This window comes from Anaerobutyricum soehngenii (assembly GCF_009697165.1).
Taxonomy (GTDB): domain Bacteria; phylum Bacillota; class Clostridia; order Lachnospirales; family Lachnospiraceae; genus Anaerobutyricum; species Anaerobutyricum soehngenii.
In genome coordinates, this window is record NZ_VULP01000027.1 from 1 (window position 1) to 42477 (window position 42477).

The following is a 42477-nucleotide window of genomic DNA, read 5'->3' on the forward strand; positions in this document are numbered from 1 at the left end:
TCATTGATGATAGCTGTCCATTGTTCACAGCGTACTTTGTGTGTGATTTTATCCATAACATAACCTCCTGGGGTTATTATCTCATAGGAAAAGAGTTGTGTCATGGTACTCATGATTTACCGTGTACTTTATTTCTGGTTTTCTGTTTATTGATGCCATATAGAAATTAATATTTTAATCTGGAGAAAAAGGAGCTTGTCAAGAAGGCTGTGAGAATGGAAATTCTCCAGAAGGCTTTGGCGTTCACTGCTATTTGTTATCAAAACCAGACAGCTGCTGAAATAAAATTCTATGCTGAATTGTAAAAAAATGTGATAAAGAAAAAAGAATTGTTATACGTATTGTATTTTGTGACTTTGCGCTGTGGAATTTTGACTCTGAAAACTTCGGACTTATTTTTCCGAAGTTTTCGTTTTTTGAGGCAAAATAAAGCGTTTAGCGCAACGGAACAAAATCAAACGTATAACAATTCTTTTTTCTTTAGAAGACAGACTACAATTCAGTGAGAAGATATCCCCTTCTGGAGATTTTCATTCCAAATAAAAACCATAGACTTCTGGGCAATCCCCTTATCCACATCCAAAATTTAAATACTAATTTCCATCTGGAGCCAAAGCACAGAAAAGCAGAAATTTAATAGAGAAGAAAATGTGATGTCGGAGCGAGTAAAAATGCCGGTCAGGCATTTTCTGCGAAGCGACTATCTTCACATTTTCTTCTCTATTAAATTTCTGCTTTTCGTCTCTTTAATCCATCAAATTAGTATTTAAACCGTAATGCTTCTTCACTGGTCTGGGAGAGGATTTTCATCGCTTCTTCCGGATAAGCGCCCATAGCAGTTTCTCCTGTCAGCATTAATGAGGAAGCTCCATCTAAAACGGCCTGAAAGATGTCCGTTACTTCAGCCCTGGTTGGTACAGGGTTTTCTTCCATGGAGGCGAGCATCTGTGTGACGACCATAAAAGGTTTTTTTGCATGGAGGCACGTTGTGGAGATCCTTTTTTGCACAGCAGGAAGTTTTGGCAGTGGAATAGCATTTCCAAGATCGCCTCGTGCAATTACAATCTCGTCGCAGAAAGGAAGAAGAGAAGGCAAGTGTTCAACACCTTCTATGGATTCTATCTTGGCGAAGATGCGAATATAGTCCATATTATCTGCCATCAGTTCTTTTCGGAGTGTGATCAGATCATCTGCGTTTCTTACAAAAGGAAGCATGACACCGGTAACGTGGTATTTCCGAAGTAGTTTAAGATTTTCCTTGTCGGTTTTTGTAAGAACAGGGAGTGGAACAGTAAGATCTTTGATTGCGATACTTTTTCTGGAAGTTAATTCGCCGCCCTTGATTACTTCTGCGCAAAAAATATCTGATTCTAGAGGAGCGGATATTTTTAAAACAATTTTTCCATCATTAAGGCGGACTTCCTGCTCTTCATCAAAATAAGAGAAGAGAATTTCCGGACATGGGATAATAAAAAATTCATCTTTGCCATTAAGAATACGGGAAAAAATATCCGAATTTTCTTTTTTTTCCTGGAAGGACTTTTCTGATATAAGGAAAACGATATCTCCAGAAGAAAGTGATAGAGGAGTATCTAATGTGCCTATACGAAGTTCCGGACCCTGGAGATCAACAAGAAGTTCCGGAATGATATGCATACGTTCGGAAACTTCGTGATACTGCTGCAGCCAGTCTTCGCAGTCATCAAGATTACTGTGAGAAAGATTGAGCCGCATTCCTGTCATCCCCGCTAAAAACATTGCCTGTATTTTTTCTTTTGAAGCGCAGGCAGGACCGAGTGTTCCGTATAAGTGAAGAGAATGTTTCATGATAAAAACCTCCTGTCATGACATATTAACTATTTAAATCCAGTTTATTTTTTAAACTTCTCAAAACTATGAATTTATTGTATCATATTTTATAAGAAATGGAGGCGTTTTTATGGAATGGAAATTAACAACATTGATTGAAAATCATGAAGATACAGAAGAAAAATATGTATGTGAGCATGGCTTTTCTATTTTAATTGAAAAAATGGATTCCAAACCACCGATTCGGCTATTGATGGATACAGGACAAAGCGGGGCATTTTTTGATAATGCAGAAAAAATGGGTGTTTCTTTAGATAAGCTGGATGCGCTATTGCTTAGTCATGCACACTATGACCATGTGGGTGGTGTGGAAAGATTATTGGAAAATATTCCGATAGAAAAAATGTATGTGGGGAAGAGTTTTTTTCAGGAAAAATATCATGAGAAAAAAGATGGAACAGTAAAAAATATAGGAATTTCATTTTCTAGGAATGATGTGGAAAGGTATGGAGTAAAAATCTGTGAAATAGAAGAAGATAGCCGGGAAATTTTTCCGGGTATAACGATTCATCGAAATTTTGAACGTATTACAGACTATGAGCAGGGAAATCCTCATTTTTTTGTAAAAGAGAAAGGCGTATATAAAAAAGATGATTTTACGGATGAGATTGCAATAGCTCTTGAAATAAAAGACGGAATTGTCGTAATTACAGGCTGCTCACATCCTGGAATTATGAATATAATTTATACGATCAAAAAAAGAAGTAAAAAAAAGATTTGTGGAATTGTTGGCGGAACGCATTTGGTAGAAGCAGATGAGAGTCGGCTTAAAAAGACAATAGCGGCTCTAAAAGAAATCAATATAGAGTTTATTGCAGTTTCGCATTGTACCGGAGATGAAAATTTAGAAATTATAAAAAATGCATTTGGGAAAAAATTTATTTTTAATTGTACAGGGAATGTGATTAAAATTTTGTGATAAAAATGTATCAGCTTTAGAAAAGTGTAAAATTAAAAAATACCTATTGACAATTGAGTACCTGTTCAACTATAATGATAACAGTTGAACAGATATTCAATTATCTGTTTAATGAAGGAGGAAGTTATGGGAACGAAAAAGAGCGATTGTGTGGCAATGTTTCCTGAAAGTATTGAGAAAGTACAAAAGAGTATGCCTAAGGAGACCGAACTTGATAAGGTAGTATCTTTTTTTAAGGTTTTAGCAGATGATACAAGGATACGGATTTTGTACGCATTAAAAGAACAGGAGATGTGTGCCGGTGATATTGCCGTTTTCCTTGACATGACTAAGTCTGCAGTTTCTCATCAGCTTGCTGTGATGCGTAAGATGCATCAGGTGCGGGCAAGAAGAGAAGGGAAGAATGTTTTTTATTCACTGGATGACCAGCATATTGTAGATATTATGGAAGAGGCATTGATTCATATGACACATACCGATTCCTGATATCGAGAAGAGAGGTATCACAATGCAGAGAAAGGTATATATTCTGGAGAATCTTGATTGTGCGAACTGTGCAGCCAAGATTGAAAGAAAGTTAAGCAAGCTGCCGGAGTTAAACGATGTATCAGTTACATTTGCAACAAAACAGCTTCGATTTGAAGCAGAAGACCCAGAAGCAGTTTTGCCAAAAATCAGAGAGACAATTCAGTCTATGGAACCAGATGTTGAGGTTGTAGAAAGAACTCGCGGTAAGCGCAAAACAGCAGAGCATCACCATGAGCACCATGAGCATCATGATCACGAGCATGGTCACGAAGAGAGCTGTGGATGTGGCCACGAGCATCACCATGACCATCATGATCACGAGCATGATCATGAAGAGAGTTGTGGATGCGGCCACGAGCATCACCATGACCATCATGAGCATCATGATCACGAACATGGCCATGAAGACGGTTGTGGATGCGGTCACGAGCATCATCATGAGCATCATGATCACGAGCATGGCCATGAAGAGGGCTGTGGATGTAGCCACGAGCATCACCATGACCATCATGATCACGAGCATGGACATGAAGACGGCTGCGGCTGCGGACATGATCATCATCATGAACCATCCAAACCACAGGCGACGCGATCACATACACATTTTGAAGTGGAATATCATCATGTAGACGGACATCCGGATCACTGTGATTGCAGTCAGTGTAATTCTTATATAGAATATTGTGACGTATGTGGAGAAAGTCTTGCAAAGTGTACTTGCCATATGCCGGATGAGGATTTAGAGAAAAAGGTATATATTTTAGAAGGAATTGATTGTGCGAATTGTGCGGCTAAGATTGAGGCAAAAATCCGCCAGATGCCGGAAGTAGGATTTGCTTCGGTAGCATTTGCAACAAAGCAGCTTCGTGTTTCAGCAAATAATCAGGCAGAGTTATTGCCTAAAATGCAGGCTGTTGTAGATTCTATTGAAGATGGCGTGACAATTGTTCCAAGACAGAGAAAGAGACCAACAGGTATTTCTAATACAAAGATTTATATTTTGGAAGGTCTTGACTGTGCAAATTGTGCAGCTAAGATTGAGGCAAAGTTAAGAACACTCAATGGTGTAGATGATCTGACAATTACTTATGCGACAAAGCAGATGAAGCTTTCTGCAAAGAATCCGGATCAGATGATTCCTTTAATTAAAGAAACAATTGATTCTATGGAAGATGGAATTACAATTGTGCCAAAAGATAATAAAGTAGTAAAATCAGCAGAAAAAGAAGAGAAGAAATTCTCATTTAACAATCCATTAGTAAGTATCGGTATTGGCGCAGTAATATTTATTATTGGTGAGGTACTTGAACATATTGGAAATGTACCAGCAATTCCAATGTTTGCCTTGTTCCTGATTGCATATTTAGTTCTCGGCGGCAAAGTATTAGTTACAGCTGGGAAGAATATTATGAAAGGCCAGGTATTTGATGAAAACTTCCTTATGTGTATCGCAACAATTGGTGCGTTCTGTATTCAGGAATTTCCAGAAGCAGTAGGTGTAATGCTTTTCTATCGTATCGGTGAATATTTTGAAGAAAAAGCAACGGAGCAGAGTCGTACACAGATTATGGAAGCAGTTGACTTAAGACCGGAAGTTGTTAATCTTATTGTTGGAGAAGATATTCGTGTCATTGATGCAGAAGAAGCTAATGTAGGAGATATCCTTTTAGTACGTCCCGGTGACCGTATTCCATTAGATGGTGTTATCATTGATGGAGAGAGCCGTATTGATACTTCACCTGTCACCGGTGAACCAGTACCGGTTATGGCAAAAACAGGAGATAATATTGTTTCCGGATGTGTCAATACATCAGGACAGTTAAAAATTCGTGTTGAGAAGATTCTTGAGGAATCTATGGTAACAAGAATTCTTGATTCAGTGGAAAATGCAGCAGCAAGTAAGCCGAATATTGACAAGTTTATTACTCGTTTTGCAAGAGTGTATACACCGTTTGTTGTATTTTTTGCATTATTTGTAGCAATTGTTCTTCCATTTATTTTACCTGATTCTCTGAACTGGCATCTTTTTGTAGATAGTGCATACACAGGAACAGTAAATACCATTTATGGAACAAGCGGAACAGCATCAATTTATACAGCATTGACATTCCTTGTTATCAGTTGCCCTTGTGCATTAGTATTAAGTGTTCCTCTGGCATTCTTTTCAGGAATTGGAGCGGGCTCTAAAAAAGGTATCCTCTTTAAAGGAGGAATTGCTATTGAAGGGCTTAAAAATGTCAAAGCAATTGTAATGGATAAAACAGGAACGATCACAAAAGGTAACTTTGTAGTTCAGAAAGCAAATCCGGCAGGAAATGCGATGACTGCAAATGATTTGTTAGCAATCAGTGCAAGTTGTGAATTGTCTTCTACACATCCGATCGGAAATAGTATTGTAGATGCAGCAAAAGAAAAGGGACTTTCCATTGAGCGGCCTTCTAAAGTAGAAGAAATCGCAGGACATGGTATACGTGCAGAACTTAGTAAAGGTGTGGTTCTTTGTGGTAACAGAAAGCTTATGGATGAACAGAATGTTGATCTTAGCTCCTATCAGAAAGAAGACTTTGGCACAGAAGTCCTCGTTGCATTAAACGGTAAATTTGTTGGAAACATTGTTATTTCTGATACAGTAAAGGAAGATGCGAAAGAAGCAATCGCAGCGGTAAAGAAGCAGGGAATCATTACTGCAATGCTTACAGGCGATGCGCAGGAGAGCGCAGATGCTGTTGCAAAAGAAACAGGAATCGACGAAGTACATGCAAAATTGCTTCCACAGGATAAGTTATCCGAGCTGAAGAAAATCAGAGAAAGTCATGGAGCAGTTATGTTTGTCGGAGATGGTATCAACGATGCACCGGTACTCGCTGGCGCAGATGTTGGTGCGGCAATGGGAAGCGGCGCAGATGCAGCAATTGAAGCAGCAGATGTCGTATTTATGAATTCTGAAATGAAAGCGATTCCGGAAGCAGTCAGCATTGCAAAGATGACAAACAGCATTTCATGGCAAAACGTTGTATTTGCACTTGCGATTAAAATTATTGTTATGATCATGGGACTTTTCGGATTTGCAAATATGTGGATCGCAGTATTTGCAGATACAGGAGTATCCGTACTCTGCCTTCTGAATTCCATTAGGATTCTTCATAGAAAATAATAGTTTGTAGATTTCGTATAGACGAAAAAAGAAATACTGCCCTATCCCATCTGCTCTGTAGTCGCTGTGTTTAAAATGCTCGTCCGCATCTTAAACACGCTCCGAAGCCGCATCTGGGATAGGGCAGTATTTCTTTTTTCTGACTATCTAAATCCACAATCGGTGAGAATGAGGGGATTGTCCAGAAGGCTATGGTTTTCATCCAAATAAAGGCTCCAGACAAGGAATATTTTCTTATGGAGAAATAGTTATTTGATTAAAAATCATAATCTTCCAAAGAATCCCCTTCTCTTTCCAACACAAATCACTAGTTTGCTATTTGCTATCAAAACTGCCAGCCGCTGAAACATATTTTTGTACTGAATTGTAAGAGAACTACGATAAAGAAAAAAGAATTGTGATAAGTATTGCATTTTGTGACTTTGCGCTGTGGAATTTTGACTCTGAAAACTTCGGACTCGTTTTTCCGAAGTTTTTGTTTTTTGAGACAAAATGAAGCGTTTAGCGCAACGGAACAAAATCAAACTTATCACAATTCTTTTTTCTTTATCATAGTTCTCAAAGAAGACATCCTCATCTGGAGATTTTCATTCCAAATAAAAACTATAGACTTCTGGACAATCCCTTTATTCCTAGCCATGATTTAAATATTAATTTCCATTTGAAACCCAAAGAGCAGAAAACCAGAAATTTAATATAGAAGAAAATGTGATGTCGGAGCGAGTAAAAATGCCGGTCAGGCATTTTCTACGCCGCGACTATCTTCACATTTTCTTCTATATTAAATTTCTGCTTTTCGTTTCTTTAGTCCAGCAAATTAATAGTTAATCTGCTCTGTATTCTTCTGGAATATCTTCTTCATCCCATACGATAACATTAAAGTTTTTCTGGCATCCCATCTTGATTCCAAAGCCAAGTACATTATCCGTAGAACGGTCTAAAGCAACTTTGATAAAATCAACAGCTTCTTTATGTTTGGTTCCTACAACATATACATTAAAGTTTTTAGAATATTCTCCATTTAAAACGGTGAATTCTCCTTTTTTTAAATGTTCATCTCGTTCTGGTGCTAACTTTCTCTTTTCAAGTATTGTCATGATATCTCCTCCTAAAAATCTTCACAATAAACCATTATAACATTTATTGCGAATACTTCAAGGTGTCTTGGAGAAAGAATTATTGTGGAAGTTCTTGTGTAGAACCTGTCATTAAAAAGTTTTTACAAAGATATCCCTCGCGCACACCGTAGCGGGATACCCATATCTTCTCACAGTGAAGTCTTTCTATAATTTCTTTTACAACAAGCATACCGGGGATGATCGTATGGACACGATCTGGGCATAGTTTTAAAATATAATTACGGGAAGCAACATCACGTTTTAATAGTATTTTTAAAATTTTATTGAATTCATCTTTTGTAATGATTCGATTATTTTCCTCTTTGTTAAAATGGTAATTGACAATATTTAAGATGGCACGACATGTACCGCCGACACAACAGACTTTTTCTGGTGCTTTTTTTGGAAAATCAACAGCATCGAGTCGTTTTGAAATACATTTTGCAATCGCTTTTTGTTCTTTTTTATCTGGCCATAAACCGGAAACGTGATTGTGGAAAAGATTTAAAGAACCGATAGAAATACTTTGGGATTTTTTTACTTTTTCATTTTTTACACGAACGAATTCGGTACTTCCACCACCGATATCGAACATAATACCGTTCTTTAAATCGGTTGTGTACAGGGCACCATAGTAGCCTAAGATACCTTCTTCGCTGCCGGCAATGACATCAACACAAAGATCGGTTCTTCGCTTGATTGTTTCAAGTGCTTTTTCTGTATTCTTGATATTACGTAAAGAAGCGGTAGCAAACACATGCATTTCGTTCACACCAAGCTGCTGTAAAAGGACTTTGAAATCAAGCAGTACGGCACATGCCTGATTGATACCATCATTAGACATAATTCCATGGGAGACATATCCGGCAAGACCGGCCATATATTTTTTTGAGAATAAGGTTTCAAAGCGTCCGTTCTCTAATGTATTATAAAGAGAAAGACGAATTGTATTGGAACCTAAATCGACAATAGCACATTTCATAAATATTAACCTCCTGATAAAATCGCTATAGTTTATAATAACAAGTATTGGTAAGAAAGGAAAGAAATATAAGTCAAGTTTATGTAAAAAAGAATATGAAAAATAATATTGAAATAAAAAAAAGATTGTGATAAAATAAATGTAATATTTTTACAATAAAGGAGTTAGCTATGACAAGTCAATGTGATTTATGTGCATATTACTGGATTGATGAAGAAGATGGGACAGGAGAATGCCAGGTGAATCTGGATGAGGATGATCTGGCGAGAATGTTGTCTGGTTCTGCAGATAGTTGTCCGTATTTTCAGATGTATGATGAGTATAAGATTGTGCGGAAACAGATCTAGAAGATAAGATGTAGATCTAGAAGATATAATCAGGGATTAAATCCGGGGGTAATGGAAGGCGGTTAACAATCAGCTTATCAAAGTATTAGATAAACTGATTTCGCTCTTTATTATATTCAAAGCCTGCAGAAGATAGTTTTTCTTTAAGAGTATTCTCATCAATATTCATATCTTCGCACAAAGCCTCTAATGAAGAGTAGAAGTCGCGCAGCTTTGTGTTAATGACGCTGTAAAGCATAATCGGATCTTTGGGTAATCGTTCCATAGTAGTATCCTTTCTTGGAAATTAATCGTAAATATGCCGAGGCATTATTGAATATCTAATAACATAAGTTTTATCGAAATATTCTCGGAGATAAATGAACGCAAAAAAAGAGATGTCTACACATAAATATATAAAATAAATATTTAAGAACCAGTATAGTAGTGACATCTCTTTAAAATTAGAATAATATGTCTAATTTATGTTTAAATTATATATGAAATTTTAGAAAAAAGCAAGAGAAAATTGAAAGAAAATTCTTAGATTAATATACCATATAGAGATTAGTTATGGAAAGTGGAAAAATAATGGAAAAAAACGTTAATTTTCTGGACTTCATTTTTAATTTGTAGTATTCTAATAAATAGAAATTTTATTGGAGGTAATATTTATGAATAAAGTATGGAAATTCCATAATGACGTGGATACCGACCAGATCATTGCATCACAGTATCTACTTTTACCAGATATTGAAGCAATGAAACAATATACATTTGAATCCTTAGATCCTGATTTTTCAAAAAAAGCGCAGCCGGGTGATTTGATCGTTGCCGGAGAGAATTTTGGCTGTGGTTCATCGAGAGAACAGGCACCGAGTGTTTTAAAAGCTCTTGGAATTAAAGCGGTAATTGCCAAGTCATTTGCCAGAATCTTTTATCGTAATTCTATCAATATCGGACTCCCGGTTATTGTATGTAAGGAATTGTACGATCATGTAGAAGACGGTGGAGGGGCAGATCTTGATCTTTCTGCCGGTACAGTCACTGTTAACGGACAGGTATTTTCTTGTACAAAGCTTCCGGAATATATGCAGAATATTTTGAATGCCGGAGGATTGATTGCATCTTTAAATAAGGAGGAAGCGTAGATTATGGGAATGACTTTAGGAGAAAAGATTATCGCTCGTGCTGCCGGTGTTGATTTTGTAAAACCGAATGATATCCATACAGTGACACTTGACCGTATGATGAGTAATGATGGTACAACACATCTTACGGTGGATATGTATCATAATCAATTAAAACATCCTCAAATTGCGGATAAAGATAAAGTAGTATTTATCATGGATCACAATGTTCCAGCTGAGAACCCGAAGACAGCAGAGGCACATAAAAAGATGCGTGATTTTGCAATAGAGAATGATATTAAGTTATATGAAGGACAGGGAGTCTGTCACCAGATTATGATGGAAGATTATGTCTGCCCTGGAGAGTTGATTTTTGGCGCAGATTCACATACCACTTCTTACGGAGCATTAGGAGCGTTTGGTACAGGGGTTGGATGTACAGATTTTTTATATGCGATGACAACAGGAACATCCTGGGTTATGGTTCCTGAAACAATCCGTTTTAATCTGCACGGAGAATTAAAAGAAGGGGTTTACCCAAGAGATTTAATTCTTACGATTATTGGAGATATCGGAGCGAATGGAGCGAATTATAAGATTATGGAGTTTGCGGGAGATGGAGCGCACAAGCTTTCTGTTGATGACCGTATGGTTCTTTGTAATCTCACTGTAGAGGCCGGTGCAAAGGCTGGTATTGTTGAGCCGGATGAAAAGGTTGTAGAATATTGTAAAGCGCATGGTCGTGAGGCTGTACATATGTTTAAAAGTGATGAGGATGCACATTTTTGTGAAGTGTATGATTATGACTTGAGTAAGATTGAACCAGTTGTTGTACGCCCGGATTTTGTAGATAATTTTGCCCTGCTTAAAGATGTAAAAGAAGAGCGGATCGCTATTGACGAAGCTTTCTTAGGTTCTTGTAATAATGGACGTATTGATGACCTTCGTGTGGCTGCAGAGATTGTCAAAGGAAAACAGGTTGATCCTAAGGTTCGATTCATCGTTGCACCGGCTTCAAAAGCTGTTTACATTCAGGCGTTAGAAGAAGGAATTATCACTACTTTAATGGAAGCAGGGGCGATGGTTATGAATTGTAACTGTTCCGTATGCTGGGGAAGCTGTCAGGGTGTAATCGGTGAGAATGAAGTACTGATTTCCACAGGAACGAGAAACTTTAAAGGTCGTGCAGGTGCGCCAAGTTCCAAAGTATATCTGGCAAGTGCTGCAACAGTAGCAGCTTCTGCTCTTGCAGGATACATTACGGAACCGGAAGCGTAAAGCATTTTATTATAGAAAGAGGTAGTATATCATGGAACAGTTTACTGGAAAAGTATGGATACTCGGTGATGATATTGATACAGATATTATTATTCCGACAGAGTATCTGGCACTTCCTACCGTTGAAGATATGAAGCAGTATGGATTTTCTCCGCTAAGACCAGAACTTGCAGGGCAGATTCAGGAAGGAGATATCATTGTTGCTGGAAAGAATTTTGGCTGTGGCTCCTCCAGAGAACAGGCACCGGAAATTATCAAGGCATTAAAGATCAAGTGTGTCATTGCAAAGTCTTATGCTCGTATTTTCTTTAGAAACTCTATTAATAATGGACTTTTACTTATTGAGAACAGTGATATTCAGGATGTGATTAAAGAAGGCGATACCCTGACAGTGCATATGGGGGAATCTTTAGAATTTGATGGAAAGACATATCCGATTCATCCACTGCCAGATAACCTGATGGATATTATTAATGCAGGTGGTCTTGTAAAAGCGATGCAGAAACGTAACGGAATTATTTAGGAGGCAGTCATGGGAAGTACATTAATTGAGAAAATTATCGAAAAAAATACTGGCCTTTCTAAAGTAACTCCTGGCCAGATTGTTACAGTAAATGTTGACAGAGTAATGATTCATGATATTTTCATTCCTTTTGTTGCAGAAAAGTTCGAAGAAATGGGATTTACAAAGCTCTGGGATCCGGATAAAGTGGTATTGATCTATGATCATCTTGTTCCGACAAGTGCAGTAGAAGATGTTCGCCATTTTAAGATTGGAGATGCTTTTGCGGATAAATACGGCTTAACACACGTACACAGACGTGACGGTATCTGTCATCAGCTGATGACAGAAGCGGGTTATGCAAAGCCGGGTAATATTGTTTTTGGTACAGATTCCCATACAACAACGTATGGATGTGTCGGCTGTTTTTCTTCTGGTATCGGTTACACAGAGATGGCTTCGATACTTGGTACAGGAGAAATGTGGATTCGTGTTCCAGAAACAATCAAAGTAGTTATTAATGGAACATTACCGGCAAATGTAACAGCGAAAGATGTTATTTTACGTTTAATTGGAGATTTACGTGCTGATGGGGCGACATACAAAGCACTTGAGATTACAGGTTCAGCAGTAGATGCCATGTCTGTTGCTTCTAGAATGACGATTTCTAATATGGCGATTGAAGCAGGAGCAAAGTGCTGCCTGTTCCGTCCAGATGAGAAAACCTGTGAGTATTCAGAAGTAAAGATGGAAGATGTCGATTGGTTATATGGTGATGAAGATGCTACATATTGCCGGACGATCACGTATCAGGCGGAAGAACTCGTACCGGTGTGTGCCTGCCCTTCACAGGTAGATAATATCCATCCTGTGAGCGAACTTGTCGGAACAGATATTGATCAGGTATTCATCGGTTCCTGTACAAATGGACGATTAGAAGATTTAGCAGTAGCAGCAAAAATTCTTGAAGGAAAGACGGTAGCATGTCGTACCATCATAACTCCGGCAAGCCGTAAGATTTACATTGAGGCAATAAAAGCAGGTTATATGGAAACCTTAGCAAAAGCAGGAGCAATTATTACTCAGCCAGGATGTGGATTATGCTGTGGACGTGCGGGCGGAATCCTTTGTGATGGAGAAAAAGTACTTGCAACGAATAATAGAAATTTCCTGGGACGTATGGGAACGTCTAAAGTAGGAATTTATCTGGGGTCCCCTGCAACTGCGGCAACATCTGCAGTTTATGGAAAGATTACATTACCAAAGTAATTAAAAAATAAAAAACAGCCCCCTGATAACTAACGTATACAGTTGTCAGGGGGCTGTGACGTTAGAATGATACATACATATTAAAAATAGTGGGAATTGTATAAATATATGTACATAAGAGCGGCTGTATGGTATAATGAAAAAGATACATTGGGGATGCAAAATGTACTCTTAGAAAAGACTCTGAGACTACATCAAAGAGGAAGGGAGAAGGTCTATGCAGAAATATGTTGTATTACAGGTTACATTAAAGGAGAAGTTAATTGGGACATCATCTAAGAATTTAAGTGAGTTGGAAGATGTAATTAACAAACAGGCAGATAAGGGATATCGGTTACATACAATCAGTACCACATCAGGCGGAAGTAAGGGACTTGGAGGCGGAGACCGTATTCAGGCTACGATGGTATTTGAAAGAATTGAATAAGAAAAATTGAATAAAAAAGAATCGAATAAACGTATACATTCATTTCTTGTAAAGTGAATATATAAGTTAAAAAGCGAATCCCCCAGATGAGGAACCTTCTGGGGGATTCTTTATATTAAGTAATGAAGATATGATAAAAAATATGGAAAGGATTAGTTGTTGTTTAAAACGTCTTTCACTGTATCTTCTACCATTTTTTTAGTAACGATCTCAACTGTGTCGCGGCAGATAGCAAGCTCTTCGTTTGTTGGGATACAGATAACTTTTACTTTGGAGTCCGGAGTAGAGATGATACGTTCTTCTCCATGCATCTTGTTTGCTTTCTGGTCTAATGTTGTATCAAGGTAATCGAAGTGTTCGATAATTCTTGAACGGATGATATCATCGTTCTCACCGATACCAGCTGTAAATACGATAGCATCAACACCGTTCATAACGGCAATGAAACTTCCGATATATTTAACTACAGAGTGAGCGAATACTCTTAAAGCTAAGTCAGCACGTTTGTTACCTGCTTTTGCAGCTTCATCAAGATCACGGAAGTCAGAAGAAACACCAGAAATACCAAGAACACCAGATTTCTTATTTACGATATCCATAACCTGCTCAAGAGAAAGATTTTCTTTATGAGCGATGAATTCGATACAAGTAGGGTCGATATCACCAGAACGTGTACCCATTACAAGTCCCTCTAATGGAGTAAGACCCATAGATGTATCTACACACTTTCCACCGTCAACTGCGGAAATAGAAGAACCATTACCAAGGTGGCATATAACGATTTTTAAATCTTCTGGTTTTTTACCAAGGATTTCAGCTGCTCTTAAAGAAACATATTTGTGAGATGTTCCATGGAAACCGTAACGACGAACAGCATATTTTTCATAATACTCGTATGGAAGACCATAAATATAAGCTTCTGGTGGCATCGTCTGATGGAATGCTGTATCAAATACACCAACCATAGGAGTTGTAGGAAGGAGCTCTCTACAAGCAGCAACACCAACTAATGTAGGAGGGTTGTGAAGTGGAGCTAAGTCATTACAGGATTCAACAGTCTTTAATACATCATCTGTAAGAAGTGTGGAACAAGCAAACTTCTCACCACCATGTACCATACGGTGTCCAACAGCATCAATTTCATCGATAGATTTTAAAATACCATTTTCAGGGTTTGTTAACTGTTTTAATACAAGTTCAACAGCCTGACGATGTGCAGGCATAGCAGCTTCATATTTAATCTTATCCTGACCAGCAGGCTGGTAAGTTAACACACCATCAATACCAATTCTTTCACATAAACCCTTTGCAAGAACGTGTTCTGTCTCAGAATCGATAACCTGATATTTGAGAGAAGAGCTACCGCAGTTAATTACTAATACCTTCATTTTGTATCTCCTTTTGTATAATAATTTATTACGAAACGCCAAATTTCGCTTATTTTATTCTGTTAGGCATATTATAGAACTTTTTTTTTACGTTGGAAATGTACTTATTCAACTTGTGATGGAGTTTTTTTGTTATTTCGGTACTTTTTTTTAAGTTTTGATAGGTAATTGTATTTCATAATAAACAATAAATGTTTTTGTTTGAAAGTTAACATGATTAGACAAAAAGATAAAAATGTCAAAAATACGCGATTATACAAGTATAAAAATGTAAGAAATCACAGAAAACAGAAAAGTTGCTATTTTGTTTGTTTTCGGGTATACTATAGGCGGTTGCTCGACTTGAAAACCGTAAAGAGTAAATAATAGAAAAGGAATTCGTTATGAAGGTAGCAGGAATCATTGCAGAATATAATCCGTTTCACAAAGGACATCAATATCATATAGAAGAAACAAGAAAGCAGACAGGGGCAGATTACGTTATTGCAGTAATGAGCGGAGATTATGTACAAAGAGGAGAACCAGCAATTGCAGATAAATATATGAGAACCCGGATGGCTCTGTCAGGAGGGGCAGATCTCGTCATTGAAATGCCGGTAATATATGCGACAGCCAGTGCAGAATATTTTGCAACTGCAGGTATCGGCATACTTGATCGCTTAGGTTGTGTTGATTATCTTTCTTTTGGAAGTGAATGGGCAGGTATTGAAGATTATTCTTCCTATGCGACGTTGTTTCTTGAAGAGCCGGAAGAATATAGGCAGATTTTACAAGAACAATTAAAGCGAGGAAAAAGTTTTCCGGAAGCAAGAGCTTTCGCAGCAGGAAAGCTGCTTTTTGATTCGAAACCAGAAACAGCTGTAGAATTTTTGAAAGAGCCGAATCACATATTAGGTTTAGAATATATTAAGGCACTGCGTCGGAGAAATTCTTCCATTCAATCAATTACCGTTAAAAGAAAAGGAAACCATTATCATGAAAAAATACTTGCCGAAGAGTATTCTTCTGCAACATCCATCAGAAGGGAACTGTATCAATATTATAGTAGGAATAAGGAAAATAAAATATTTTCTAATAAAAATAATGAAAAAATGTTTGTAAATAGAGAGTACCCTGTGGGTAAAGAAAACTATGTCGCTAAAGAATATAAAGAGAGTGCATTTGTAAATGCACTTTGCGGAGAATATTCTCCTTTTATAGAAGGGTTTTTACAGGGAAACTTTGTTACATGGGAAGATATGATGCCATATCTTGAATATACTTTTCTTTTGAAAAACAGGGTGATCGGAAAATACTTTGGAATGAACCTTGATCTGGCAAGAAGATTTCAAAATATATTTGAACCAGGACTTTCTTTTGAAACTTTAATAGAAAGACTTCACGCAAAGCAGCTTACGGATGCCGCATTAAGGAGAGTACTTTTGCATATCGTACTCCATATAAAATATTATCCATTTTTAGAAGAAGCGAAAAACATTCCGGTACCGTATGCAAGAATTTTAGGTTTTTCTAAAAAAGCCTCCCCGCTTTTGCGGAAAATACGAAAGAAATCCAGTATAGATATTATTCAGCGCCCAATCGAAGGTAAAAAGTTATATGCTGCCAGTTCCCCACAGGCTCAGATTTATAATGTAGATATTCGCAGTGCGGATTTTTATGAGCAGATTGCAGCAAGAAAAGCCGGAAGAAAACCAGTTAGAGAATATACACGCCAGCAAATAGTAAAATAAATTTGTGCGTTTTTTTATGGCTTTCTCATTATTCGAGAGTACCTTACTAGTGCCAAAGACAGAATTTAAAATAGATATGGAGAATTTTTTTGAATCGCGTTATACTAATTTACGTATCCAATGTGAGGAAACTCACCACCTGAAAGAGGTGGGAGTCTTCTCGACTGAGGTAAAATAGACAGCAAAGAGAATACAAAATAAAAAGAGATAGAAAGAGAGGTCGATTTATGTATAATGCAGGATTGATTTTAGAAGGAGGAGGAATGCGCGGGGTGTATACCGCCGGCGTATTAGATGCCTTTTTAGATGCAGGAATTGAATTTTCAAGTGTATATGGCGTATCAGCAGGAAGCTGTCATGCATGCAGCTATCTTTCAAAGCAAAGAGGAAGAGCCTTTCGGGTGAATGTGGATTATCTGGATGATCCAAATTATTGTGGAGCAAAAACATTTTTAAAAACAGGGAATGTTTTTGGACCGGAGATGCTTTATGAACAGATTCCAGATGTATTAGATCCATTTGATCATCAGGCTTTTTTAAATTATCCGGGTAAGTTTTATGCTGTTGTTACGGATGTAGATACTGGAGCTGCAAGGTATTTAAGGGTACGAGATCTGAGAAAGCAGATGTGGATGATCCGCGCATCTAGCTCTCTCCCGTTAGTATCTAAGACACTCGTTGTAAAAGGTCATAAACTTCTTGATGGAGGAATCGCAGACAGCATTCCTATTCGAAAATCAATAGAAGACGGTAATGAGAAGAATGTAGTTATTCTTACAAGAGACAAAGGATATCGTAAAGAGCCAAATAAACTAATGCCGCTCATGCATCTTCGTTATCCAAAGTACAAAGCATTTCTTCATGCAATGGAAACGAGACATATCCGTTACAATGAAACACTGGACTTTTTAGAAGAGCAGGAAAAGGAAGGAAAAATATTGATCATTCGTCCGCAGGTGAAGGTTGATGTCGGAAGAATTGAGAAAGATAAAGCGAAACTTACCGTTCTTTATAAACAAGGTTTTCATGATGGTGGGCAAATGATAGAAACAATGAAAGAATACCTTGAGAAATAGTAGAAATTCTTCTCATTTTCTGATAGACTAAAAGACAAGTAATAAGTAGAAAGGATTGGAAAACATGAGTAAGAAAAAAGTAGTAGTAGCTCTTGGACACAGAGCACTCGGAACAACAATGCCAGAACAGTACAAAGCAACAAGAAAGACAGCAAAAGCGATTGCTGATTTAGTAGAAGCAGGAGCAGATGTTGTCATTTCTCATAGTAATGCACCACAGGTTGGAATGATTCATACAGCCATGAATGAATTTAGTAAGGAGAGAGAAGATTATACACAGGCACCGATGTCTGTCTGCTCTGCGATGAGTCAGGGGTATGTCGGATATGATTTACAGAATGCTATTCGTGCAGAACTTTTAAAAAGAGGTGTATATCGTCCTGTATGTACAATCATTACACAGGTAATGGTAGATCCTTACGATGATGCATTCACAGAACCGGTAAAGGTGATCGGGAGACTCCTTTCCAAAGAGGAAGCAGAACAGGAAGAGAAACATGGTAACTATGTAACAGAAGTAGAAGGCGGATATCGAAGAATCGTAGCAGCGCCAAAGCCACAGGGAATTATTGAGATAGATTCAATCAAAGCTTTATCTGATCAGGGTCAGGTAGTGATTGCCTGCGGCGGTGGTGGAATTCCTGTATTAGCACAGGGAGTAGAGCTTCATGGTGCAAGTGCAGTAATTGAAAAAGACTATGCGAGCGGAAGAATGGCAGAACTTTTGAATGCAGACGCGCTTATGATCTTAACAAGCGTAGAACATGTATGTGTAGGTTATAATACAGATCAGGAAGTTCCATTAGAACATATTTCTGTAGAAGACGCACAGCAGTATATTAATTCAGGACAGTTTGAGCCAAACACAATGCTTCCAAAGATTGAAGCTGGAGTATCCTTCCTTGAAAAAGGCAATGGAAGAAAGGTAATCATCACATCTATTGATAAAGCCTTAGAAGGATATTTAGGTAAAACAGGTACAATAATAGAATAAGTTCTCAAGTTCACAAGTTAAATCTTTTTGCTTATATTGCACATCTGTATTTTTGCTGAATATATTGTTGTAGAATCAAACAGGAGTATTATCAGGTATGATGAGAAGATATCTTGTAATATTAATGATGCCATGTTTCGTGATGCTGTTTGGTATCTGTTGTCTGGCAGGCTGTGAGGGAAGCAAACATCATTTGAAAACAGTACGTTTAAATGAAGTGGCTCATTCTATTTTTTATGCCCCACAATATGTGGCGATAGAAAAAGGTTATTTTGAGAAAGAGGGCATTAAGCTGGAGCTCACAACCGGGTTTGGCGCAGATAAAACGGCGACGGCAGTCATCAGTGGAGATGCAGATATTGCTTTTATGGGACCAGAGGCAACGATTTATCAATTTAATCAGGGGAATGCAGATTATCTTATCAATTTTGCACAGCTTACTCAAAGAGCAGGTAATTTTGTTGTAAGCCGGAATAAAGAAGAAGATTTTCAATGGGAGAACTTAAAAGGAAAGAAAGTTATTGGCGGAAGGCCAGGCGGCATGCCGGAAATGGTATTTGAGTATGTTTTGAAAAAACATGGGATGAATCCACAAAAAGACATTAATCTTGTACAAAATATTGATTTTGCGAATACATCCGGAGCATTTGTTTCAGGAAAAGCAGATTATACTATTGAATTTGAACCGTCAGCTACATTGATTGAAGAACAGGGGGCAGGTTATGTAGTTGCCTCTGTAGGAAAAGAGAGCGGATATGTGCCATATACAGCTTACAGTGTAAAGAAAAGCTATCTTGAATCACATAAAGAATTACTGGAAGCATTTACTCGGGCAATCGAAAAAGGACAGCAATATGTCAATACACATACACCGAAAGAAGTTGCAAAAGTAATTGCACCGCAATTTAAAGATACAGATAGAAAAACAATAGAAAAAATAGTAAAAAGATATGCGGAACAAGATAGTTATAAAGAAAATACAAAATTTGAAAAAGAAAGCTTTGTATTAATTCAGGATATCTTAGAAGAAGCAGGAGAACTAGAAAAACGCGTAGAATATGAAACATTAGTTACAACAGAATTTTCAGAAAAATACTAATTTGAGGTACTAAAGAAACGAAAACCAGAAATTTGATAGAAAAGAAAATGTGAAGATAGTCGCTTCGTAGAAAATGCCTGACCGGCATTTTTACTTGCTCCGACATCACATTTTCTTTTCTATCAAATTTCTGGTTTTCTGTTCGTTGGCTCCAGATGGAAATTAGTATTTTCGTTTTAGGAAAAAGGGGATTGCCCAGAAGGCTATGGCTTTTATCCAAATAAAGACTCTAGACGAGGCATATTTTCTTATGGCGAAATAGCTCTCTTATTAAAAATCATAATTTTCTGGAGAATCCCCTTCTCTTTCCAACAGAAATTACTAATTTGTTATTTATTATCAAAAACAGTCAGCCGCTGAAATAAAATTTATGCTGAATTGTAGGAAAACTATGGTAAAGAAAAAAAGAATTGTTATAAGTATTGCATTTTGTGACTTTGCGCTATGGAATTCTGACCATAGGAACTTGAGACTCGTTTTTCCCAAGTTCCTGTTTTTCTGGGCAGAATGGAATGCTTAGCGCAACGGAACAAAATCTAACTTATAACAATTCTTTTTCTTTAGAAGACTAACTACAATTCAGCTCAATATCTTCTACTAAAGCGGCGTCTGTGTCTCCAGCAAATTAGTATTGTAATAGTTTTCTTGATCTTTGAATTAATGCCGGGTCATCGGAGCTGTTTAAAAAGGTGACATTACCTTTGTGGGTTTGGTCGAGCTGTCTTAGGTTAGCAACGGTAAGGCGGCGGAGCAGTTCTTTGGCAGTTCCGTATCCACCATCAAAAATTGTGACAGATGGACCGACAATCTTTTGGATGGTGTCTTTTAAAAACGGATAGTGTGTGCAACCAAGAACGATTCCGGTAATATCTTTATCTTTATAAGGATCAAGAAGGTTGTGAAGAAAGTTTTCAAGCTTTTCCCCGGAGAGAATACCCTGTTCAACAAATTCCATCAGACCGGGACAGGGGAGGGGATAAATATCCGCCTGTTTATCGTAAATACTTTCCAGTTTGTGGAATTTTTCTTCGCGTAATGTCATTGGAGTAGCCATAACGATAACTTTTGCGTGTTCGCAGGCAAGCACAGCTGGCTTAATAGCAGGTTCCACCCCGACTAAAGGCAGATCGGGATACATATCTCTTAAGATGCGTACAGCAGCACTTGTTGCAGTATTACACGCAACAGCAATGGCTTTTGCATGTTTTTCTTTGATAAGGTATGTAATATGTTCAATCGTAAGTGTACGGACTTCTTCAAGTGTTTTTGTACCATAAGGGGCGTGTTTGGAGTCCCCGTAATAAATAAAATCTTCATTTGGCATCAGTTTTGTCATCTCTCTTAAAACACTGATGCCACCCATGCCGGAATCAAATACGGCAATAGGATCAGATAGTTGATTCATAATTAATTATGTTCCTCCTGATTAAATTTTCCTTAGTCTTTAAAATAGTATAGTTTCTTTTCTTCTTGAAATCAAGAGAATTGTGCATAAACAGTGATTGATTTATACATTTTCGTTGAAAGGCCGCGAGGGATGTGGTATCATTTAAATCGCTTTTAATGAAATAAATAGAGATAATAAAAGAATATTCATAGAAACGATTGATCAAAAACAGTAAATAAGATTAGAGGGAATGATAGCGAGTATGGGAAAGAAATATTTAGTGGTTAGTGATAATCATGGAAGTATGGCGAATTTGGAATATGTAATTGACAGATTTCATGGTCAGATTGAAGGACTTATCCATTGTGGTGATATGGAAATTCCGCCGGAAATGTTAGAAGAACTGGCTGGGTGCCCGGTTTATATGGCAGCCGGAAACTGTGATTATAATTTTAGCAGAGATAAAGAAGATGTTTTTGAACTTGGCGATCATGTGGCGTTTGTGACACATGGAGATGTTTATGGCGTGAGCTGGGGTGAAGAAGAACTTGTAAGCAGAGCGCAGGAGATGGGAGCAGATGTCGTTTTTTACGGTCATACGCATTGTCCGGCATATCATGTATATGAAAGTGAAGGTGTGACAGTCTTTAATCCGGGAAGTATTGCGTTACCAAGACAGATGACACCATCGGGTCCGACTTTTTTGATTATTGATCTGGCAGATGACGGAAGACTTACACCGGAATTATATACGTTATAAATAGATACTTTTAAAATGACCGGCTATGATGAAGTGAAACATATAGCAGGGGTTTGGAGGAAATATGAAGCGACAGAAAAGGGTAGCGGTAATTAATGATGTGACAGGGTTTGGCAGATGTTCTGCTGCTGTGGCACAGCCGATTATTTCTGCGATGAAGATACAGTGTTGTGTAATGCCGACAGCAATTTTGTCTGTGCATACAGGATTTCCGAACTATTTTTTACAGGATTATACGCCATATCTTGAGACATATATGAATAGTTGGGAAGAAACCGGTATTGAATTTGATGGAATTACGACAGGATTTATTGGTTCAAAAGAACAGATCGGACTAGTTGTCGAATTTTTTAAAAAATTTAAAAAAGAGAATACATTGGCTGTAGTTGATCCGGTAATGGGAGATTACGGGAAGTTGTATTCTTCTTATACGGATGATATGTGTCAGGAGATGAAGAAACTTCTTCCTTATGCGGATGTGCTTACTCCAAATCTTACAGAAGCATGTCGTATCCTTGATCTGGATTATCATAAGGTGGATTTGTCAGAAGAAGGTTTGGAGGCAATCTGTGAGGCATTAAGTGAAATGGGACCGGACAGGATTGTGATTACCGGACTGCAGCAGGGGGATTTGATTTTTAATTATATTTTTGAGAAAGATAAAACTTCGGAGCTGTTGTCTACAAGAAAAATTGGTGGAGACCGTTCTGGAACAGGTGATGTTTTTTCTTCTATTGTAACGGGAGCCTTAGTGCAGGGACAGGATTTTAAAACTGCGGTGAAAAGAGCAGTAACTTTTCTTGACAAAGCCATTGCTTATACAGCACAGATGGGATTGCCATGGAATTACGGAATATGTTTTGAAGAATATTTAGAGGAGATTTAGAGATGATTTTATATACAGTAAAAAATGGTGTTTATTATAATTTAGAAGATTTTAAAGAGGATTTATCAGATCTTGGAGAGAATGGATTCCCGAATAAGATTTATATTAATATGACAAATCGATGCTCTTGTTCTTGTACATTTTGTTTAAGAAGTTTAAAAGAATTTAATGAACATAACAGTTTATGGCTTAAGGAAGAACCATCGGTAGAATTAGTAAAAGAATTGTTTTCAAAATATGACTGGTCTCATGTAGCAGAAATTATTTTCTGTGGTTTTGGAGAACCGACCATGCGCTTTGATGATGTAGTGGAAGTGGCTCGGTGGTTAAAGAGTATACATCCGGATATTCCGTTACGTATCAATACGAATGGTTTATCCGATTTGGTGTTCGGAGAACCGACTGCAAGTCGACTTGCAGGAATTTTTGATACAGTTTCGATCAGTTTAAATTCTTCTACCGCACAGAAATACCTTGATGTAACAAGAAATCGCTTTGGTCTGGCCTCTTATGATGCCATGTTAAGTTTTGCAAAAGCATGTCAGCGCTATGTTCCGAATGTAGTGATGACAGTTGTTGATGTAATTGGTGCCGAAGAAGTTGCAGATTGTCAGAAAGTCTGCGATACACATGGTCTTCAGCTTCGCGTGCGTCCATACGAGGCAAATTAACAGATATGAATAATTTCTTTTAAAACAGCAGAAAATACCTCCGGTAAGGAGGTGTTTTTTTATGAAAAAAGCAGAAAAAAGAAAGGTTGTTTTAATAGGGACCGGAATGGTGGGAATGAGTTATGCCTACGCAATATTAAATCAAAATTTATGTGATGAACTTGTGTTGATTGATATCAATAAGAAAAAAGCTGAGGGAGAGGCCATGGATTTAAATCATGGAGTGGCTTTTAGCGGGGGTAACATGGAAATTTATGCAGGAGAATATAGTGATTGCAGGGATGCTGATCTTATAGTTCTTACAGCAGGATTGCCACAAAAAGAGAGGCAGAGTCGTCTGGATTTATTAAAAGAAAACCGGAAAATATTTGAAAGTATTCTACATTCGGTTTTACAAAGTGGTTTTTGTGGTATTTTTCTTGTGGCAACGAATCCTGTAGACATTATGACAAGGATCGTGTATGAAATTAGTGGATTTTCTCCAGAAAAAGTTATTGGTACAGGAACTGCGCTGGATACAGCAAGGCTTCGATATCTTCTTGGAGAAAAGTTTATGATAGATCCTAGAAATATGCATGCCTATGTAATGGGAGAACATGGGGATAGTGAGTTCGTTCCATGGAGTCAGGCTATGATGGCGACAAAACCGATCTTTGATCTGTGTGGAGAAACAAAAGGCTGTCATTTTCAGGAACTGCTTGAATTAGAAGAAGAAGTGCGGATGGCAGCATATAAAATTATTGAAGCGAAAAAAGCAACATATTATGGGATAGGAATGGCAATGGCTCGAATTACAAAGGCTATCTTTGGAAATGAGTATAGCGTGCTTACAGTATCGGCGTATTTACAGGGGGAATATGGAGAAAGTGGAATTTATATTGGAATTCCATGTGTTGTAAATCGGATGGGAATTCAGCGGATCGTGGAACTTCCGCTTGGAGGAGAAGAAAAACAGCGTTTACATTCTTCGTGTGAAATGTTAGAAAATACGTACCAGGAAATTTAACTATAAAAAAGCAGAAAAATATGATATACTATGAAACTGTGATGATGTATTACGTTAATGTATAAGTGAGGTTCCCGCATTTATACGGGAACCTTTAACAGATGTAACATAAGATTTAATAGATGCAACAATGTGACAGATTAAGTAAGACAGATTTTGATGGAGCGGAGGAAATAATGGATTATTTATTAGATGTGCATACGCATACGATTGCTAGCGGACATGCTTATAACAGTATGATGGAGATGGCAAAAGCAGGGTTTGATAAAGGGTTAAAGTTGCTTGGTATTACAGAGCATGCACCAATGATGCCGGGAACATGCCATAGTTTATATTTTCATAATTTAAAAGTTGTTCCGCGTACAATGTGTGGTATTGAAGTAATGCTGGGTGTTGAGCTTAACATTTTAGATTATGACGGACATGTAGATCTGGATGAAAGAACATTACGACAGCTCGATCTTAAGATTGCCAGTTTACATAGTGTTTGTATTCAGCCAGGGACAAGGAAGGAGAATACACAGGCAGTTTTAGGAGCGATACATAATCCTTTGGTAGATATTATCGGACACCCGGACGATGGGATTTATCCGTTAGAATATGAACCGATTGTAGAAGCAGCAAAGGAAACCAATACTCTTTTAGAAGTAAATAATAACTCTTTGAATCCGATGGGTGCAAGAAAGCATACGAGAGAGAATCTGATTGCAATGTTGGAATTGTGTAAGGAATATAAACAGCCGGTAGTAATGAACAGCGATTCTCATGTATTTTGTGATGTGGCAAGAAGAGACTTCTCAGAAAAATTGATAGAAGAAATTAATTTTCCGGAAGAGTTGATCGTGAATCGTTCCGTAGACGTATTTAAAGAATATATTCACAGAAAGTACAAAGAGGATAAATAAAGATTAGAAGATACATAGATTTGAATTTTTAAGGAAGAGGTGAAACTTATGGGAAAAAGTGTACATAATGAAGAGACAAGAAAGTTAATGGAGGGTATTTTAAAGCTGCAGTCTGTAGAAGAATGTTATGCTTTTTTTGAAGATTTATGTACGGTCAATGAATTATTGTCGTTGGGACAGCGCTTCGAGGTGGCAAATATGCTTCGGAATCATAAAACTTATAATGAGGTAGCCGAAGTAACCGGTGCATCTACGGCAACGATCAGTCGAGTGAACCGTTGTTTGAATTATGGAACAGACGGGTATCAGCTTGTACTTAGCCGAATGGAAAAATTAGAAAAAAAAGAAGATTAGATTTGACAGGAGTTGGGATTTGCGTGGACGTTGCATGTTGATTCTGATTTGGCTTGTTAGAAAATATAAAAAGACCAGAGAGAGGATTCAAACAGTGCAGATGAATCTCTTTGGTCTTTTTATATTTAAATCAGATGTGAGATGACTTCCCCCTCTGCAGGTGGCGAGCAACAAATCAGTATCAGTGGGGCATTCTTGAATCTTATTCTGAAATGATAATAAATGAATCAGCCCTTTTTCTTTTTGGGGTGTTCTTCGCGTCTACGGTCAATGAGCTTCTCGATAATCTGCTTTCTCATATAGATATCATAGCAAAGCTGGTAGATAAAGGAAAAATCATCCAGATATTTTGCTTCTTCTTCCGAAAGAGAATACTCAGCAAAAGAATTACGGCTTTTTTCCCAGGTTTTTATAATATCTTCGGATATGGCAGTTTCATTCACTGCGTAGTCATTAATGATCTTCTGGTAAATATCAGAAAGTGAGAGTCCATTCTCGGTATTTTCAGGAAAATACCTTTCTGATAGTGGCTCTAAAAGACTTTGAATATCAGAAATAGATAAGATACTCTTCAAGTAATAGATCATAATTAAAAGAAAAATATGCTCTCTTGAATACTTCTTCTTGTTAGAAGGAGGAAGAAGTTTATTCTTTGTATAATTGTTGATCATTGTTTTCGTAAGAATCTTATCATCCGGATAGCGCTTGGAACCAGCTAATCTGGTGTCCATTAAAGTGGTTACCTGATCCATATATAATCCGATATTCGGGATGTCTTCTGGTGGAATAGATTCTGTTTTTAATAAATTACACAGCCAGTCTTTATAATTATCCAAAATGGTACCTCCATATGTTTTACAAATGTTTGTGTAACTATATTATATAGTTTTTATTACTATATAGCAAGTGGAAATATCGTGAAAAATAAAATCTATATCCTAAGTGACAAGAATATAAAAGTAATGTATAATAAAAATAAGTACCTGTCTTTTGACAGTGAATATAAAATATGTATATACAATAAATGTACTTGCAGATTTTGTAGTACATGGGTGTAAGGAGGTATATTATGGGATTATTTAAAAATCAGCTTGCCAATGTAGTAGAGTGGGAAGAATACAGAGATGACGTTATTTTTTACAAATGGAATAACAGTGAAATTAAAAAGGGATCCCGTTTAATTATTCGTCCGGGACAGGATGCTATTTTTTTATATAATGGTGTTACGGAAGGTGTTTTTGAAAAAGAAGGCAATTATGATATAGAATCAGATATCATGCCATTTCTTTCTACATTAAAGGGATTTAAGTTTGGATTTAACAGTGGAATCCGCGCAGAGGTAATTTTCATTAATACAAAGGAATTTACTATGAAGTGGGGAACCAAACAGGCTGTCAATCTTCCTACCCCGGCTCTTCCAGGAGGAATGCCGATTCGTGCGAATGGAACATTCCAGTTTAAAGTTGGAAGTTACCAGATGCTGATCGACAAAGTAGCAGGAATAAAGAAACAGTATACAACAGAGGAAGTAAGAGAACGTGTATTATCTGTTCTTAATCAGCTGCTTCTTCGATGGATCGTTCGTGAAGGAAAGGATATGTTTAATATTCAGGCGAACGCAGTCGAGATTTCTGAGGGAATCATGGGAGAACTGAATACAGAACTGGAGAAAATCGGACTTGCTGCAACCGGATTCCAGATTGATTCTGTCAGCTATCCGGAAGAAGTTCAGGAAATGGTAACTAAGGTGGCTGGTCAGAGTATGGTTGGTGACATGGGACGATATCAGCAGATGGCGATGATCGATGCGATGACAAATACTAGCAATAATGGCGGCGGAAACAATATGGCAGCAGATATGGCATCTATGCAGATGGGAATGATGATGGGACAGCAGATGGTAAATCAGATGCAGAATGCCATGCAGGGACAGAATAATCAGAATATTGCACAGGGACAGGTTCAGAATACAGCTTCAAATGTACAGCCTCAAAGCCAGCCTCAGCCACAGGCAGAGCAGCCGGCAGGAGGAGTACCAAACTTTTGTCCAAACTGTGGTCAGAAGACGGAAGGAAGTAAGTTCTGTCCAAACTGTGGTCAGAAACTGGTGCCTTAGCATATTGATAAAGGGATTTATCCTATAAATGAAGTATCAATATAATGGCACAGTGTTTTAGAAAGGTTGGATAATGAGTATTTACGATACTTTAAATAAAGAACAAAGAGAGGCGGTCTTCTGTACAGAAGGCCCCCTTTTGATGCTTGCGGGAGCAGGATCGGGAAAGACCAGATCACTAACACACCGTATTGCATATTTAATAGAAGAAAAAGGAATTGCACCATGGAACATTCTGGCAATCACTTTCACAAACAAGGCGGCGCAGGAGATGAGAGAGCGTGTAGATTCTCTGGTAGGATACGGTTCAGAAGATATTTGGATCAGCACCTTTCATGCTACTTGCAGCCGTATTTTGCGAAGACATATTGATTTGTTAGGATATGACAGAAATTTTACGATTTATGATGCAAGCGATCAAAAGTCTCTTATGAAAGAAGTTTTAAAAGAGATGAAAATCGATACGAAGCAGTTTCCAGAACGCTCGGTTATGTCAGAAATTTCTTCTGCCAAGAATGAATATAAATCTCCGCTCGATTATCGTAATGAGTACGGAAGTAATTATCGTAATCAGAGAATTGCGGATATTTATGAATGTTATCAGAAGCGTCTAAAGGAGAATAATGCACTTGATTTTGACGATCTTCTTGTAAAAATGGTAGATTTATTTCAAGCAAATCCAGAAGTTTTAGAGCATTATCAGGATCGTTTTCGGTATATTATGGTTGACGAATATCAGGATACGAATACAGTACAGTTCCTATTGGTAAGTCTTCTTGCAAAGAAATATCGTAATCTTTGTGTTGTCGGAGATGATGACCAGTCTATTTATAAATTCCGGGGAGCCAATATTTATAATATTTTAAATTTTGAGAAAGTATTTCCGGATGCACAGGTAATCCGTTTAGAACAGAATTATCGTTCCACGCAGAATATTCTTAATGCTGCAAACGGAGTTATTGCAAATAATAAAGGAAGAAAAGAAAAGAAATTGTGGACCGAAAACCAGAAGGGAGAATTGGTTCACTTTAAGCAGTATGATACGGAATATGAAGAGGCAGAAGGAGTTGTATCCACTATTAATTTCCTCTCCATGCGAGGGGTAGAATATAAGGATATGGCAATTTTATATAGAACGAATGCACAGTCTCGCATATTTGAAGAAAAGTTAAAACAAAGAAATATTCCATATGCGATCGTACGAGGAATTAGTTTTTACGATAGAAAAGAAATTAAAGATTTGATGAGCTATCTGAAAGTGGTAGACAGCGGAATGGATGATCTCTCCGTAAAAAGAATTATCAATGTTCCGAAAAGAGGAATTGGTCAGACAACAATTAACCGTCTGCAGGAGTTTGCGATCATGAATCAGATAAGTTTTCTTGATGCAGTATTTAATGCAGATGAGATTCCGGAAGTTGCAAGGGCACTTGCAAAGCTTCATAAATTTGCAGATATGATAGAAAATTTTCGAAATTACAGTATGGAACATGAAATCAGTGAATTGTTAGAACATATTCTTGACGTAACACAATATAGAGCAGAATTAGAAGCAGAAGGAACCGATGAATCCATCAGCCGCTTAGAAGATATAGAGGAACTTTTTAACGATATTGCATATTACGAAGAAGAGGAAGAAAATCCGAATCTTCGAGATTTCCTTGCAGAAAAAGATATGTATACACTAAATGCGGGAATTGATAACTTAGAAGAAGAGGATAATAAGGTGTTATTGATGACACTTCATAATGCAAAAGGTCTGGAATTTAATAATGTTTTCCTTGGAGGCATGGAAGAAGGCGTATTTCCAGGTTATGGTGCTATGATGTCAGGCGATGAATCAGAAATAGAAGAAGAACGCCGGCTTTGCTATGTTGGAATCACAAGAGCAAAGGAAAGACTGTTCTTAAGTTCAGCCAAGAGAAGAATGTTACGTGGTCAGACACAATATAACAGGCATTCCCGCTTTATCGATGAAATCCCTTCCGTTTATCTTGATATAAAGAAGAATAATTCCACACATCAGGAAGTAAAAAAGACAGATCGCCCAGTGAAGTATCAATATGGAGCGGGAGCAGGGAAACCGTATAATCTGAGTGATTTTAAAATAAAACCAACCGGAGAATTAAATTATCAGGTGGGAGACCGCGTGAAGCATATCAAGTTTGGCGTGGGAACCGTACAGGAAATCACAAAAGGTGGAAGAGATTATGAAGTCTCCGTAGACTTTGACAGAGTAGGACGAAAAAAAATGTTCGCATCTTTCGCAAAATTAAAAAAAGTTACTATTTGATTCATTTAGAAGAAAACAGACGAAAAAAGAAATAATACCATATCCCATCTGCTCTGTAGTCGCTGTGTTTAAGATGCTCATCCGCATCTTAAACACGCTCCGAAGCCGCATCTGGGATATGGTATTATTTCTTTTTTCTGTGTTTTGGCTCCAGAAGGAATGAATGCAATAGTCTTTGGAGAGAGATGGGGAAGAAATCAGAAGACTACTGCTTGCTCGGAAGATGTATCATCCAGAAGATTATTTTCTCGCTCTTAACGAGTAGTAAAGAGAAAGGAGATTGTCATTTTACAAAAAAGTACAGAAATCGCCTTTATATTTATCGTACATTCTAATTCAAGAACGCCTTGGCATTCTTGCTGCGAGATGTGCGTTATATATGACGTATGGCATACATTTTGAGAAAAAACGATATATTGCGACAATATAATGATAAAATTATTATGTACAGTGATAGGTTTCGGTATCATCTTATCATCAGTGAAACTTGAAAAAAGGTTCAGCATAGTAGAAATAGCATCGAAATAAGCCACAACCTCCTGACCTCTCCCCCCTTTCTCTCCCCAAAAACTATTTCATTCATTCCATGTGGTACCAACACACAGAAAATAAAAATAATAGACCATTGCAAATATAATGTGAGAGCAAGTAAAAATGCCGAACAGGCATTTTCTACGCAGTGATATCTTTATATTTGCAATGGTCTATTATTTTTATTTTCGTCTGTTTTCCCCTAATGAATCAAATAGTAAAAAAATATTGTTGGTAAAGCAGGCTTTATCGTGATATACTAAAGAAAAGATTAGTAAGGAGGACTTGCATAATGAAAAATATTGATGAATTACTTGGTGTTGCAAAGTTATCAGAGTTAATGAGCAATGATAAGAAGGATGAATCTAAGAAAGTTTTATGGATTCTGGCAATTATCGGAGCAGTAGCAGCAGTTGCAGGAATTGCAGCTTTAGTTTATAAGTATCTTTCTCCAGATTATTTAGAAGATATTGATGATGACTATGATGACGACTTTGACGATGATTTCTTCGATGAAGAAGAGGATGAACCAGAGCAGGAAGAGACAGAAGAGACAGAAGAAACAGAAAAGGTAGAAGAAACAGAAAAGACAGAAGAAAATTAAAATCTTAAGTGTTTAAAGGAACAGTCGGTGTAATGAAGAGAAATTTATATCGGCTGTTTTTTACTTTACGGAGAGTGTATTCTTATAAAGTAAAAAACGCTACACATTTTAAGATATATCACTATAAAGATATAAGAAAAATGCCAGGTGAAAATGTCAAAAAATAAATGTATAGTTGTACTAATTGTCTGAAAAAAATATATTTTTAAAAATTTTAAGAAAAGTTGAAAAAAACTGTTGACATTTTGTTTGGGGTAGTATATAATGCATATTGTCAGCGCGAGAGAATAGCGAGGACATGAATTATTTGAATATCGGGGTGTGGCTCAGCTTGGCTAGAGCGCTTGATTTGGGATCAAGAGGCCGCAGGTTCGAATCCTGTCACCCCGATATCTGCGGGTGTAGTTCAATGGTAGAACACTAGCCTTCCAAGCTAGATACGTGGGTTCGATTCCCATCACCCGCTTCTGCGAGAGCAGTATTTACAGTTATATAATGTAACTACTATTTTATGCGTGTCCGTAGCTCAGCTGGATAGAGCAACGGCCTTCTAAGCCGTGGGTCGGGGGTTCGAATCCCTTCGGGCACGTTTGTCAGGTTGTCCTGGCTATGGTGGGTGTGGCGCAGTTGGTTAGCGCGCCAGATTGTGGCTCTGGAGGCCGAGGGTTCGAATCCCTCTACCCACCTTATAATGGGCTATCGCCAAGCGGTAAGGCACAGGACTTTGACTCCTGCATTCGCTGGTTCGAATCCAGCTAGTCCAGTTGGACCAGTGATTCGATATACTGGCTCAGTAATATTTATATGGGATATTAGCTCAGTTGGTAGAGCACTTGACTTTTAATCAAGTTGTCCGGGGTTCGAATCCCCGATGTCTCATTTGAGAATCGTCTTATAGATGATTTTTGATTTAAAACATTATAGTTATACCGGGGTGTGGCTCAGCTTGGCTAGAGCGCTTGATTTGGGATCAAGAGGCCGCAGGTTCGAATCCTGTCACCCCGATATCTGCGGGTGTAGTTCAATGGTAGAACACTAGCCTTCCAAGCTAGATACGTGGGTTCGATTCCCATCACCCGCTTTCTTTTTTCGCCTACGAAAAAAGATAATTGAATTACAGGATATGCGGATATGGCGGAATTGGCAGACGCGCTAGACTTAGGATCTAGTTCTTCGGAGTGCAGGTTCGATTCCTGTTATCCGCATAGTAAAAGCCGGAGGGCCGCTATTTTAGTAGGTTTCCGGCTTTTATTTTTGGGTAGTGGTAATAAAATGGTAATATTTTATTTATAAAGTTTCTATAAAGTGGTCAAATTCCTTTTTTATAGGCGGTTAGCAGTATGGGAATGGGTGAAATGCCTGTTTGACAATAGGAGCGGCATAGAATATAATATACTTAACAAGACAACTGGGAAAGATGGGCGCACTCCATCTGACCCGGGCAAGTTAATAGACTATTGAAATAGCCGTCCTAAACTTTAACAGAGAACAGGACGGCTATTTTTTATGTAAATTAGTATTGAGGGCTGAAAAATTCACAACAAATGTTACGGAAAAGTTTCCAAAGTGTTAAATTTTACTATAGAAAAAAATGATTGTCGGTGTTATAATCAGATGCAAATATTTGATACAAAGAGGTATTGAGATGAGTGAAGCAGTGAGCAGAAACACAAAGCGCATTTATAAGTGGGACAATCTGAAGTGTTTTTTAATTGTTATGGTTGTTATAGGACATTTTGTGAATCAGTATGCACCAATATCGAATACAATGAAAAGCCTTTCTCTTTTTATTTATTCCTTCCATATGCCGCTTTTTATTTTTTTGTCAGGATTATTACAGAAGAAGTGGGGTGCAAGGCATCCGTTTCGATGGGATAAGCCTATATATTATATTATGATTGGTTACACGTTGAAGTTTTGCATTTATGGAATCAAGTTATTATTTCATCAGGAAGCGGTATTTCAGTGGTTTGAAGATACAGGAATTCCATGGTATATGTTTGCCATGGCTGCTTTTATGCTTATGACATATTTGCTGCGTGAATTACCGCTGTGGTTTGTTATGCCGATCAGTATTATGATTGCATGCCTTGCTGGATATGATACGAATATTGGAAGCTTTCTTTATCTTTCAAGGATTATTGTATTTTTTCCTTTTTATTATGTGGGATATCATTTGGATATAAAGAAAGTGCAGGAGGTTTTAGATAAACTGTGGATTAAGTGTCTTTCTGCTATTTTTCTTACGGATATGATTTTATATACGTTAGCGAGAATCGAAGATAAGTATTCTTATATACGTCTTTTTACGGGAAGGAATGCGTATGAATTTATTAATGTAGAAGATTGTGGGGCAGTGCATCGTCTGGTATTCTATATGATTGCCTTTCTTATGGGAATTGCGATTATAAGCCTTGTGCCAAATCGTAAGATTCCGGTTATAGGAACAGTAGGTAAAAGAACGTTGCAGATTTATTTCTGGCATCGATTAGTGTTATATATACTTACATTTTCTGGTATGACAGATGAGCTTATTAAAAAGGTTCCATCTGGCTGGATATGGATTTATCTTGCGATTGCGGTGGTGCTTCCGTTTGTATTATCATTAAAAATTTTTGGCGTACCACTTACGTTTCTTAAAAACAGTGAGCATATCATGCTGACTGGAATAAACAGAGTTGCTGTGAATCTGTATAAATGGAAAGAGAGTACCCTTACGGTACTCCCTGTGTTAGAATTCGTTACAATTGTATTAATGCTGATTTATTATGGTGAGGATGTCGGCATCCTGTAGCACCTTTAACAGTTTTTGACAGAATGGAACTCCGAGCTGCGCGCACATTCTGTCGTAATGAAGAAATTTAATCTGTAAACGATCTGGATGTTCTGTTAAAATATCATATAGAGCATCCAGATTATTTCCAAAATATTCTGGAACATTCAGTTCAGTTTTTATGTTCGCATAAAAATCTTCTTTCTTTTTTATGGATAATCCATCGATTGTGATTGTCATTGTATATCATCCCCATAAAGTAAAGTAAAAGTTTCATAGTGATCATCTGTATAATAAATCTGACCGTCATCTGAGTAGATAATTCGTTTAGCTCCGCGGCTTTTTGCATTCAAAGTGTCGATATCGCACTCGTGGTAGGTTCTTCCAGAGACAACTGGTAATCGTTGTTCATAATTGCCGAAATAATCTCCACCGATACATTTGCCTGGAGCATAAGGTTCTAAGCTTCCGCCAGACCAGCCCAGTTTTTTTGCTTCTTTTTTTGTAATGAAATTCGTCGGAAGCTGTCTGTACTGGATAAGGTAGTTTGTCACATCTTCTTTAGATGTGTAGCTGCCGTTTTTGTTAAGATAATCATCCGTTTCATCGATTTGTTTCTTTTTAGAAGAAGCAGTGCCTGCATTGTCCGACTGTGAGGTGTCCGAAGTGTTTTTATCGGAATTATTAGTAATTGTTGAAGTGTATGTTCTGGTTTCTGTAGTGCTTTCTACATTAAAAGAGGAGTTACATCCGCTGATCGGAAGAACGACAAGTAATAATGTAGAAAGGATGGATAGAAAATACCATAATTTCTTTTTGAAATGCATTAAAATTCCTCCCTGCATTGTGATGATGTACTCTAGGAGTCTTTCTTATACTTGAGTTTATGGCTGATTTTCCGCCAGTTGCACCCGAATTTCATCAACGTACGCACCGCGTACGCCTCAAAAATTTGGATACAACTGACAAAAAAACTTCTCACAAAATCAAGCACAAAAAGATTCCGAGAGTACATTGTGTAATTTTAAATTTATATTCCTTCTGAAATTAGTATAACAAAAAGGAAAGAGGCAGTAAAGAAGCTGTAGAAAAATTTGTTTACGCAAATTTTCGCTTCCCTACTGCCTTTTTAGCAGAATATAAAAAAATGATAGAGTACGGTTACATGTCGCGTCCGATTCGACCAAATAAGGTAAGTAAATATAAACCGGACAGGCCGACAAGATCATAGATAAGACGGGAAAACCAGCTATTTTCTCCAAAAAAGAATGAGACAAGATTAAATTGGAATATGCCGATTAATCCCCAGGTAATCGCGCCAATAATAGCTAAAGTTAGAGCGGTATAATCAATCCACTTCATAAATAAATACTCCTTTCTGTGTTGGTTTTATCAGTATAACCATTTTCTATAAAATTATAAAAAGCGGAATAAATAAATTATATTTTTTGAAAAAGTGCAGATAATATTTATAAAACGATATGTACTCTCGGAATCTTTTTGTAAAGGCAAGTATATCAGATGCGCGGAAGAAGTATGTCATGCATTTCATGACGCGCAGCTTGCAGCAAGAATGCCGGGGCATTCTTGAATGAAGAATCAGAGACTACATTAATAAAGAAAGGAGTTTTATTGATGAAAAAATCAAAAATGTATGTGGTAATGTTACTGGCGGTAATGGTTGTGTGTGCTCTTGTCGGCTGTGGAATGAAAAATTCAAATGGAGAGGATATGGAAGCAACAACTGGATGGAGTGTGGAAGATCCTGATAATACAAAGGAAAATAATAAAGCGACAGAAGATACAAATGATACAGAGGATACAGGAGATACAGGAGATGGCATTATGGGTCATTTAGGGGCAGGCACTTTTGATACGTATGAAGATGCTAAAAATTATCTGAAGGATAAACTAGAAACAGATCATCAGGATATTTCGTACGAATTTCGTGAGGAAAATGAGAAACTTACTGCTTATAACAGTGAAAATCCAGGAGCAGAAGGATATGAGTTCCACGTATATGAAGCTGATGGTGGGAAAAAAACAGGGGATTATTACGTAGATAAAGATACTGGTAAAGTATATCTTTATACAGAAGATAATAAGATTACGGAGTATTAAAATTTAAGAATATCTGGGCATTCTTGAAAAGATGACAGATTGGAACAAGATGTAAAACAATGTTCCAATCTGTCATAGAATAAAATAAATAGAAAAAAATAGAAAAAATACTGGAAAAATATTACAAAATATGCTATGATATTTCCATAATAAATAAAAAAACATATATTATGGAAAGTGAGGAATAAAGATGACATTTGACATGTTTCAGGAATACATAGAGGAGCATATTTTAGAAGGCTGGAAAAGTGATGTGGAATTAGATGTTGCTATGGTAACGAAGAACAATGGGGTACAGTTAAGAGGACTGTATATTAAGAGTAAGGAGATGAATGTTTCTCCGGCAATCTATCTGGATGAGTATTATAGTTATTATTTAAAAGGGGAGAGTCTGGAAGAGATTATTCGCAGAATTCGAGAAGAATATGAATGGAAGATTTCACGAGTTGCGGATTATCATTTTAAGTTGGAGAAGTTTGAGTATGTAAAGGACAGAATTATTTATCGGCTTGTGAATTATAAGAAGAATGAAGAGATTTTAGAAGATTGTCCTTATTTAAAGTTGTATGATCTCGCGCTGACATTTCGCTGGGTGGCACATAGTGATGATATAGGGATTTCTACAGCGCTTGTAACGAATCAGGAGATGGAAGCGTGGGGGATTTCTATGAACGAGCTTTTGTTAGCGGCAAGAGAGAATACACCGAGATTATTTCCGGCACAGATGGTGGATATGGATGAGATGATTCAGAGAGCAGGGGTTTGTATGCCAATGGATCGTTCGGCGATCCCTATGTATATTATGACGAACAGACAGGAAGTGAATGGGGCTTCTGTACTGTTATATGATGATGTATTGCAGACATTTGCCTTGAAAAAGAAGACAGATTTTTATATTCTGCCGAGCAGTATCCATGAAGTGATTCTGGTGCCGTCAGATAGAATTGATAATCCATCAGATCTTTTTACTATGGTAGAGGATGCAAATAGAACAGTAGTTGCCCTAGGAGATATATTATCAGATTCTGTATATTATTATAATAGAGAAAAGAATCAGATTGTACCAGTTACAGAGGAAAAGAGAATTGTGTAGAATTTCATAATATATTTGTGCAAGTCTTTCAAAATTCTGTTGATGAAAGCATCTGGTTGAAAATATAAAGGGCTGTGCTATACTTGTAGTTACATTTATTTTGTTTAGAGAGCAGGTGACATCAAAGTGAAGAAATGGAAGATATTGTTGAATATTATTATGGAATTGCTTGTGTTTTTTGGTATGGCAATGATTTTGATTTTTGGAATTCCAAAGTTGATGGGGTTTTTCTGGCCATTTGTAGCCAGTTGGATATTGGCGTTACTAGCCACACCGTTATGTAATTTCCTGGAAAAGCATATTAAGCTGAATAAAAAGTGGTCTTCGGCTGTAATTATTATTTTGGTTTTGGTGCTGATTGCAGGGTTAGGATATATTGCGATAACGAAGCTTGGAAGGGAGTTAATGGAACTTTTTTCTGGAGCGCCGGCATATTATGGATATGTGAAGACGACCATAAAGCTGTTGAGTAAGAACCTTACAGATATAGTTTCTCCAATTTCGGCTGATTTTGGTAATCAGATACAGGTCTTTTTTAATAATCTTCTTAGCCAGATGGGCGGAGTGATTAATAAGTTTGCTCCAAAAGGAGTGGAGATGATGGGAACAGCAGCGGCAGATCTGACGAATGGATTTATCGGAACGATTGTGATGATTATTTCAGCATATTTTTTTATTGCGGATAGAGAGAGACTGGGGGAATTTTTCTGGAAGGTAGTTCCGGAAGATATTGGACAGACGGCAAGGGATATTAAGGATAAAGTTTTTGCTGCTCTGGGTGGATTTTTCGTAGCGCAGGTTAAAATAATGTGTATTGTTTTTGTGATTTTACTGATAGGATTTTTAATTATTGGTAACCCATATGCGCTTTTACTTGCGTTAGTAATTTCCATTGTGGACCTGCTGCCTATTTTAGGGACGGGAACGATATTGATACCATGGACTCTTATCTGTTTTTTGCAAAGAGATTATCGTCAGGCGATGTTCCTTATTATTTTATATGTTGTATGCCTGGTTGCAAGGCAGTTCCTGCAGCCAAAGATGATAGCTGATAGCATGGGGCTAGATTCAATGACGACGCTTGTATTAATTTACAGTGGGTATAAGTTGGACGGGATGAAGGGAATGATTCTGGCGTTACTTATGGGGGTTGTTATTATCACATTATATAAACTGGGATTATTTGACCGAAAGATTCAGAGGATGAACAGACTGTTGTATGAATACAGACATTGTGAAGATAATATTACTCGAAAAATGTAAAATATGATAAAAAATCAGATAATTATGTAGAATAATTATAATTATCTGAAAATATATTGACTTGTATCTAGCATTGTGCTAAAATAATGCTATCCTGACCGGGAGAAGGCAGGTAGTTTGATAATGGAGGTATTCCGATGTTTAAGGGAAGAGTGAAGTGGTTTAACAATCAGAAGGGGTATGGGTTTATACAGGATGAGAGTGGCAAAGATATCTTTGTACATTATACAGGACTGAATATGCCAGGCTTTAAATCATTAGAAGAAGGGAATGAGGTAGAGTTTGATATTGTTCAGGGAGAGAAAGGACCGCAGGCTTCGAATGTTGTGAGGCTTTAAAAATACATGGGATGATGCCGTTGCAGTAATTGATTTGCAACGGCTTTTTTTGTATAATAAACAAAGAATAGAAGATGAATATAAAATAGAAACTTGAGGAAATGATAATGAGACTTTATTTGATTCGACATGGAGAAACAGCACTGAATGCGAAGGGGTGTTATTATGGAAGAACAGATGCCGTTCTTTCTGAAAAAGGGATTTCCCAGGCAAGATATTTAAAAGAAATCTTAAAAGAAGTTTCTTTTGATTATATAGTAGCAAGTCCATTAGTTCGTGCATATAATACAGCACAGATTGTGATGGAAGAGCGAGAGCAGGAGATCTTTGGTGATCGACGCCTTATGGAACAGGATTTTGGTATATTTGAGGGGATGACTTATAAAGAAATCCAGAATACCTATCCAAAAGAGTTGGATGCCTGGAACGAAGAATTTTCTACATACAGGATTCCAAAAGGAGAAAGCTTTGCAGATGTGCGTAGCAGGGCAGAAGATTTTTTAAGGGACATTCCGTCAGGAAGAGAATCTAAGGGAGAAAAGATGCTTATTGTGGCACATAAGGGGACACTTGGACATCTTTTGGCGGCGATGCTGAAGCTGCCGCTGGATGGATACTGGAACTTTGTATTTGAACAGGGATGTTATAGTGTAGTTGATCTGGAAGATGGCTATGCAATTATACGAAAGTTAAATGCAAGCATTTTGGTTGAAGGAGAACCGGCATCCGTAAAAAGTGTGAAATAACAAGGGTAGAAAAAGCAGAGACAGGACAAGTGATTGTGTAACTAGAGAAGACAACAAGGAAGGAAATAAATAAACAGAGGCAAAAGAATGGACTTATTTGAATATATGAGTATGCAGAGGAAAAAGGAAGAATCGCCTCTTGCGGTGAGAATGCGTCCTAAAAATCTTGATGAAGTTGTAGGACAGCAGCATATTATAGGAAAAGATAAACTTTTATATCGTGCGATCAAGGCGGATAAGATTAGCTCGCTGATTTTTTATGGTCCTCCTGGAACAGGAAAGACAACATTAGCAAAAGTAATCGCGAATACGACGAGTGCAGATTTTGTGCAGATGAATGCAACTACTTCGGGTAAGAAGGATATGGAACAGGCAGTATCTCAGGCTAAAGATGCATTTGGTATGTATGGTAAGAAAACGATATTGTTTATTGACGAGATTCATCGTTTTAATAAGGCACAGCAGGATTATCTGTTGCCGTTTGTGGAAGATGGTACGGTCATTTTGATTGGAGCAACAACAGAGAATCCGTATTTTGAAGTGAATAGCGCCCTGCTTTCCCGTTCCCAGATTTTTCATCTGGAACCATTGTCACAGAAAGATATTTGTAAATTAGTGAAAACTGCAGTGGAAGATAATGAAAGAGGGATGGGAGCATATGGTGCGGAAATCACAGAGGAAGCAGCACAGTTTATTGCGCAGATGGCAGGGGGAGATGCAAGAAGAGCGCTTAATGCAGTAGAGCTTGGTATATTGACTACAGAGCCGGATGAGAATGGAAGGACATTAATTGACTTGACAGCAGCGGAAGAATGTATTCAAAGAAAAGCAGTGAACTATGACAGGGATGGCGATAATCATTACGATACAATTTCTGCATTTATAAAAAGTATGAGAGGAACAGATCCGGATGCAGCTGTGTTTTATCTGGCACGCATGCTTGATGCAGGCGAAGATCCAAAGTTTATTGCCCGGAGAATCATGATATGCGCCTCAGAAGATGTGGGCAATGCAGATCCGCAGGCGTTAGTAGTTGCAGTAGCAGCTTCTCAGGGAGTCGAGAGGATTGGTATGCCGGAAGCTAGAATTTTGTTGTCGCAGGCGGCAGCCTATGTGGCAAGTGCACCAAAAAGTAATGCGTGTATCATGGCGGTAGATAAGGCGTTATCTATGGTACGGAGCCAGAATACAGGGCAGGTTCCTCCGTATTTAAGAGATGCTCATTACGGAGGAGCAAAAAAATTAGGACATGGAATTGGTTATAAATATGCGCATGATTATCCGGAAAACTATGTAAAACAACAGTATCTTCCAGATGAGGTAAAAGAGGAACGATTTTATATTCCTACAGAAAATGGTTATGAGAATCATATAAAAGAGTACTTAAAACATTTAAGAGAGGATCGTTAAAAAAGAATTGTTATGAAAAAAGTAAAAAGAATAGCAGCATTGTTGATAGTAATCTTTTTGATCGCGATGGTTTTTGTTACATTATATTGTGCGATTACGGGGAGTCCATATTTTATGGCATCTTTGTTTACGATGCTTGCGTTACCGTTATTGATTTATGCATATATGTTTATCTATCGAATCGTAAAAGATAAAAACGAGAAAAAATAATCATTTCTTCTTGACAATTATTTATTAATAAGATATTATATAAACATTGTCAAAGTGAAAGTTACTGTTATTAATTTAGCGGTAGTTATATCTTTTATGAGTTACTATAATATAATGTTTCAGAATTACGGGAGTAGCGTTATCTACAGAGTAATTCGTGACATCATGTAATAATGGGATTAATAAATATGATTTAATATAAGAAAGGGGTTTATTATGCCAGAATTAAAAGGAACAAAAACAGAACAGAATTTAATGACAGCTTTTGCAGGAGAATCTCAGGCAAGAAACAAGTATTCTTATTTTGCAAGTAAGGCAAAAAAAGAAGGATATGTTCAGATTGCAAATATTTTTGAAGAAACAGCTAATAATGAGAAAGAACATGCAAAGATGTGGTTTAAACTCCTTGAAGGAGGAGCAATCCGCTCTACAATTGAGAATCTTCAGGCAGCAGCAGAAGGTGAGAACTATGAGTGGACAGATATGTATGCAACTTTTGCAAAAGAAGCAAGAGAAGAAGGTTTTGATGATATTGCGGAGAAGTTCGAAGGTGTTGGCGCCATTGAAAAGGAACATGAAGCAAGATATTTAAAACTTCTTGATAATGTAAAGAAAGAAATTGTTTTCTCCAGAGATGGTGATACGATTTGGCAGTGTGCAAACTGTGGACATATCTGTGTTGGAAAGAAAGCACCAGATGTATGTCCGGTATGTGATCATCCACAGTCTTATTTCCAGATTAAAGCAGAGAATTTCTAGATTTTATATAGACGAAAAAAGAAACCATGCCCTATCCCATCTGCGACTAAAGAGCAGATGGGATAGGGCATGGTTTCTTTTTTTTTGACCATCTTAAATCCACAAATCTGGAAATTTTCATAAATAAAATCCTTTTGTTTGCCATAGGCGGAAACCCACTACCTTTAGGTGGTGGGAGGAGCCTTGTAAATCTTTAGTCGTTAACCCTGATTCTCAATATATTTTTGTATAGTGGTTGAAGATATTTCTCCAATGCTACAAGAAAAATATCCGTCTGACCCAAATATCTTCTTTTTCCAATACTGTTTAGATAGAAGCGAACTATATTTGTGCCATAAATAATACGTTGTTTCTTGCTTTACAATTTTGACAATATCGCAAACTTTATCTGTTGTATCGTAACTTAATAAGAAATGTATATGATCTTTGTCGGTTTCTATAGCAATAATTTCGTAGCCATAA

At 37.3% G+C, this 42477-nt stretch carries 42 protein-coding genes and 9 tRNA genes; 40 read left to right on the plus strand and 11 right to left on the minus strand.

Annotation, left to right across the window (positions count from 1 at the left end; translation table 11 throughout):
* Positions 1-759 precede the first annotated feature (759 nt).
* Positions 760-1827: a pyruvate kinase gene (locus tag FYJ25_RS11265; protein WP_147607233.1), complete on the minus strand. Its 1068-nt coding sequence runs from the start codon at positions 1825-1827 to the stop codon at positions 760-762.
* 112 nt (positions 1828-1939) lie between these two features.
* Here FYJ25_RS11265 and FYJ25_RS11270 point away from each other — a divergent pair, with 112 nt between their 5' ends.
* The 3 genes from FYJ25_RS11270 to FYJ25_RS11280 all read left to right on the plus strand — a co-directional run bounded on the left by FYJ25_RS11270 (position 1940) and on the right by FYJ25_RS11280 (position 6470).
* Entirely contained in the window at positions 1940-2788 is an 849-nt protein-coding gene (locus FYJ25_RS11270) for an MBL fold metallo-hydrolase (protein ID WP_154581334.1), read from the plus strand.
* A 126-nt stretch (positions 2789-2914) separates the two neighbouring features.
* The gene (locus FYJ25_RS11275) at positions 2915-3274 is read left to right on the plus strand and encodes an ArsR/SmtB family transcription factor (protein WP_021906506.1); all 360 of its coding nucleotides are present in this window, start codon (positions 2915-2917) and stop codon (positions 3272-3274) included.
* Positions 3275-3296: 22 nt separating this feature from the next.
* On the plus strand, positions 3297-6470 hold the full coding sequence (locus FYJ25_RS11280) for a heavy metal translocating P-type ATPase (protein WP_154581335.1): 3174 nt from the start codon (positions 3297-3299) through the stop codon (positions 6468-6470).
* An 824-nt stretch (positions 6471-7294) separates the two neighbouring features.
* Here FYJ25_RS11280 and FYJ25_RS11285 read toward each other — a convergent pair.
* Positions 7295-7567 carry a hypothetical protein gene (locus tag FYJ25_RS11285; RefSeq protein ID WP_021907376.1) on the minus strand — a complete coding sequence of 91 codons (273 nt, stop codon included), beginning with the start codon at positions 7565-7567 and terminating at the stop codon, positions 7295-7297.
* Positions 7568-7646: 79 nt separating this feature from the next.
* Positions 7647-8570: a Ppx/GppA phosphatase family protein gene (locus FYJ25_RS11290; protein WP_154581336.1), complete on the minus strand. Its 924-nt coding sequence runs from the start codon at positions 8568-8570 to the stop codon at positions 7647-7649.
* Positions 8571-8740: 170 nt separating this feature from the next.
* Between FYJ25_RS11290 and FYJ25_RS14415 the strand changes: the two genes are divergently transcribed.
* On the plus strand, positions 8741-8917 hold the full coding sequence (locus tag FYJ25_RS14415; protein ID WP_021907374.1) for a DUF6472 family protein: 177 nt from the start codon (positions 8741-8743) through the stop codon (positions 8915-8917).
* Positions 8918-9002: 85 nt separating this feature from the next.
* Here FYJ25_RS14415 and FYJ25_RS11295 read toward each other — a convergent pair whose 3' ends face one another.
* Positions 9003-9182 carry a DUF4250 domain-containing protein gene (locus tag FYJ25_RS11295; RefSeq protein ID WP_096239397.1) on the minus strand — a complete coding sequence of 60 codons (180 nt, stop codon included), beginning with the start codon at positions 9180-9182 and terminating at the stop codon, positions 9003-9005.
* Between the two features lie 388 nt (positions 9183-9570).
* Between FYJ25_RS11295 and FYJ25_RS11300 the strand changes: the two genes are divergently transcribed.
* From FYJ25_RS11300 to FYJ25_RS11320, 5 genes are all read left to right on the plus strand, one after another.
* Positions 9571-10047, plus strand: a complete 477-nt coding sequence (locus FYJ25_RS11300) for a LeuD/DmdB family oxidoreductase small subunit (RefSeq protein WP_154581337.1) — start codon at positions 9571-9573, stop codon at positions 10045-10047.
* A 3-nt stretch (positions 10048-10050) separates the two neighbouring features.
* Complete coding sequence (locus FYJ25_RS11305) at positions 10051-11304, plus strand: 3-isopropylmalate dehydratase large subunit (protein ID WP_147607241.1); 1254 nt, start codon at positions 10051-10053, stop codon at positions 11302-11304.
* A gap of 31 nt (positions 11305-11335) precedes the next feature.
* On the plus strand, positions 11336-11827 hold the full coding sequence (locus FYJ25_RS11310) for a LeuD/DmdB family oxidoreductase small subunit (protein WP_154581338.1): 492 nt from the start codon (positions 11336-11338) through the stop codon (positions 11825-11827).
* Between the two features lie 9 nt (positions 11828-11836).
* A complete protein-coding gene (locus FYJ25_RS11315) occupies positions 11837-13075 on the plus strand; it encodes a 3-isopropylmalate dehydratase large subunit (RefSeq protein WP_154581339.1) in 1239 nt (412 codons plus the stop codon).
* 217 nt (positions 13076-13292) lie between these two features.
* Complete coding sequence (locus FYJ25_RS11320) at positions 13293-13502, plus strand: DUF4177 domain-containing protein (RefSeq protein ID WP_096239401.1); 210 nt, start codon at positions 13293-13295, stop codon at positions 13500-13502.
* A 152-nt stretch (positions 13503-13654) separates the two neighbouring features.
* Here FYJ25_RS11320 and FYJ25_RS11325 read toward each other — a convergent pair whose 3' ends face one another.
* Positions 13655-14890: an acetate/propionate family kinase gene (locus tag FYJ25_RS11325; RefSeq protein WP_154581340.1), complete on the minus strand. Its 1236-nt coding sequence runs from the start codon at positions 14888-14890 to the stop codon at positions 13655-13657.
* A gap of 383 nt (positions 14891-15273) precedes the next feature.
* On the opposite strand from FYJ25_RS11325, the gene FYJ25_RS11330 reads away from it, so the two are divergent.
* From FYJ25_RS11330 to FYJ25_RS11345, 4 genes are all read left to right on the plus strand, one after another.
* Positions 15274-16620, plus strand: coding sequence for a tRNA(Met) cytidine acetate ligase (locus FYJ25_RS11330; protein WP_154581341.1), 1347 nt, complete (start codon positions 15274-15276; stop codon positions 16618-16620).
* 227 nt (positions 16621-16847) lie between these two features.
* Positions 16848-17696 carry a patatin-like phospholipase family protein gene (locus FYJ25_RS11335; protein WP_154581342.1) on the plus strand — a complete coding sequence of 283 codons (849 nt, stop codon included), beginning with the start codon at positions 16848-16850 and terminating at the stop codon, positions 17694-17696.
* Positions 17697-17760: 64 nt separating this feature from the next.
* Positions 17761-18690 carry a carbamate kinase gene (gene arcC / locus FYJ25_RS11340; RefSeq protein WP_021906679.1) on the plus strand — a complete coding sequence of 310 codons (930 nt, stop codon included), beginning with the start codon at positions 17761-17763 and terminating at the stop codon, positions 18688-18690.
* Positions 18691-18790: 100 nt separating this feature from the next.
* Complete coding sequence (locus FYJ25_RS11345; protein WP_154581351.1) at positions 18791-19789, plus strand: ABC transporter substrate-binding protein; 999 nt, start codon at positions 18791-18793, stop codon at positions 19787-19789.
* Positions 19790-20414: 625 nt separating this feature from the next.
* Here the strand turns inward: FYJ25_RS11345 and murI are convergent.
* Positions 20415-21194, minus strand: a complete 780-nt coding sequence (murI, locus tag FYJ25_RS11350; RefSeq protein ID WP_147607245.1) for a glutamate racemase — start codon at positions 21192-21194, stop codon at positions 20415-20417.
* Between the two features lie 244 nt (positions 21195-21438).
* On the opposite strand from murI, the gene FYJ25_RS11355 reads away from it, so the two are divergent.
* From FYJ25_RS11355 to FYJ25_RS11380, 6 genes are all read left to right on the plus strand, one after another.
* Positions 21439-21936: a metallophosphoesterase family protein gene (locus FYJ25_RS11355; protein ID WP_157908546.1), complete on the plus strand. Its 498-nt coding sequence runs from the start codon at positions 21439-21441 to the stop codon at positions 21934-21936.
* Positions 21937-22000: 64 nt separating this feature from the next.
* Positions 22001-22822, plus strand: a complete 822-nt coding sequence (locus FYJ25_RS11360; protein ID WP_154581343.1) for a pyridoxamine kinase — start codon at positions 22001-22003, stop codon at positions 22820-22822.
* A gap of 2 nt (positions 22823-22824) precedes the next feature.
* Positions 22825-23493, plus strand: coding sequence for a TatD family nuclease-associated radical SAM protein (locus FYJ25_RS11365; protein WP_096239409.1), 669 nt, complete (start codon positions 22825-22827; stop codon positions 23491-23493).
* Positions 23494-23554: 61 nt separating this feature from the next.
* Positions 23555-24499: an L-lactate dehydrogenase gene (locus FYJ25_RS11370; protein ID WP_021906441.1), complete on the plus strand. Its 945-nt coding sequence runs from the start codon at positions 23555-23557 to the stop codon at positions 24497-24499.
* Positions 24500-24675: 176 nt separating this feature from the next.
* Positions 24676-25404, plus strand: a complete 729-nt coding sequence (locus FYJ25_RS11375; RefSeq protein WP_154581344.1) for a phosphatase — start codon at positions 24676-24678, stop codon at positions 25402-25404.
* 48 nt (positions 25405-25452) lie between these two features.
* On the plus strand, positions 25453-25758 hold the full coding sequence (locus FYJ25_RS11380; RefSeq protein WP_021906443.1) for a YerC/YecD family TrpR-related protein: 306 nt from the start codon (positions 25453-25455) through the stop codon (positions 25756-25758).
* Between the two features lie 227 nt (positions 25759-25985).
* Here the strand turns inward: FYJ25_RS11380 and FYJ25_RS11385 are convergent, their stop codons facing one another.
* Entirely contained in the window at positions 25986-26594 is a 609-nt protein-coding gene (locus tag FYJ25_RS11385) for a DUF1836 domain-containing protein (RefSeq protein WP_154581345.1), read from the minus strand.
* Between the two features lie 233 nt (positions 26595-26827).
* On the opposite strand from FYJ25_RS11385, the gene FYJ25_RS11390 reads away from it, so the two are divergent.
* The 13 genes from FYJ25_RS11390 to FYJ25_RS11450 all read left to right on the plus strand — a co-directional run bounded on the left by FYJ25_RS11390 (position 26828) and on the right by FYJ25_RS11450 (position 34096).
* Positions 26828-27874 carry an SPFH domain-containing protein gene (locus FYJ25_RS11390; protein ID WP_096239411.1) on the plus strand — a complete coding sequence of 349 codons (1047 nt, stop codon included), beginning with the start codon at positions 26828-26830 and terminating at the stop codon, positions 27872-27874.
* A gap of 73 nt (positions 27875-27947) precedes the next feature.
* The gene (pcrA, locus tag FYJ25_RS11395; protein ID WP_154581346.1) at positions 27948-30167 is read left to right on the plus strand and encodes a DNA helicase PcrA; all 2220 of its coding nucleotides are present in this window, start codon (positions 27948-27950) and stop codon (positions 30165-30167) included.
* A gap of 823 nt (positions 30168-30990) precedes the next feature.
* The gene (locus FYJ25_RS11400; protein ID WP_154581347.1) at positions 30991-31302 is read left to right on the plus strand and encodes a DUF4366 domain-containing protein; all 312 of its coding nucleotides are present in this window, start codon (positions 30991-30993) and stop codon (positions 31300-31302) included.
* 315 nt (positions 31303-31617) lie between these two features.
* Positions 31618-31692, plus strand: a tRNA-Pro gene (locus FYJ25_RS11405).
* Between the two features lie 5 nt (positions 31693-31697).
* Positions 31698-31768 (plus strand) — tRNA-Gly (locus tag FYJ25_RS11410).
* Positions 31769-31817: 49 nt separating this feature from the next.
* Positions 31818-31891, plus strand: a tRNA-Arg gene (locus tag FYJ25_RS11415).
* Positions 31892-31914: 23 nt separating this feature from the next.
* Positions 31915-31988, plus strand: a tRNA-His gene (locus tag FYJ25_RS11420).
* A 6-nt stretch (positions 31989-31994) separates the two neighbouring features.
* Positions 31995-32066 (plus strand) — tRNA-Gln (locus FYJ25_RS11425).
* A 42-nt stretch (positions 32067-32108) separates the two neighbouring features.
* A tRNA-Lys gene (locus FYJ25_RS11430) sits at positions 32109-32181 on the plus strand.
* Between the two features lie 51 nt (positions 32182-32232).
* Positions 32233-32307, plus strand: a tRNA-Pro gene (locus tag FYJ25_RS11435).
* A 5-nt stretch (positions 32308-32312) separates the two neighbouring features.
* Positions 32313-32383 (plus strand) — tRNA-Gly (locus tag FYJ25_RS11440).
* Positions 32384-32427: 44 nt separating this feature from the next.
* Positions 32428-32507, plus strand: a tRNA-Leu gene (locus FYJ25_RS11445).
* 440 nt (positions 32508-32947) lie between these two features.
* Positions 32948-34096 carry an acyltransferase family protein gene (locus FYJ25_RS11450; RefSeq protein WP_021907753.1) on the plus strand — a complete coding sequence of 383 codons (1149 nt, stop codon included), beginning with the start codon at positions 32948-32950 and terminating at the stop codon, positions 34094-34096.
* On the opposite strand, the gene FYJ25_RS11455 is transcribed toward FYJ25_RS11450, so the two are convergent.
* The 3 genes from FYJ25_RS11455 to FYJ25_RS11465 form a co-directional block, all read right to left on the minus strand.
* The gene (locus FYJ25_RS11455; RefSeq protein ID WP_096239415.1) at positions 34055-34315 is read right to left on the minus strand and encodes a barstar family protein; all 261 of its coding nucleotides are present in this window, start codon (positions 34313-34315) and stop codon (positions 34055-34057) included. The genes FYJ25_RS11450 and FYJ25_RS11455 overlap by 42 nt on opposite strands.
* On the minus strand, positions 34312-34902 hold the full coding sequence (locus tag FYJ25_RS11460) for a ribonuclease domain-containing protein (protein WP_096239416.1): 591 nt from the start codon (positions 34900-34902) through the stop codon (positions 34312-34314). The genes FYJ25_RS11455 and FYJ25_RS11460 overlap by 4 nt, the downstream gene beginning before the upstream one ends.
* A 334-nt stretch (positions 34903-35236) precedes the next feature.
* Positions 35237-35437, minus strand: a complete 201-nt coding sequence (locus FYJ25_RS11465) for a DUF378 domain-containing protein (protein ID WP_021907756.1) — start codon at positions 35435-35437, stop codon at positions 35237-35239.
* Between the two features lie 273 nt (positions 35438-35710).
* Between FYJ25_RS11465 and FYJ25_RS11470 the strand changes: the two genes are divergently transcribed.
* The 8 genes from FYJ25_RS11470 to rbr all read left to right on the plus strand — a co-directional run bounded on the left by FYJ25_RS11470 (position 35711) and on the right by rbr (position 42015).
* Positions 35711-36196, plus strand: coding sequence for a hypothetical protein (locus tag FYJ25_RS11470; RefSeq protein WP_096239417.1), 486 nt, complete (start codon positions 35711-35713; stop codon positions 36194-36196).
* 190 nt (positions 36197-36386) lie between these two features.
* Complete coding sequence (locus FYJ25_RS11475) at positions 36387-37289, plus strand: DUF5688 family protein (RefSeq protein ID WP_021907758.1); 903 nt, start codon at positions 36387-36389, stop codon at positions 37287-37289.
* 126 nt (positions 37290-37415) lie between these two features.
* Positions 37416-38552 carry a sporulation integral membrane protein YtvI gene (gene ytvI / locus FYJ25_RS11480; protein WP_154581348.1) on the plus strand — a complete coding sequence of 379 codons (1137 nt, stop codon included), beginning with the start codon at positions 37416-37418 and terminating at the stop codon, positions 38550-38552.
* Positions 38553-38689: 137 nt separating this feature from the next.
* Complete coding sequence (locus FYJ25_RS11485) at positions 38690-38890, plus strand: cold-shock protein (RefSeq protein ID WP_021907760.1); 201 nt, start codon at positions 38690-38692, stop codon at positions 38888-38890.
* A gap of 107 nt (positions 38891-38997) precedes the next feature.
* The gene (cobC, locus tag FYJ25_RS11490) at positions 38998-39636 is read left to right on the plus strand and encodes an alpha-ribazole phosphatase (RefSeq protein WP_167513822.1); all 639 of its coding nucleotides are present in this window, start codon (positions 38998-39000) and stop codon (positions 39634-39636) included.
* A gap of 87 nt (positions 39637-39723) precedes the next feature.
* The gene (locus FYJ25_RS11495; protein ID WP_096239420.1) at positions 39724-41046 is read left to right on the plus strand and encodes a replication-associated recombination protein A; all 1323 of its coding nucleotides are present in this window, start codon (positions 39724-39726) and stop codon (positions 41044-41046) included.
* A gap of 12 nt (positions 41047-41058) precedes the next feature.
* Positions 41059-41256 carry a hypothetical protein gene (locus FYJ25_RS11500; protein ID WP_096239421.1) on the plus strand — a complete coding sequence of 66 codons (198 nt, stop codon included), beginning with the start codon at positions 41059-41061 and terminating at the stop codon, positions 41254-41256.
* 216 nt (positions 41257-41472) lie between these two features.
* Positions 41473-42015 carry a rubrerythrin gene (rbr, locus tag FYJ25_RS11505; protein ID WP_021907763.1) on the plus strand — a complete coding sequence of 181 codons (543 nt, stop codon included), beginning with the start codon at positions 41473-41475 and terminating at the stop codon, positions 42013-42015.
* Positions 42016-42215: 200 nt separating this feature from the next.
* On the opposite strand, the gene tnpA is transcribed toward rbr, so the two are convergent.
* A partial coding sequence (gene tnpA, locus FYJ25_RS11510; RefSeq protein WP_154581350.1) for an IS200/IS605 family transposase occupies positions 42216-42477 on the minus strand: 262 nt, incomplete at its 5' end.

Excerpts from the sequence above, each read along its gene's own strand:
- FYJ25_RS11365 (WP_096239409.1), top strand. The coding sequence starts at position 22,825 with ATGATTTTATATACAGTAAAAAATGGTGTTTATTATAATTTAGAAGAT.
- FYJ25_RS11345 (WP_154581351.1), top strand. The coding sequence starts at position 18,791 with ATGAGAAGATATCTTGTAATATTAATGATGCCATGTTTCGTGATGCTG.
- FYJ25_RS11330 (WP_154581341.1), top strand. The coding sequence starts at position 15,274 with ATGAAGGTAGCAGGAATCATTGCAGAATATAATCCGTTTCACAAAGGA.
- FYJ25_RS11295 (WP_096239397.1), bottom strand. The coding sequence starts at position 9,182 with ATGGAACGATTACCCAAAGATCCGATTATGCTTTACAGCGTCATTAAC.
- FYJ25_RS11315 (WP_154581339.1), top strand. The coding sequence starts at position 11,837 with ATGGGAAGTACATTAATTGAGAAAATTATCGAAAAAAATACTGGCCTT.
- FYJ25_RS11265 (WP_147607233.1), bottom strand. The coding sequence starts at position 1,827 with ATGAAACATTCTCTTCACTTATACGGAACACTCGGTCCTGCCTGCGCT.
- FYJ25_RS11285 (WP_021907376.1), bottom strand. The coding sequence starts at position 7,567 with ATGACAATACTTGAAAAGAGAAAGTTAGCACCAGAACGAGATGAACAT.
- FYJ25_RS11305 (WP_147607241.1), top strand. The coding sequence starts at position 10,051 with ATGGGAATGACTTTAGGAGAAAAGATTATCGCTCGTGCTGCCGGTGTT.
- FYJ25_RS11460 (WP_096239416.1), bottom strand. The coding sequence starts at position 34,902 with ATGCATTTCAAAAAGAAATTATGGTATTTTCTATCCATCCTTTCTACA.
- FYJ25_RS11355 (WP_157908546.1), top strand. The coding sequence starts at position 21,439 with ATGGGAAAGAAATATTTAGTGGTTAGTGATAATCATGGAAGTATGGCG.
- FYJ25_RS11360 (WP_154581343.1), top strand. The coding sequence starts at position 22,001 with ATGAAGCGACAGAAAAGGGTAGCGGTAATTAATGATGTGACAGGGTTT.
- FYJ25_RS11335 (WP_154581342.1), top strand. The coding sequence starts at position 16,848 with ATGTATAATGCAGGATTGATTTTAGAAGGAGGAGGAATGCGCGGGGTG.
- FYJ25_RS11325 (WP_154581340.1), bottom strand. The coding sequence starts at position 14,890 with ATGAAGGTATTAGTAATTAACTGCGGTAGCTCTTCTCTCAAATATCAG.
- FYJ25_RS11275 (WP_021906506.1), top strand. The coding sequence starts at position 2,915 with ATGGGAACGAAAAAGAGCGATTGTGTGGCAATGTTTCCTGAAAGTATT.
- FYJ25_RS11495 (WP_096239420.1), top strand. The coding sequence starts at position 39,724 with ATGGACTTATTTGAATATATGAGTATGCAGAGGAAAAAGGAAGAATCG.
- FYJ25_RS11380 (WP_021906443.1), top strand. The coding sequence starts at position 25,453 with ATGGGAAAAAGTGTACATAATGAAGAGACAAGAAAGTTAATGGAGGGT.
- murI (WP_147607245.1), bottom strand. The coding sequence starts at position 21,194 with ATGAATCAACTATCTGATCCTATTGCCGTATTTGATTCCGGCATGGGT.
- FYJ25_RS11400 (WP_154581347.1), top strand. The coding sequence starts at position 30,991 with ATGAAAAATATTGATGAATTACTTGGTGTTGCAAAGTTATCAGAGTTA.
- FYJ25_RS11465 (WP_021907756.1), bottom strand. The coding sequence starts at position 35,437 with ATGAAGTGGATTGATTATACCGCTCTAACTTTAGCTATTATTGGCGCG.
- FYJ25_RS11300 (WP_154581337.1), top strand. The coding sequence starts at position 9,571 with ATGAATAAAGTATGGAAATTCCATAATGACGTGGATACCGACCAGATC.
- pcrA (WP_154581346.1), top strand. The coding sequence starts at position 27,948 with ATGAGTATTTACGATACTTTAAATAAAGAACAAAGAGAGGCGGTCTTC.
- FYJ25_RS11455 (WP_096239415.1), bottom strand. The coding sequence starts at position 34,315 with ATGACAATCACAATCGATGGATTATCCATAAAAAAGAAAGAAGATTTT.
- FYJ25_RS11485 (WP_021907760.1), top strand. The coding sequence starts at position 38,690 with ATGTTTAAGGGAAGAGTGAAGTGGTTTAACAATCAGAAGGGGTATGGG.
- FYJ25_RS11320 (WP_096239401.1), top strand. The coding sequence starts at position 13,293 with ATGCAGAAATATGTTGTATTACAGGTTACATTAAAGGAGAAGTTAATT.
- FYJ25_RS11375 (WP_154581344.1), top strand. The coding sequence starts at position 24,676 with ATGGATTATTTATTAGATGTGCATACGCATACGATTGCTAGCGGACAT.
- FYJ25_RS11500 (WP_096239421.1), top strand. The coding sequence starts at position 41,059 with ATGAAAAAAGTAAAAAGAATAGCAGCATTGTTGATAGTAATCTTTTTG.
- FYJ25_RS14415 (WP_021907374.1), top strand. The coding sequence starts at position 8,741 with ATGACAAGTCAATGTGATTTATGTGCATATTACTGGATTGATGAAGAA.
- rbr (WP_021907763.1), top strand. The coding sequence starts at position 41,473 with ATGCCAGAATTAAAAGGAACAAAAACAGAACAGAATTTAATGACAGCT.
- FYJ25_RS11280 (WP_154581335.1), top strand. The coding sequence starts at position 3,297 with ATGCAGAGAAAGGTATATATTCTGGAGAATCTTGATTGTGCGAACTGT.
- FYJ25_RS11290 (WP_154581336.1), bottom strand. The coding sequence starts at position 8,570 with ATGAAATGTGCTATTGTCGATTTAGGTTCCAATACAATTCGTCTTTCT.
- arcC (WP_021906679.1), top strand. The coding sequence starts at position 17,761 with ATGAGTAAGAAAAAAGTAGTAGTAGCTCTTGGACACAGAGCACTCGGA.
- FYJ25_RS11470 (WP_096239417.1), top strand. The coding sequence starts at position 35,711 with ATGAAAAAATCAAAAATGTATGTGGTAATGTTACTGGCGGTAATGGTT.
- FYJ25_RS11450 (WP_021907753.1), top strand. The coding sequence starts at position 32,948 with ATGAGTGAAGCAGTGAGCAGAAACACAAAGCGCATTTATAAGTGGGAC.
- cobC (WP_167513822.1), top strand. The coding sequence starts at position 38,998 with ATGAGACTTTATTTGATTCGACATGGAGAAACAGCACTGAATGCGAAG.
- FYJ25_RS11370 (WP_021906441.1), top strand. The coding sequence starts at position 23,555 with ATGAAAAAAGCAGAAAAAAGAAAGGTTGTTTTAATAGGGACCGGAATG.
- FYJ25_RS11475 (WP_021907758.1), top strand. The coding sequence starts at position 36,387 with ATGACATTTGACATGTTTCAGGAATACATAGAGGAGCATATTTTAGAA.
- FYJ25_RS11270 (WP_154581334.1), top strand. The coding sequence starts at position 1,940 with ATGGAATGGAAATTAACAACATTGATTGAAAATCATGAAGATACAGAA.
- FYJ25_RS11310 (WP_154581338.1), top strand. The coding sequence starts at position 11,336 with ATGGAACAGTTTACTGGAAAAGTATGGATACTCGGTGATGATATTGAT.
- FYJ25_RS11390 (WP_096239411.1), top strand. The coding sequence starts at position 26,828 with ATGGGATTATTTAAAAATCAGCTTGCCAATGTAGTAGAGTGGGAAGAA.